Consider the following 57,671-nt stretch of genomic DNA (forward strand, 5'->3'; position numbering starts at 1 on the left):
CGATGATTTCATTGAAGAACGAATACGCGATTCGCGAAGCGGAACTTCCCTGCAGGTTACCGGGGAAGTGTCGGTTGAGGTCCCGACGATCCGCGAGATAGCGCGATGCACGCCGGAAGCCGACCAGGTTCACGATCGGCACACCAACCACGGTACCCTTCAATTGATGTGCATCGATGTCGTACAGCACGCGTCGGACCATCTCGATACCGTTGAGCTCATCGCCGTGCACCGCAGCAGTCAGGCAGAGAACGGGGCCGTCGAGCGTACCGTTCACCACCAGTACCGGTGTCGCAGCCGCAATGCCCTCGAAGGATTCTTCGGGCTGCCATGCCAGGCGTGCCGCAGTTCCCGGGGCTACTTCGGCATCGAGCAGCACGAACGGTGCCCGTGAATCCGCGGGAAGTCCCGCGACATCGAGGTCGTCGAGCGTACCGATGGCTGCATCTTGCGCCCGATCGGAGCGCATCTCGATGTCGCGGCGCAATTGCTCCTGGTAATTCCTGCCCGGCAAGCGGGTGACCGGCGCGTCCAGTTCGACGCTGCGTGCCCGCCGATGAAGAACCGGGTTCGTCTCGTGCTGCGTTTGCGTGTCTGCCGCCGCGCCGGTAGCGTGGTCCGGCGCGGGCGGAGCAGCGTAGCTGTTCGCGGCGGCGGATAAAGCCAACGCCGCAAACAGGTGCCCGATCAGCCGCACTTGGAGTCGCCGCAACTCAGGCAGGTCATGCAGCCATCCATCATGATCATTGCCTTGGTCATGCACTTGCTGCAAAGCTGGGCTCCAGCAGGGTAGGGGCTGTGCTCCTGCACGTTCGCCTTTACCTTGTTCGTCTCGAACTGAGCCCGCTTCTCATCCATGATTTTCTGTTGATGCTCGCTGATCTCCGGTGGTTGCAGCATCCCGATATCGATCAGATGCGTTTCGATGCACTCGCCTATCTCGGCGACCAGCGACGGCATGAAACGTCCGCCCTTCTTGAAGTAACCGCCCTTGGGGTCGAACACGGCCTTGAGCTCTTCGACCAGGAAGGTGCAGTCGCCGCCTTTGCGAAACACCGCCGACACCACTCGCGTGAGTGCCAGTACCCACTGGAAGTGATCCATGTTCTTCGAGTTGATGAAGATCTCATACGGGCGTCGCTGCTCGTGTGCAGTGCCCGGGTTCAGCACGATATCGTTGATCGTGATGTACAGGGCGTGCTCTGACAGCGGCGTCTTGATCTTGTACGTCGCACCCGGAAGGGTGTCCGGCCTCGAGATGTTCTCGCTCATTCTCTCGATGGCGCGCTCGAGTTCCTCGGCTGTCGAGGCCTTGTCCTGTGCGGTGTCGAGCACCTTGTAACCGACGATGCGCTTGGCAATCTTGACCGTCATGACCGCTGTGCTCCTCAGAATTTTCCGTAATAACCTTCTTTCATGGCTTCGAACAGATTGGCCGCGGTGTGAATCTCGCCGTCGTACTCGATCTCCTCGTTTCCTTTCACCTCGACGGTCGATCCGTCCTCGAGCTTGAACTGGTAGGTCGTCTTCTCGAGATCCTTGTCCTTGACCAGCACACCCTGGAAGGCCTCCGGGTTGAAGCGGAACGTGGTGCAGCCCTTGAGCCCGCTCTGGTAAGCGTAGAAATAGATGTCCTTGAAATCGTCGAACGGTATGTCCGTCGGCACGTTGATCGTCTTCGAGATCGACGAATCGACCCACTTCTGCGCTGCGGCCTGTATATCCACGTGTTGACGCGGGATGACGTCCTCGCTGGTCAGGAAATAATCGGGCAGTTGCTCACCCGGGTCGCTGGAGTAGGGGGTCGCATGCGGATTCACCAGCTCACGGTAGGCCAGCAGCTCGTAGGAGAACACATCGATCTTCTCCTTCGATTTCTTGCCTTCCCGAATTACATTACGCGAATACTGATGCGCAAAGCTCGGCTCGATGCCGTTTGACGCATTGTTCGCCAGCGACAGCGAGATGGTTCCGGTGGGTGCAATCGACGAATGATGCGTGAACCGGCAGCCTTCGGCGGCGATCGAGGCCACCAGATCGGGGGCCACGCTGGCGATACGCTGCATGTAGCGACTGTAGGTTGCATGCAGCACGCGTCCGGGAACCAGATCGCCCGGCTTGTGCCCATCCCGCACCATCTCCGGACGCTTCGCCAGCATTTCTGGCGTGACCGTGAACACCTCGTCCATGATCGGAGCCGGTCCCTTTTCACGAGCAAGTTCGAGTCCGGTCTGCCACCCGGTCAGTGCGAGCTCGCGCGAGACACGTTCGGTGAACTCGACCGCTTCGGCACTGCCGTACTTGAGGCGCAGCATCGCAAGTGCGGAACCGAGCCCGAGGAAGCCCATGCCATGACGGCGCTTGTGCTCGATTTCATGGCGTTGCTGCTCGAGCGGCAGGCCACTCATCTCGACCACGTTGTCGAGCATGCGCGTGAACACCGCAACCACCTCGCGGAACGACGGCCAGTCGAAACGCGCTTCATCGCGAAACGGTGACTGCACGAAGCGGGTCAGATTGATCGAGCCGAGCAGACAGCTCCCATACGGCGGCAACGGCTGTTCGCCGCAGGGATTGGTGGCACGGATGTTTTCGCAGAACCAGTTGTTGTTCAGTTCGTTGACCTTGTCGATCAGGATGAAACCCGGTTCGGCGAAGTCGTACGTCGAAATCATGATCACGTTCCACAGCTTGCGCGCCTTGACCTTGCGGTATACGCGGCAGGCGACCCGACCTTCGGCATCGCATACGTAGCCTTTGGTCTGCGGAAAATGACGCCAGATTATGTCTTCGTCATCGTCGATGCCACGTCCATCCGGGTTGCGTTCCTTCTCCGAGATCGGAAACGACAACGGCCACTCCTCGTCCTGCGCGACCGCGCGCATGAACTCCTCGGTAACCAGCAGCGAAAGGTTGAACTGGCGCAGCCGTCCGTTTTCACGCTTGGCGCGGATGAAATCGACCACGTCCGGATGGCTGATGTCGAAGGTTCCCATCTGCGCTCCGCGGCGCCCGCCGGCGGAAGAGACCGTGAAACACATCTTGTCGAAGATGTCCATGAACGACAGCGGACCACTGGTATAGGCGCCGGCACCCGAGACGTAAGCTCCACGCGGACGCAACGTGGAGAATTCGTATCCGATCCCGCAACCGGCCTTCAGGGTCAGGCCGGCTTCGAGGTTCTTCTCGAGGATTCCGAGCATCGAATCCTCGATGGTGCCGGACACCGTGCAGTTGATCGTCGAGGTCGCCGGCTTGTGCTCCTGTGCACCCGCATTCGAAATGATGCGCCCGGCAGGAATGGCTCCATTGCGCAGGGCCCATACGAAACGTTCGTACCAGTGTTCACGCACCTCTTCACGCTCGATCTCGGCCAACGCTCGCGCGACCCGGCGATACGTAGCGTCGATGGTCTCGTCGATCGGGCTGCCCGCCTTGTCTTTCAGACGGTATTTGCGGTCCCAGATATCCTCCGACGCCGACTGCAGTGCGGTGCCGGGTTCCGTGCGCCGCAGGGGGTGTGCAACTTTCAGTACTTCGATGGACATGTACGCCTCGCTCGTGATTCTTGCCGGGTTGATGTTGTGAAAGTTTTTCCGAAAGGTCTTCCGCCGTGCACGAGAACACCGCTGCCCGACATCGGGTCATTGCTATGCAGGGGAGAGCGCAAACTCAAGATGCAGTGTACTTGCGGAGCTTCAAAACACAATATCTTGTGTTCATCATTTTTTTCAGCCCCTCGCTTGGCAAGTTCTTTGCTAGCGCCAGGCTGCATCTTTGGCCGGTATGGCAGTGATCGCGGATCCCGCTTGCCGCACACGGCAGGCATTGGCTAGTATCCGGTGCCCCGCGCGTCGCGCACCCTGCCGCCGTCCGCGACCATCACCGCAGGACGACACACCGTGGCGCGTCAGATCCGGATACTGACCTACAACATCCACAAGGGCTATTGCTCCGGAAACCGCCGTTTCGTGCTCGACGCGATGCGTGCCCGTATCACCGAGACGCGTGCCGATCTCGTGTTCCTGCAGGAAATCCACGGCAGGCACAGCGGACGGCGAAGCCATGAAGGTCGCTACAGCTACCCGGAACAGCCTCATTTCGAATATCTGGCTGACAGTTCATGGCCGCATTACGCCTACGGCCGCAACGCGATCTACCGCAGGGGCGATCACGGCAACGCGATCCTGAGCAAATTTCCATTCGTGGGCTGGGAAAACATCAACGTCGCCGTGTTTCCACGCTCGAGCCGCAGCATTCTGCACGGAGTGATCGAGATCCCGCGCAGCAGGGTGCGCGTACATACGCTGTGTGTGCACCTCGGCCTGCTCGAGAAGGAGCGGCGAGGGCAGTTCGAGGTGCTCGCTGCGCGCATCGACTCGCACGTGCCGCGCGACGAGCCCTTGATCATCGCGGGGGACTTCAACGACTGGCGGCGCCGCGCCGGACAGCACCTCCACACCGGGCTTGGGGTCGAAGAACTGTTTCTCGAACTGGAGGGGTGCCACGCACGTACATTCCCGATCTGGCAGCCATTGCTGCCGATGGATCGCATCTACTACCGCGGCGTTGCACCCGTTGCCTGCCAGCGCCTGAGCAGCGGCGCGTGGCGCGATCTGTCCGACCACGCTGCGCTGATGGGGGTGTTCAACCTGCCTGGGAGACATCGCTGAGCCGCTTGCGTGAAGTCAGCTTCAAGGTCGGGATCTGCTGTGACGCGTAATCCAGGAACGCGTTGACATAATTCATGTTCACCTTGTTGCCGAAGACCACCTGCATGCGCAGCAGGCGGCCGAGCTTGATTGCAGCATGCAGGAACATCATCGACGGCAGCAGCCTTCGCTCAGCCTTGCTCAGCGGATGGATTTCCTCCGCAGCTGCGACGAATGCATCACACAGCGTCCTGTCGATGCGCGACTCCTGATCGACGAATGCGAACTCGAGAGCGGCTTCGGCAACGTCAGCAATGCGGGGGGCGAAATGGGCTGCCTGGAAGTCGTAGAGGATGGCTTGGCCGTCGACGAACATCACGTTGCGCGGGGTCACATCGCCGTGACAATGGACCCACGGGATATTCCGGTCTGATTCGATGCGTTCGCGTGCCGCAACGATGCCCGGTTGCAGCTCGGAAAAACGGGCGTGGAACTCCGGATCATCACTGAACCGAAGCGGCAGCTTCGCACAGTCGGCAAGCCAGAAATCCAGCGATTCAGTGAAGCGATACGCCTCGGTAGTGGCAACCTCAGGCAACAGCGCACGGTGTACTTGAGCCAGCATGTGTCCGGCGGCAGCGACGTGCCCCCGTTCCAGACGAGCAGGATTCACAGCATGCACGTAGTCGAGCAACATGCAGTGAAACTTGCCGAATGGCTGACACAGCGACCCGTCCAGCGCCCGGCGCGGAATGATCACGGGCGCACCGGCATGTGCCAGCGCCTCGAGCAGCGCGCATTCGTAACGCAGGTGCGTACCGCGGTGCCCTTCGCTGGGTGGAGTGAACTCCGCCCCCTTCATGACCTTCACGATGTATTCGCCGCCGGCAGTGCTTGCTCTGAATACCTCGTTGAAACTCACGCCCTTCAGCGGTGTCAGCGTTTCGATCGAAACCCCGTAGTGCTGCTCGACGAAGGCGGGCAGGTTGGTGGTGATATCGCTTTTCTCGTACAGCACTTCGCGTGCCGGAAAGCCGCCGAGGTAGCGATCCTTTACCGTCACGTCCATGCGGGAAGGAAAGAACAGGTAGGCCTCGACGAGGTGGTGGCGGAACGGAATGTTCGGGAATTGTTCCTGCCACGGATTGTCGATCGGAAAATCGACTTCACCGAGGTGATAGTAGTCACAGCCGCATACTTTCCAGAAAAACTTGCGGTCCCACGTTTCGGGAACCGGATAGCGCTCGTCGAGTTCGATCAGGATATCGAAGTCAGAACCCAGCTTCGCCCACGCAATATGCAGGAATGGTACGTCGTAACGTCCGGTGCGACTGCCGGTCTTCTTCCACTCGATCGGATTCAGCAGGTGCACCTTCGCTACGCAGGGATACCGACCCACGTGTTCGCGCACGTACTCGCGAAACGCAACATCAAGCCTTTTCAGCTTCTCTTCACCGTAGGGGATCTTCATCGGCTTCACGAAACCGATTCCATGTCCGTTCAGGAAGCGGTCGAAGTTCATCCACTCACGATCGAGGTCGATGGGTGCAGGCGCATTGCGTGCCGGGAATATCACCCTGTCGCTGGCTGTATCGAACAGCAGTTTCGTGTGCTCGAACTCGAAGCGCTCGCCAAGATTGTTGCATCGCGCGTACTCGTAGAAATCGAAGACCTGCAGCTTCAGCAGGTTGATCTCGCGGGGGCTGAAGTTGCGTGCGTTGGCACCGAGGTACTCGGCGAGCGGCACCACGGTCGAGGCAACGGTCGCCCTGGCTGTCGGGAGCGGTGTCGCAGCAATCACCCGCAGCTCGATTCGCGCTCCCGGAATCTCGTAAACATCCCGCTTCGAATCGGGTTTTGTGTAGCCGAGCCCGGTGAACAACTGCAGAAGCTTGCGGTAGTAGGGCTTTTCTACGCTCACGCGCGCAGAGGCCACATCCCCATCACGCCTGATCTGCTCGACACGATGCGTCAGCTCGTTGATTTCGATCAAACGAAGTGTCTCGTCGAGGTCGACCGCACGTTCACGCAGATCGAGTACATCACGTGCAGCGCGAGCGAAATTGAGGAAAGACTCCCTGTCCAGCAGCAGCTTGTAGTTGCGCAGGTGGATGTGAAAACCGTCTGTATTTTCCTCCAGCGAGATGCGTGTGGGGTTGTAGACGATGTTGCGCCCGAGCGGCTTCTTGTTGAAAAAGGTCTTGATCGTGTCGCTCTGGTTGGTGTTCGGATTCACTCCATCGCGGAACCCGGCGGCGATTTCCTTGCGGACCTGCGGAATATAGGTCTCGCAGAGGTCAGCGAACTCGAGGAACTCCTCGACGCTGAACTCGATGCGCAGATCCCGGTAATGGACATGGATGTTCTCGCCCATGTCCATGAAAAAGGTATTGAAACGGTTGTTGCTCAATCCTTCGGAGCGGTGATAGAGGCGAATGATGATTCCCACGGAATGTCTCTCGGATCGTATTTGCGGATATCGGATGCACGGGCTGCAGTGCCAACGACAAGCCTAGCAGCTGAGGTGAGGATGCGCTGGCCGTCGACCAGGCGCAGCCTAATGAAAATCCCGCGATACCGTGCGCAGCGTGCCGAGAGCCGCGCTGTGGTCGATCAGCTCGCCGGCAATCACGTGGGCCACGCCGTCCCGGCTTTCCAGCACCCCCTTGACCAGCAGCAGCCGCGCACGCAGCAAGGCCGTGCGAAAACGCTCCTGGCGGTCACGCCAGACTATGACATTGATATTGCCGGTCTCGTCCTCCAGGGTCAGAAACAGCACGCCGCTGGCCGTACCGGGGCGCTGACGCCCGGCGACCAGGCCGGCCACACGCACGAAACGGGCTCCGTCCAGCGCTGCCAGTCCTGCGGCCGTGCGACAGCGCACGAATGGTTCCCGATCACGCAGCATGGCCAACGGATGGCGGCCCAGCGTAAGGCCCTGGCTGCGATAATCCTGTGCGATTTCCTCTGCTTCGCAAGGCGCCGCCAACAGCACGCCGTCGTCTGCAACCATCTCTGCGGCACATTCGACGGCATCGAACAGCGGACGGGGTTCCTCGATTGCTGCGGATCGCCAGTGCGCCTGGCGACGATGTCCACCCAGACGTTGCAATGCACCGGCACCGGCGAGCAGCGTCAGCTCGTGGCTCTGCAGTTGCGTTCGGTGCGCGAGATCGTGCAGGTTGTCGAACGCGTGCTCGTGCCGTGCGGCGACGATGCGCACGGCAGTCGCCTGCGCCAGTCCGTCGATTTGCCGCAGACCCAGTCGAATCGCAACGGATGAGGAGTGGCTTTCGAGGGTACAGTCCCAGATGCTGCAATCGACATCGATCGGGAGCACGGTGACGCCATGACGGCGTACGTCCTGTACCAGCTGGGAAGGCGAGTAGAAGCCCATTGGCTGGCTGTTCAGCAGCGCGCAGCACCAGGCAGCAGGGTAATGACACCTGATCCACGCCGAGGCGTAGGCGAGGAGGGCGAAGCTCGCCGCGTGCGATTCCGGGAAACCGTATTCGCCAAAACCCTTCATCTGCCTGAACAGCCGCTCGGCAAATTCGCGCTGGTGCCCGCGCGCAAGCATGCCGTCGATCACCTTGCGCTCGAATGTGGCCAGCGCACCGTTGCGCTGCCAGGCCGCCATGGCGCGACGCAACTGATCGGCTTCACCACCCGAAAAACCCGCCGCGACCATCGCCAGCTTGATCACCTGCTCCTGGAAGATCGGCACGCCGAGCGTGCGCTCGAGCACTTCGCGAACGGCCTCGTCGGGGTAGCTGACGGGTTCCAGCCCCCGGCGTCGTCGCAGGTAGGGATGCACCATATCGCCCTGGATGGGCCCAGGACGCACGATCGCGACCTCGATCACCAGATCGTAGAAAGTGCGTGGTCTGAGGCGTGGCAGCATCGCCATCTGCGCACGCGACTCGATCTGGAACACGCCCACGGTATCGGCGCGTCTGATCATCGCGTAGGTTGCGGGGTCCTCGTGCGGGATCGACTGCATGTCGAGTTCGACGCCATGCGCGGCGCTGATCAGTGCGAAACTGCGACGCAGTGCGCTCAGTATCCCGAGCGCGAGGATATCCACCTTCAGCAGCCCCAGCGCTTCGATGTCATCCTTGTCCCACTGGATCACGGTGCGTCCTGGCATCGCGGCGTTTTCCACCGGCACCAGTGCGGCCAGCAGGCCACGCGCGATGATGAAGCCACCGACATGCTGCGACAGATGGCGCGGAAAGCCGAGGATCTGGTTCACCAGCGACAGCAACTTCTCTGCAATTGCAGTCGCAGCGTCCAGATTCTCTTCGGTGAAACGACGGGCGAGTTCCTCGCGACAGTCCCACCATGACAGCGATTTCGCCAGCCGATCGACGAACAGCGGGTCCAGCCCCAGCGCCCTGCCGACGTCACGCACCGCGCTGCGCGGGCGATAGCGGATCAGCGTTGCCGCCAGTGCCGCACGCTCGCGCGAGTATTTGCGGTAGATGTACTGAATGACTTCCTCGCGCCGTTCGTGTTCGAAATCGACATCGATATCGGGTGGTTCGTTGCGCTCACGTGAAATGAAGCGTTCGAACAGCACCGCAATGCGGTCGGGGTCCACTTCCGTGATGAACAGGCAATAACAGACCGCCGAATTGGCAGCTGAACCACGCCCCTGACAGAGGATGCCGTTGCTGCGCGCAAACTGCACGATGTCGTGTACGGTCAGGAAATAGTGCTCGTAGCCGAGTTCGGCGATCAGGACGAGCTCCTTGTCCAGCAGCGCGCGCACCCGTTGCGGTACTCCGGCGGGCCAGCGTCGTTGCGCGCCGGCATCCACCAGTTGCGCCAGCCAGCCCGTAGCCGTGATACCAGGCGGCACCACCTCGGCCGGGTATTCGTAACGCAGTTCGCTCAGCGAAAAACTGCAGCGACTGGCAATGAGCAATGTTTCAGCGAGCAGCGCAGGCGGATAGATGCGACGCAATCGTGCCAGCGGCCGCAGATGACGTTCCGCATTGGGCTCAAGTCGCGTGCCGAGCTGCTGCACCGGCTCTCCAAGCCGGATTGCACACAGCGTATCGGCCAGAGCCTTGCGTTCAGCCACATGCATCAACACGCCACCGCAGGCGACCATCCGCAGCGCCAGGCGCCGTGCAATGCCGCACAGTCGCTGGTAATGCGCCTGGTCATCGGCACCGAGCAGCAACTCGACTCCCAGCCAGAGCCGGTCTGTGAATACGTTGCGCAATGCCTCGCCACAGGCCGCGAGCCCGTCTTCGGCACCACTACCCGGAAGCCAGATCGCGAGACAGCAATGGATCACCTGTTCGATATCGTGCAAGCCCAGCGTGTACTCACCCTTCGGACTGCGACGGCGCGCCAGCGTGATCAGGCCGGACAGCTCGGCATACGCCGCGCGATCCGGCGCAAGCAACACCAGCAGACAATCGGAATCCAGCCGGAACTCGGCACCGACGATCAGGTGCAGGCCATGCATACGTGCTGCCACATGCGCCTTGACGACGCCTGCCAGCGAACATTCGTCGGTCAGTGCCAGCGCGCGATAACCTTCGTGTGCGGCCTGTGCCACCAGCTCGGCCGGGTGCGAAGCACCACGCAGAAAACTGAAATTGCTGAGACAGTGCAACTCGGCGTAGCCCATAAGCCTCAACCCATGTACTGTTTGTTTGTACAGTATACAGGCTCTGCAGGGTTTGCCCGGTTAACATGCACCACACTGCCCACAACCGGCACTGCCGCAATGAACCGATCCACTGCACCGTTCTGGAAGACCACTCCGCTGGAGCGCATGAGCCGTGCGCAATGGGAATCCGTGTGCGATGGCTGCGGCCTGTGCTGCCTGCAGAAACTCGAGGACGAGCACACCGAACGCATCTACTACACGAACGTGGCCTGCCGTTTGCTCGATCCCCAAACCTGTCGTTGCAGCGACTACGCTCACCGCCGCCTGCGTGTCTCGGACTGCATCGAGCTGACACCACAGACGATCAGCGATTACCGCTGGCTTCCAGAAACCTGCAGCTACCGTCTGCTGGCCGAAGGAAAGGAGCTGCCGGACTGGCACCATCTGGTGTGCAACGACCGCGATGCGGTACATCGCGCAGGGATATCGTACGCCGGACGCATGATCAGCGAAGACGAGGTGCACGAGGAAGACTGGGAGGATCACATCATCTTCCGCATCGGCTGATGCTGTCTTGCCTCCCAATTCCGCTGGACCCGCTTGACCCGGTTTTGTGAGAGACCGAACCGGGCCGTGTTTGGCCGGTTACAGTCGATCCGGGCAGCGATCGAAGTGTGCGGCTACCCGGCGCAGCGCTCGTGCGTAACCATCGATCGTCTTCGGTGCCTTGCCTTGGAGCTTCAATGCTCTAAGATGCTTCGCGTACAGTGCGTCAAACGTCAAAACGGATTTGCTTCGATGAATCCATGTCGCTTCTCCTTCGGTGATGCACACTTGGGTCTGGGCATGCTGGAGAAGTTTTCCGGTTTTGGCGTCTCGTTCTTCTTGTCTTGTTCCTGCCGCGAAGCGGCTTCGTTCAACTAAGGCGTTAGGCGGCAAAGAATCCGAACAGCAACTTCCAGGAGCCCTGCCATGACAGCGAAACGCAAGCGAGACATCGAGAAGAGTTACCCGAGGGCTGCGTTCGCAGCCAAGCTACGCCGTTTTGCGGATGCCATCGAAAATGGCGAGCGATTTTCCATTCAGATCGCGGGCGAGCGAATCGTCGTTCCTGCAAAAGCCCGCTTCAATATTGAGCATGAGCGGTCTGCGGAAGAGGAGGAAATCGAGTTCCAGATCAAGTGGGGCAAGGAGTGAGCATCACCCCACGGTCAAGGAAAAAATGAGACGGCTATTTCAATGCTTCAATTCCAGCGCCAAAGTTGATATGGAACACTGCTCCACCCATGACGAGGGCCGGCACGGACTTGACACCAGCAGACTCCGCTTCTTTCAGGCGCGATTTGTCGCTGCCCAGGTGGACAATCTCAACGTCGTACTTTGCAGGGTCAAGTGCGTTGGCTACGTTCTGCTCAGCAGCAACGCATACGGGGCATCCGGCATGGTAGAAAATGGCTTTGGCCTTCATGACATTTCTCCTGGGTTCGTTAGCACCACCGGCACACCTGCATGCTAGGAACAACGCCGGCCCGCGCATAGCAGGCACTTCCTGGTGCCCCGGTAACCTTTTGGTGTAACTTGTGGAAAACAGAGGAAATAAAAAATGTCACCCCCGGTGAAATCTGCCTATGCGCAACTTGAAGATGTGGTTGGCTGCAAGTGGTCTGTCTCGGTTCTGCGTGCCATCTCTGACGGAATTTCGCGCCCTGGAGCATTGGAGCGTCACGTACAAGGCATTTCAACAAAGGTTCTGTCTGAACGGCTACGCAAGCTGACTACTTATGGTTTGCTGGCCAAACATGTTTATGCGGAGGTACCACCCAGGACCGAGTATTCTCTGACCCAGAATGGCCAGAAGTTGGTTGGCATCATTGAACAGCTAAAGCTCTTGGATGACGAAATCAATTGCGCCGGATAAGGTGCTCCAGCGGACCCCAAAAAGCGGCGCCGCTGAACCCGCGGCAGGGAGTGCGAGCCAAGGTGGCAAAGAAATTCAAGGCGACGACGAAATCGAAGCACGGTTTGCCGGTGACGCCGACCGTGTTCGCCAAGACTTCGACGCTTCGGTGCCGAACGAGAAGTGAGTCGGCGATATAACCTATCAGTGGACCAATGAGGGCTGGCTGTACCTGGCGGTGGTGATCGACCTGTATGCGCGTCTGGTTATCGGCTGGGCGATGGCCGAACGCATGAGACTGTGGACCTGGCATGCGATGCGCTCCGGATAGCGCTGTGGCGTCGAAGGAAACCACGTCGTGGAAGAGTCGAGCATGAAATCGAGCCGCCCTTCAAAGGCTTCCAATTTTGCCATTGCTCAAGGTGCAGAAAATCCACTGGCAGCGTGCATTCCGCAAACGTATTTGTTCCTGTTCCACAGTTCCATTGGGTAAAAGGTGCGGAGCATGTCGGAAAACATGCTTTTCCTCAGACAAGGTATTTGACCACGGCGTTCTGCAAGAAATGCGGCTCATCATTGCCATGGGAAGTGAAGGACGATAAAAATATGGTAGTTCCAGCAGGTACACTGGACGAAGATCCAGGAATAAGGCATGAACAGAACATATTCTGGGGTTCAAGAGCTTCTTGGTGTGTGGAAACCAGTGAATTGCCAAAGCATGAAGAATTGCCAGTGAAGAAATGACTGCTAGTCGGCATGACAAGAACCTCTGCACTCATTCGATTCGGCGTCGTGGTGCTCACGGCAATGTTCTTGTTGGGCTGGTGGATGTATGGGAACGACTTCCGCGGCGACACCCAGGCGCATCGAATTCAACTGGACGTCGACCAGGTCAGAGGCGCAAGCAAAGACGACGTCACGGAAGTTCGGCTCCACCCGGTACTGCGCGGATACCAGCTGGTGCTGCTTCCTCGGCTATCGGTCGGCACACAGGTGACCATCTATGCATCGGTTGCGGAGTTCGGCTTCCGCCGCCTCGGTGGTGGCTGGATCTTCCGTGGGGAGCCGTTTCTTGGCCGGCATGCTGTTCCGGCGTCCGTCCTGGCGGTGAAATCGAGCAATCCGGGCAGTCTTGAAGCACAGCTCGAATTCACACCGGGTTTGCCCACTCGCAACCGGATCATGCTGCGTGCCGTTCGCCCCGGCATGAGCCGTATCTCGCTCAGTGTGCTCAAGCTCGATTCAGCATTCAAACCGACCGCAAGTGAGCCGGTATCAGACTCGCTGGAGATCACCGTCCAATGAGTGTCGTCGACAGGAAGGCCGGCGACAGACCACTGCGTCTGTGTCAACATTCCACTGCACCTGAACGCCATCCCACAACGCTGACTCATTCTTCCAGAGACCATGTGGTGCTGCGGTGCGCAGCACTGAAGATCCAGATTCCAGACAGCATATAAGGAAAACGCCATGCGACACTGCCACGCCGTCCTGATCAGCATCCTGCTGTCACTGTGCGGGAGTACCGTAATGGCGGACACACCCACTCAGGTCCGCAAGGATCCGCAGGCCATCATCGCCCACCGTCAGGAAGCGCTTGCCTATGCGACGGGGTTGCAAGCCTATCTGTACGGTTATCCGGTCATCGACTATCTGCGCGTGATGCGCGAACAGATCAACAAAGGTCTGGACCCCAACGGGGTGTATGCGCCGATCAACCAGGTTGCCTTTCAGGAGAACCTCGAGCGCCCCGGCGGCATGTTCGCCGGACGCGGGCCGAATACCAGCACGCTGTATTTCAATGGCTGGCTGGATGTGTCGGAGAAACCACTGCTGGTCGATGTGCCGGACACTGCCGGACGCTATTACGTGCTGACCTGGACGGATCTGTACTCCGAGGTACAACACACCGGACGGCGCACCACCGGCACGGGTGCCCAACGCCTGCTGGTGGCAGGGCCCGAGTGGCAGGGCGAGGTGCCTGCAGGTACCCACCTGGTGCGATTGAAGACGCGTTATGGCTATCTGCTGGGCCGGGTGCTGGTGAATGGCGCTGACGATCTGCCGGCTGCCCGTGCCGTGATGCACGGCATCCGTCTCGACGGCGTGCAGCGTGAATCCACCAGCTACGTGCTTCCGGACAAATCGGCACTGACCTCGCTGGCGTTCTTCGAGCACCTCAACCACTTTCTGCGCAGCAATCCGCGCCGGCCGGAGGAGGCGCTGCTGATGGCGCAGATGAATCAGGTTGGCATCGGGCCATCCGTGGAACTGCATATTGAGCGCTTGCCGGAAGCCTTGCGACGCGGCCTGCAGCGAGCGCTGGAAGACGGCCATCGGATCCTGGCCGATTCAGCGTTGGCGGCTCCGTCCATCGTGGGCTGGAGCAAACCATCCAACGAGGTTTACGGTGAGTACGGTTTCGATTACCTGCGCCGGGCCATCGTGGAATTTCACGGCTTTCTGGGCAATCGACCCGAAGAAACCATCTATCTGTCGACCCTGACCGACGCCGATGGGCGTCCGCTGCGCGGCAATCATCGCTATGAGATCGTGTTTCCGGCGGGGCAGTTGCCACCCGCCAATGCTTTCTGGGCACTCAATGTCTACGACGCCAGCACGGTGGACCTGATTCCCAACGCCATCGACCGCTACGCGATCACCGACCGTATGTCCGATCTCGTCTACCGCAAGGATGGAGCGCTGGTAATACGTTTGCAGCGGACTCCGCCGGAAGAGAAGAACGTCAACTGGTTGCCGGTCACCGATGCCCCGTTGTTCCTGACGCTGCGCTTCTTCGAGCCAGCACAGTCCGTGCTGGACGGAACGTACGAGCCGCCACCGTTGCGACGGCTCGAGTGAGGGTAATCATTGACCCACGAAGGTTCTGAACACACCGCGTAGACGCAGAGCATGCCCACAACGCCAGAGGTCATCGCACGTCGTCTGCGCGAACTGCTTGGCGCCGATGGTGTGATCGACGATCCACAGTCAACCGCACACTACGGCAACGATCGCACCGCACTGGTACCGCCCCGTCCTGCTTGCGTGGCGCTGCCGCGCAACCTCGAGGAGCTGCGAGGGGTGGTGGATCTCGCACGTCACGAGCGCATTCCTCTGGTTCCATCCGGCGGGCGTACCGGACTCAGCGGAGGAGCGATCGCCGCGCACGGAGAGATCGTGGTGGCGCTAGAGCGCATGAGCCGTCTGCTGGCAATCGACCCGGTCGAACGCACGATCACGGTCGAGGCGGGAATGGTGACCGCCACACTACAGCAGCACGCAGCCGACGCGGGGCTGTTCTACGGTGTCGATTTTGCTTCAGCCGGCTCCAGTCAGATCGGGGGCAACATCGCGACCAACGCGGGTGGTATCCGCGTGATCCGTTACGGCATGACGCGCGAGCAGGTCCGCGGGCTGACGGTTATCGACGGGCGCGGTGAAGTGATGCAACTGAACCGCGGACTGGTCAAGAACAACACCGGATTCGATCTGCGCCACCTGTTCGTCGGCTCGGAAGGCATTCTGGGCATCGTGGCATCGGCCACGCTGAGCCTGCACGCACCGCCCGGCCCAGCGGCCGTGATGCTGCTGGCGGTACGCGACTTCGCGTCGATTCTGGACGTGCTGCACGCATTCCAGCGCACGTTCACCTTGAACGCTTTCGAGTTCTTCGGACACAACGGCTTGTTGCGCGTACTGCGCGCGCTGGACATGCAAGCACCGCTTGCCGTGTCGGCTCCGTTCTATGTGCTGCTCGAATTCGAGGAGGAGGGCGACCGCGATGCTGCGCTCGACGTGCTGATGCGGCTGATGAACCAGGGCAGGGTGCACGACGGCGTGCTCTCGCAGTCGCTCGCTCAGGCACGTGCACTGTGGCGGCTGCGCGAAGCGATGTCCGAAACCCTGGCACGCTGGCGGCCGTACAAGAACGATATCGCGCTGCGGATTCCGCAGCTTCCCGTTTTCATCGACAGAGTGCAGGACTTGATCTCCCGCGAATACGCGGATTTCGAAGTGGTGTGGTATGGCCACATCGGCGACGGCAATCTGCACCTCAACGTATTGCAGCCCGAAAATGCAGACAGCCGTGTGTTTGCCAGGTTCTGTAGCGCAGCCTCACATCGTATTGCTGCACTGGTTGGCGAATACGGAGGCAGCATTTCGGCCGAGCATGGTGTAGGACTGCTGAAAAAGGAACTGCTTGGCTACACGCGCAGTGCGACCGAAATCGACGCGATGCGTGCGATCAAGCGCGTGTTCGATCCGTACGGGATCATGAACCCCGGCAAGGTGTTCGATTGAACGACGCCACTCCAGACATTACCCGCTCGTACTGGCCGGTCGTGGCCGGCGCGCTGCTCGCGCAGCTGTTCGCGATCGGCTTCTACAGCTATTCGTTCAGTTTCCTGGTATTGCCACTGCAGGAAGGACTTGATGCGACCAGGGCGGAGGTGATGTACGCGATGACGGGATCGACCCTGGCGGCCTTCGTGCTTGCGCCCGGCTTCGGTGCGCTCGTCGACCGCCATTCCCCACGCCTGCTGATGGCGATCGCCACGCTGGTATACGCGAGCGGCATGGCTTTGCTTTCGCAGAGCCCCAGCATCGAGGTGTTCATCGTCGTGTTCGCGCTCACGCTGGCGGTGGCGAACAACCTGCTCGGGATCCTGTTGATCAATCCGATGCTGGCGCGCTGTTTCACCGCGACGCGCGGACGGGCGCTCGGCATCGCCGCACTGGGTGGTTCCCTGGGTGGATTTCTGGTTCCACCGGCATTTCTGTACCTGATCGAACACCACGGGTGGCGCGGTGGACTGCAAGGCTACGCACTCGTTCTCGTGCTGCTACTGCTGCCCGTGCTGTTCCTGACCACGCGCAACGCCCCGCGCCCGGAAGCTGGAACACAGCTCGGGTCTGTCGCAGGGCAGGGCGCTGTGCTGCGATTCGGTGCGATCCTTGCGCGCCGCGAGTACTGGTTGATCGGGGCCCCGGTGGCTTTGATCTTCTGCACCATTACGGTGGTCCTGGCGAACTTCACTCCGTACCTGGTCGGCGCCGGATTGACGCAGAGCGATGCGGGGCGCTTGCTGATCGCGGCGCCGGTCGGCAGCATGGTCGGAAAGCTGTTGTTCGGACATGGTGCCGATCGGCTCGACAAGAAGTCGCTGCTGCAGATTGCGTTGGTACTGATGATCGGTGGCGTGCTGCTGATCATGCTCGCGCCATCGCGCGTTGCCGTGCTGGTCGCGATGCTCCTGCTCGGTACGGCGAGCGGCGGCACGGGACCGACGTGGGGTGCACTGTTGCCGGAGGTCTTCGGCCTGGCAAGTTATGGCCGCGTAATGGGTGCCATGTCGCCACTGATCACGCTGACGGTAACCGCCGGCCTGGCGTTTGCAGGAGTCAGCTTCGACGCCACCGGCGGCTACGAGGTGATGCTGTATGCGTTGACAGGAGCGCTGTGCATCGCAGTCATCACGCTCGGCACACTGGATGTGCGAGATCCGCGGTAAGGCGCAGTCGAGCGCATCCGAGAAAAATCATATTTAACATAATATACATTATGCGAACCTCGGCAGACCCAAGACTGGACGCATCGATCGAGGCCGATATCATCGATGCTCCGTATTGCTCATTTCCATTGCCGGTGGTTGTGCACTGCTGGAAGAATGGCGTGGCACCGATGGCGGCAGCGGCAAGAGCCTGATCCGACATCGGTCCAGTCGCAGAGAGGATGCGCATGATCCAGCAAGCACCAGATGAGCACGCAACGACCGGAGTCTTGAAGGACATCCGCGTACTGGACCTTTCCTGGGGCATCGCCGGGCCGATGGCCGGCATGATCCTTGCCGATCATGGTGCCGAAGTGATCAAGGTCGAACCTCCGGGTGGTGACCCGTTCCGCACGCAGTTGGGTTACAAGGCTTGGCAGCGAGGCAAGCGCAGTGGCGTTCTCGATCTCAAGCGTGAGGCCGACAAGGACGTACTGCTGTCTCTGGTGCGCGGCGCGGATGTACTGATCGAGAGCTTCAGTCCCGGAACCGCCACGCGGCTGGGGATCGATTACGACTCGCTGCAGCGAATCAATCCGCGCCTGGTCTACGGGTCAATTACCGGCTACGGACGCGGCAACCCGCATTCGGACCGGCCGGGCTACGACTCCCTTGTCGCTGCGCGTACGGGTTTGCAGTGGGAATTGCGTGGCTGGCCTGAAGGTCCCGTCCGCCACATGAATGCTTTGCCCGATCTCCATCCCGAGCTCGATGTGCCACCCGGATCGGTACAAGGTCCAGAACGAGCCGGTCCGCTTTTTTCGGCGTCGAGCTGGCCCAGTCTGGGTGCATTTTTCGCGTTGGCACTGGGCATCAGCGCCGCACTGCGCGCGCGCGAAGTCACCGGGCGTGGACAATGGGTAGAGACATCCCTGCTGCAGGGTGCATTGTGTGCCGGATCGTATGTGTGGCAGCGAGCCGAACACACCGACGTCACCGGTTTCGATTCGTGGGTATTCGGCAGCAAGGCGCCCAAGGGCCACTTCCGGTGCAAGGATGGTCGCTGGATCCACAACTGGGTACCCAACCCGCGCTTCATTCTTGCTGCCGGTGCAGGAGCCGCACTGGAAGCCACGCCGGAGCTTCGCATCCAGAACGATCCGGATCGAATCGGAACCGAGGTCCGGGAGCTGGTCGCGTTGAGCTACTACCAACCCGCCCTGGCTGCCACTGTCGCAAAGTTCGATTCTACGCAGTGGGTTAAGGCAGCGGTCATCAGCGATATCACGCTGCAGGCTGTCAGGCCGCCCGAAGAAGCACTGGTCGATACGGAGTTTCTTCGTGATGGCTGTGTCGTCGAACTCGACGATCCCGAGCTCGGCGCGACTCGCCAGGTGGGAATCTGCCATCGCCTGCACGCCTGCCCCACATCGATCCAACACGCTGCGCCTTCGGTTGGCGAGCATACGGACGAGTTGCGAAGAGCCGCGCTTCATGCACCCCTTCCCTTCACGCCGGATCGCAGGCAACACAAGGCCCTCGCAGCGCCGCTGCAAGGCATAAGGGTGCTCGATCTGGGTGCTGCTATCGCGGGTCCCTTCGGTACGCAACTGCTTGCCGATCTGGGTGCCGAAGTCATCAAGATCAACAACCTGTTCGACCAGGCCTGGCACCGCGTGCATATCGCATACATCGCCAATCGGGGTAAACGAAGCATTGCACTGAACATCAAGACTCGCGACGGGATGAAAGCCTTTCTCGATCTGGTGAAGAGCGCCGACGTGGTGCATCACAACATGCGTTACGACGCTGCCAGGAGGCTTGGCATCGATTACGACTCGTTGCGAGAGATCAACCCTCGGCTGATCTACTGCCACCTCCGCGGCTACGAAGACGGACCACGCCGCGCGCACCCGGGAAACGACCAGACGGGAGCCTGTCTGGCTGGAGTGCAGTATGAGGACGGCGGAATGCACGACGGGGGCAAGCCGTTCTGGAGCAACACGTCGATGGGTGACACCGGCGCCGGCTTCCTGTCGGCCATTGCGGTAGTACAGGCGATCTACCATCGTGATCGGACCGGCGAGGGACAGTTCGTCGATACGTCGATAGTGAACGCATGCCTGCTGAACACTTCCTACGCCCTCGCCCGCCCTGATGGCTCGTCCTTCGATCGACCCAGACTCGATCACATGCAGTACGGCTTTTCCGCTGGCCAGCGCCTGTACCAGACGCTGGACGGATGGCTGAGCGTGCTGTTGCTCAGCGATGCACACTGGAATGCCATGTATCGGATACTCGGCATCACCGTCGGCATGAATGCCGACCTACATGGGTCGGAGGCAAAGTACGCGGACGCTGCAGTGCAGCACCGCAACGACAGCGAACTGGCACGGCTGTTCGCGGAACGATTCAGGACGGACAGTGCGGCAGAATGGTTCCGGAAGCTGGATGCCGCCAGCGTGCCGGTCGAGATCTGCGACGCAACCTTCGCCACATCGATGCACCGCGATCCGGGATTCCACGACCGGAGATGGATCGTGTCCTTCGATCATCCGCAGGTCGGACGGCTGGAGCAGATGGGCAGCTTTGCGAACCTTTCGGATACACCCCTGGTGTTCCGCCGCAGGCCACCGATAGTCGGCGAACACAGCGAAGAGATACTGCGTGAGCTTGGATACCGCGATGATGAGATCGCTCGGATGAAACGTGAGTCGGCGATCGGTACGGCTGCAGACGGCAGCCTGTCGAGCTGAGGTTTGCGGCTTTCAGTCAGTGCGCTGAACCACGGAGCCGGAACACGAACAGCGAGTTGCCTGAACCGCTCGGCAACGGAATTTCCGGGAACAGCGCCGCACCACTTCCCGCCTGTGCACTGTAGCCGGTCGGCACGGCGAGGTACTGCACGCCGTCGATCTGATAGGCCATCGGATAGCCACCGATCGGTGCATTGAGCCGAACCTTCCACAGCACCTCGCCCGTATCCTGGTCCAGCGCCATGAAGTAACGCCCGGCATCACCACCGAACAGCAGACCGCCACCGGTAGCGAGCAGCGAACTGCTCAGGATCGCCCGTTGTGAGTGGCGCCAGTTGCGCTCGCCGGTTGCAACGTCGATCGCATCGATGACACCCGCCTCGGTAATTCCCGGTGGCAGCACGCGCGGACCTGCCGTGACCGAACCCACGACATTGCCGGCGGTGAACTCTGCGCGCACCGGCGTCAAGGTATTACACGATTGTGCGACCGGAACGTACAGCGTGCCGGTCAACGGGCTGTACGCCGCAGCCTGCCACGACTTGCCGCCCCACAGCGACGGGCAGACGAATTTTTCCTCGCCGAGTGCCGTAGCGATCAGGCCTTCGTTGGTCTTCACCCTGCCCTTCGCATCGATACCGGTCACGACATTCTGGAAGATCGTTTCCCGGGACCAGACGAATGCGCCCGTATCGCGATCGAGCGCGAAAACGATGCCGTTCTTGCCCGCTGCGGTGACCAGGAGGCGGCGCGGCTTTCCGTCGACCGTCGCATCGATCGGCATGCGCTCGAACGGGCTGTCCATGTCCCAGTTGTCGCGCGGCAGGTGCTGGTAATGCCAGCGGCGCTTGCCCGTATCCGCATCCAGCGCCAGGGTGCTGTTGGTGTACAGCAGACTTCCCTTGCCGGAGCCGCGCAGCAGTTCCGGGTATGGGCCCGGCTGGCCGGTACCCCAGAAGGTGGTGTTCGTGCGCGGATCGTAGGAACCGGTTGCCCACGCCGTGCCGCCCCAGCGGTTAGCCGCTGGCACGCCACCCCAGGAACGCTGCTGCTCGGGGTTCTGCGGATCATCGATGATGTTGAAGCGCCACAGTTCACGACCGCTTTCGAAGTCATGCGCCATGATGTAACACCCACCGGCGGTGGAAGAGATCGAACACCCTCCCACTCCGGAGAGGATCTTGCCGTTCACGACGAGCGGGCCAACCGTATACACGTAGCCACGCGTGTGATCCAGCACGCGCGTTTCCCGCACCACGCGTCCGCTGAGTGCATCGAGCACGACCAGCCGGGCGTCCGCGGTCGCGAGCACGAGCTTGTCCTGGTAGAGCGCAATCGATCCCTTCTGTCGTCGCGCCTGGTAACGCTGGTATCCCCAGGACGGTGGAAGCTCGGCCAGCGCCGGGCGGAACTCCCAGATCAGATCGCCCGACGCGGCGTCGAGCGCCTGCACCACGTCGTCGGTAGTCGCAATGAACATGATTCCGTCGTGGACCAGCGGTGCCGTCTGCTGCTGCCCTCCTTCGGCCATCGGCCATGCCCAGGCAAGCTCGAGGTCGGCAACATTGTTCCGGTCGATCTGCGCGAGCGGACTGTAGCCGTAGACGCTCAGGGTACCGCGGGACATCAGCCATTCGCCGGGCGGTGGATCGAGCAGCATGGCGTCGCTGACCGGTTCATAGTGACGATCGGGGTGCACCACGGCATGACCCGCCGCCGAGTCGATGCGGTCCGGAATCGCGATCGTGACTTTTGCGGCCTCTACCGCCGCCTTGTCGTGTACGGAATGGTGCAACGGCAATTCGCTGCCCCAGGTGAATGCCTGCGGGACGGCGGTGTCATCCTGACTTGCGATATCGGCGTTCTTGTTTTCCGCGTCCGGCTCCACTGGCAACAGACTTCCCAGATCGATGGATGCCAGATCGTTACGGCCAAGCTCATGGTCGCCGGTACGGGCTCCGTTCACGCTGAGTATGTAGGCCGTGATATCGAGGTAGTGCTGCTGTTCCAAGCGTCCCGGTGCGAATGGCGGCATGCTTCTGGACAGATAGTCGTGAAGACGATCGGCCGAGCCGAACTTTTGCGCAAACGCCCGACCCGCGAGTGCCGGGGCGTCGCGCCCCTGCAGCGTGGCACCGTGGCACATCGCACACTTCTCGCCGTAAAGCGCCAGTCCTCGCCGTGCCTGTGCCACACTGAGCACGCCCGCCGTTGCCGGTTCCACACAGATCCCGGGTGACGCGAACGCCGCGATCAGCGTGCCCACCGCGAGGCGAACGAGGGGCAGTACCCGCATCACGCGTGGTTTCACTGCGCCTTGCGTACCGTATGCAGGTAATTCACGAGATGCCAGGTATCGGTCTCGCTGATCGTGTCGCCCCAGGCAGGCATCGCAAGACTCGGCTCGATGCCGTTCTGTATCACGTCGAAAACGTCGCCGTCGGCGGTGCCATAGCGATACTGCGGCAACGTCAGATTTGCCGGACGCTTGCCGTAGTCGCCAACACCGCGACCGTGGCCGTCGGCCTTCTCGCCATGGCATGCCGCGCACATGGCCAGATAGATCCCGTGTCCAGCCGCCACTGACGCTTCAGTCGCTGGCACGGGATTCTTCATGGCGGCACCCTCGGGTGTTCCCCCGAGTGGCGTGCCCTGTGCACCGGCCGGTTCGATACCGGCGAATGCCAACAGCACGGCAAGAGCCGTCGCGGCAATCAGCGCATTGCGTTCAGTGGTCGGTGTGCCCATCACGTCTACCCTCCTCCCTACCGATACAAGGCTCTGATCCCTCACTTCGCAAGCGGATTCGGACGCAACTGGAACTTCACTATGCGCGAGTTTGTGTCCGGCCCTTCGATGTGTGTCGTGGCCAGTGTGCCGTAGTTCGCCCACAGCGCACGTCCCTTCCAGCCGGTGCGTGGATCGTCGATTCGGCCATCGAGTCCGCGCGCATAGAAGCCGAGCGGATACGGTACGCGCAGCGTCACGAAGCTCTTGCTTTCGGGCTGGAATACCAACAGCGAGTCCGAGGTGCTTCCCGGCATGATCGGCAGGTCCTTGCCGATGCCAAGCACCTCGTGCTGGTCGACCCAAGTCAGATAGTGCCAGTCGGCACTGCCCGTCGTGACGCCCTTGAAGCGCGGGCCAGGGGTATCGAAGAAGCTCCAGCCTTCCTGACAATGCTGCCCGGTGGCGTCGGGCCCGCTCGGGGCCTTGCACTGACGACGATCGAAACGCCCCAACCGACCGCTGCCGAGCGCAACCCACGCCACACCATCGCTGTCGAGATCGACGCCGCGCGGATTGAACGCCACCGCCTTGCCGTCTTTCACCGGGATCTCGTAGTACTCGATGCGACAGGTTTCGGGCGGATTGTCGCCACGCACGAAGCGCATCAGGCCTCCCGGCACGCCTGGCATCCAGTCGTTGATGAAGTACGTATAGCGCGCGTACCAGACGCTGTCATCGAGCGGGCTCACGCCCATGCCGTAAAGGAAACCGGCGAGGCGCTTGTCCTTCTTGGGATCGTCTGGCTCACCCGGGTTCGTCCACGCGCCGATGCGCCCGTCACCGTTCGTGTCCAGGACCATCGGGCACCAGCCCGTCGAGGCCTCTGCACTGCCGGTACGATCGAACGTACGCGTATCCACCCAGCCGATCGCCTGCGTATCGCCGCTCAGATAAAGCGTGCGTCCTGCGTCGTGGCCAAACTGCAGATGGTGCGTCCCGAAGCAGGTATCGATGAGGTCGAAGCGCCCGGTTTCCGGGTTGTAGACCGATACCTGGCGAAGACTTCCATTCGGCGCAGCGAGCGGGAAGAACTTCGCATAACGGTTCGACGGATCGGTACAGAACGAAGGACTTTTTTCCGGATCGCGAATCGCGGAGGTGATCCACACCCGTCCCGTCTCGTCGAACATGGGGTTGTGCGGAGTCGAACTGACGGCCGGATCCTGCGTCGGTACCGGCACTTCGGCTACGGTGTTCGTTTTTGGATCCACCCATACCAGCTTGTGACCGTTGTCCCCACGCGTCGATACGCCGTAGACCCGACCTCCTGCGTTGAGCGTCGGTTGCCGCTTGTCGGTGCTGATCTCATCATGGATCATCGCTCCGCCTGCCCAGTCCCACAGCGTGAGCACGAGGTTGCGCTCCAGTCCTGCCGGACGCGGCGGCGCTGCAGCGGGCACCTCACCCGCAGCGATGCGATCCGTCCAGTTGGCAAACTCCTTGATGCCCCGACGCCCGAACTGACCCATCAGGCTGCTCATGTACGGTCCATTGGGCCCCTTGGTGATGCGATGCGCCCAGGCAGCGGTCGAAGAGTCGAACTTGCCGAGGTCAGCCGGGATCTCGCGAGTCGCCTTGCTGCCGAGCTGATGGCAGAACGAGCACATTTCCTTGACCTGGTAGATCCAGTGACCTTGCGTCAGCATGGCGGCGGAGATGCCATTGCCACGGTTGCCCGTACCAGGAAATTCGCTTTCCGCCGGAATATGCAGCAACGACAGCCAGTAATTGGCCGGGTAGTACTGAGCGGCAGCTCGTGGATCGGGTGCTACAACTGCCTGTAGATCGAGGTTCTTGCCGGGTACTGCGTTCACCGGCTGGGAATCGACCAGGCCGTAGCCGCGCACCCACACGCGATAGCTGGCCTTGGGCAGATCCGGTATCAGATAACGGCCCTTGTCATCGGTCACCACGATCTTTGCGAACCGCGTCGGCAGATCGCGTGTCTCGGCGATCACCCACACGCCCGCTTCCAGACCCTGCGGACTGCGCACGACGCCGCCGATATCGTCCCTGTCGATCGCAACGCGTGCGTACGCCGTCGTCGCCGAAAACACCGTCGACGACAGCAGGAGCGTGAGTGCCAGACGCACACACCCCGACCATGCAGCCGCGGCTGTGGAGAACGGAAACTTATTTTTCATTGTCGTGCACCTCATCCTCAGAAACGGTAGCTTGCATCCAGGCCGTAGCTGCGTGGATCACCGAACAGACCGACTGGTACCGGACCAAAGCCCCAGTGGGTGGCCAGGTACTCCTTGTCCGCAAGATTCTTGCCCCAGATCGCAAGCTCGAGGCCCTCGATCCCGGCTGTGTCCAGCAAAGCGACGCGTGCATTCACCAGTCCGTACGAGTCGACGATCAGGTTCGGCTGCGAGGTCACGCCAAAGAACTTGTCCTGCCACAAGTAATTCACGTTGACCTGTACCGTACCGATCGGAGTCTCGGGTGAGGTGTAATCCGCGTTGATCGAATAGCTGGTCTTCGGTGCGTGAGGAAACCTGAACATCGAGGTGATGTCGTTTCCGCCCAGGTCGACCACTTCCTTGAACTCCGGATCGATATGGCCATAACTGGCGCTGACGACCAGTCCGGTGACCACGAGCACGCTCAGGTCCGCCTCGACCCCCTTGATCTTCGCCTTGCCCGCGTTGATGACGTCGAAGATCCGGGTATTGTTCGGGTTGAACACGTTGGTCTGGATATCGTCGTAGTCGCTGTAGAACACGGTTGCGTTGAAGCGCACACGCCGATCGAGAAACTCCGATCTGAGACCCGCTTCGTACGAGATCAGGCTTTCAGGGCCAAATCCTGCCGCAAAGGCAGCAGAGGTACTCGCGGTCGGGTTGAAGCCGCCGGTCTTGTACCCTTCTGCGATCCGGGCGAACACGTTGACGCTGTCGGTGATATCGAATTGCACCGATCCGGACAGGCTGGTGTCACTGAAGCTGCGCGAGCCATTTCCTTGCAGGACAAGGGCCGGTGGTTGGTTACCGATCACGGAAAAGCCCAGCACGCTGGCGTCGCGCTTGTCCCACGATCTGCGCGCACCGAGCGTGATATGCAGCCTGTCGTCGAGGATGGCCGGTGTCCAGGTGCCTTCCCCGAACACCGCGTAGGCCTTGTTCTTCCAGTCGAAATTTCGCGGTCCCTGGAAGCCAGTGATGAAGGTATTGTTGCCGCCATCACCGGATTCGTCGAAGTAGTAGATACCCCCGACGTATTTGAGCCGATCCTCCAGCGTGTTGCCGATGAACTGCAGCTCTTCGCTGAACTGCTTCTGGTCGGTCCAGGCTTCGTTATACAGTGGCAAGAGGAAAGGAATCACCGGTCCCGGGTTGTATGCCTGATTGGTCTTGTCGATGAGGTCGCGGTAGCCGGTGATCGAGCGGATCGTCAGGTTGTCCGAGACTTCGTAGCTCATCGTCAGGTTGTGTCCGCGAATACGCGAGTCGGCTGGCCGCAGCGCCTTCCACCCGGCATTGCCATGGCTGGGGCGTTTCGCCGACCCCGGGTAATATGGCACCTGTGCCACGTACAGCGAGGTATCACCCAGCCACGTTGCATCGAAGGTGTAGCGAAGCTGGAACTCCGCCAGGGGCTCCCACAGCAGTGCGCCCCTGAGCCCCTTGCGGTCAACATCGCCGAAGCGCTTGCTGCCCGGGCCGTGGTTGTCGATGAAACCGTCCTTCAGGACACGCGCATAGGTAAGATTGAGCGCAGCCGTTTCGCCAAGCGGAACATTGATCGACGAACGCGACCTGAACTCGTCGAAGCGTCCGAACGTGAAGCTCTGCTGTCCACCGAACTCACCCAGAATCGGTGCCTTGGTGATGAAGTTGATCGCACCGGCGGTGGCATTGCGGCCGTACAGGGTGCCTTGTGGGCCACGCAGCACCTCGATGCGCTCCAGCTCAGCCAAGTCGCTGCCCAGTCCCTGTCCGCGACCGACGTATACGCCATCCACGTAGACGGCAACGGGATTGTCACGTGTCTGTACCGCCGACGCTTCACCGATGCCCCGAATCATCGCACGTACCGTGGTTCCGGTATTCGGGTGGGGGGAAATCTGCAGGTTGGGAATCACCGCCATCATGTCCGGAAGGGAGGCGATCTTCCTTCGTTCGAGCATTCCGCTATCCAGGGCAGCGATCGAGATCGGCGTATCCTGGAGACTTTCCTCGCGCTTCTGAGCGGTAACCACGATTTCCTCGAGCCCGGCCGTTGCCGTCTCCTGCGCACCGACCGGCAGCGAGAACACCGGCATCACGCAGATCGCAGTAAGCAACCGTCCAACGGACACCGAAAGCAGAGTGCGACGAGCAAACATGGACAGGTTCCCCTTTGACGTTCTGGACTGTTGTCGTGAGAACCGAACGTAGCACGCCAAGCGTCCCGGGTGCATCATGCGAATGCATGATGCGACGCAGGTTGCCGATAGCCCAGAGAACGGGACAACAGAAAACGGTCGAGGGAACTCGAGTCCGACCGTTGCCACTCCCCCCTATTGCCCTGCCCGCCGCTGTCCGCTATCGTCCGGGCTTCACCAAGTGCTCAAATCATGACGCGGCCGAGAGTTCGTCCCTCGCCCCGCCGGAACAAAAGTCGATGCCGATGGACAGTTACTTTATCGCCACGACGTACCGCGGACTCGCACGCAGGTGCATGGCCGTATGTTTCGGCATCACCAGCGTTCTCGCCGCCCTGTCCGCAGCCGCCGACACGCCACCGTCCATCCCCCATATCCAGGCCCTCGCAGGGGCCCCGAACATAGTGCTGGTACTGCTCGACGATGTCGGTTTCGGCGCTACGTCTACCTTTGGCGGTCCGGTGGCCGCTCCGGCGCTCGATGCGCTGGCTCGCGAGGGCTTGCGCTACAACCGTTTCCACACCACCGCCATCTGCTCCCCGACGCGCGCATCGCTGCTCACCGGTCGCAACCCCCATGCCGCCAACGTGGGCGCGGTTCTGAACTCTTCCAATGCCTACCCGGGCTATCAGGGCGTGCTGCGCAAGGAAACCACCACCATCGCGGAACTGCTGCGCCGCAATGGCTACAGTACCGCGGCCATCGGCAAGTGGCACCTGACCCCCGTCTGGGAAACCTCGCCCTCGGGCCCGTTCGACCGCTGGCCGACCGGGCTCGGCTTCGAGAAGTTCTACGGGTTCCTGGGAGGTGAGACCGACCAGTTCGAACCCACGCTCTACGAGGGCACCACGCCGGTTCGTCGCCCCCCGGGTGAGGGCTATCACCTGAGCGAGGACATGGCCGATCAGGCGATCGCGTGGCTGCACGCCCAGCACTCCATCACTCCCGACAAGCCGTTCCTGCTGTATTTCGCGCCTGGCGGCACGCACGCTCCGTTGCAGGTGCCCAAGGACTGGATCGAGCGGTACCGGGGCCAATTCTCCGGAGGCTGGGATGCACTGCGACAGCAGATCTTCCGCCGCCAGCAGCAACTCGGCGTGATCCCCGCGAATGCCGAGCTTACGGCTCGCCCCGCGGAACTGCCCGCCTGGGACAGCCTGAACCGGGACCAGCAGATCGTGGCCGAACGTCTGATGGAAGCTTACGCCGGCTTCCTCGCGCACACCGACGCGCAGGTCGGCCGCCTGGTGCAGGCGTTGAAGGACTCCGGCCAGTTCGACAACACGCTGTTCGTCTACATCGCCGGCGACAACGGCAGCAGCGCCGAAGGCGGGCTCGAGGGCAGCATCAACTACAGCGGCGCACTGCAGGGACTGCGCGAACCGCTGGCCACGCAGCTCGCACGCCTGGAGGACATCGGCGGACCCGACACTTTCCCGCAATACAACGCGGGCTGGGCCTGGGCGCTGACCACGCCTTTCCAGTGGGTGAAGCAGGTGGCTTCACATCTGGGCGGCACCCGCAACCCAATGGTCGTGAGCTGGCCGGCGCGGATCGCTGACCGCGGAGGCCTGCGCAGCCAGTTTGCGCATGTGAACGACATCACGCCGACGATTCTCGACGCGGTCGGGCTCGCAATGCCGGAGCAAGTGGACGGCGTGGCGCAACGGCCGCTGGACGGTGCCAGCCTGTTGCCGAGCATCCTGCGCGCCGACGCCCCGGAGCACAAGTCCACCCAGCTGTTCGAGGTGCACGGCCACCGGGCGATCTACCACGACGGCTGGCTGGCGTCGGCGCGTCACGACCGCCTGCCCTGGACCGTCGGCCTGCGCATGGGGCCGACGCCGTTCGAGGATGATGTGTGGGAGCTGTATCACCTCGACGAGGATTTCAGTCAGGCCCGCAACCTGGCCGCGCAGATGCCGGACAAGTTGCGCGCGATGCAGGCACTGTTCGACCAGGAGGCGCAACGCCTTGGCATCTTGCCGTTGCGCAGCTCGCTCGACACGCGTACTCCGATGCCGAACCTGAGCGAGGGACGAACCGAATTCACGTACTACGCCGGCACGGTCGGGATCCCGGAGAGCCAGGCACCGCAGTTTGTCAGTCGCTCGTGGGAGCTGCGTGCCACCCTCGACATTCCGGAGGGCGCGGGTATCGTCCGCGGAGTGATCGCTACCGTCGGTGGAACGGTCGGCGGCTGGTCATTGCACCTCGACGGCGGCGGCAAACCGGTGTTCGAGTACCGCGCCTTCGAACTGGGCAGACTGCGCCTCGCTGGTCCACAGGCGCTCGCACCGGGACGGCACACGCTGCGGCTGGAGTTCGCCTACGACGGCGGTGGCTACGCGAAGGGTGGGACGTTCACCCTGAGCGATGGCGAGCGCGTACTCGGCCAGGAACGCATCGCAGTCACCCCACCCTCGCACTTCTCGATCGACGAGACCTTCGACATCGGCACCGACACCGGTTCGCCTGCCGGACGCTATCCTGCGGGAGTTCCGGTCGGCAATCCATTGACGGGGGCAGCGATCGCGCGCGTGGATATCGAACTGCGCTGAGGCCCTGGGCACGTCGATCGCGGCCATGCGGGCCTCGACGCCGCCCCGTCGACCGGCAGCAGCGCCTGCTCGTAGGGTTGGAGTGTGCAGATTGTTAAGCAACATCAAATACGATTGGCATCTCCTTGATTCCATGGATGAAGTTTGACCTCAGCCATTTGATGTCACCGTTCAGTTGCGGATTGCGAATGTGCTTCACGATCTCCTCGAACACGATATTCAGTTCGAGGCGTGCGAGGTGGCTCCCCAGGCAGAAATGCTCGCCGATACCGAAGGCACGGTGCTCATTACGAACGTCTTCGCGTCGCGGGCGCGTGATGTCGAAATTGTCCGGCTCCTCGAACAATGCTTCATCGCGGCTCGCTGCCTGGTAGAACATCTGGATCTTGTCACCGGGTTCGAGTGGCTGGCCGCCCACCTCGACCGGCTCGGTCACGGTACGCCGGAAGCTGATCACGGCCGGGTTGAAGCGCAGTATTTCCTCGACTGCGTCCGGGATCAGCGAAGGATCGTCGACCAGCATCTGGTATTGCTCCGGATGCTCCATCAACAGGCGCATGCCATGGCTAGTCATGGTGCGGGTCGTTTCGTTGCCTGCGACGATCAGCAGCATCATGAAATTGCGGAATTCGTCTTCGCTCAGATGTTCGCCGGCCACCGTTCCTCGCAGCAGTGCCCCGACGATATCGTCGCGCGGATCCGCACGGTGCTGCTCCATGACCTTGTCCGAGTACATGTACAGCTCGGCAGCTGCCATCTGCGCTGCCTCGGGCGTGGTCGACAGATCAGGGTCGTCGGCTCCGAGCATGATGTTGGTCCACTCGAAGAACTTGCTGCGATCCTCGATCGGCACCCCGAGAATCTCGCAGATCGCGATCAGCGGCAGCACGCACGCGATCTCGGTGACGAACTCGCATTCGCCGCGCGCCAGCACCGCTCCAACCGCATCACGCACGATCTGGCGAAAACGGGGTTCGTACGATTCGACCTTTGCCGGTGTGAAGGCGTTGCGGATGATGCGCCGGTACTTGATGTGCTCCGGCGGATCCATGTTGATGATCATCGTACGCAGCATTTCCACCTGATCGGGTGGCACGTCGTTCAGGAAGCAGGTCTTGGCCGCAGACGAGAACTGCAGCGGGTGTTTCGATATGTAGTCGACGTCTTCCTGTCTGAAGAAAGCCCAGAAACCTTCGCCTCCCGTCATCGGTTGATCGATGCGCACCGACCGCGCTGCACGCAGATCCCGATAGAGATCGGCTGGAACGCCGCCGCAGTGGAGATCAGGACTGCTGAGATCGGCATACGGACACGAAGCCATGCGCTGCTCCTGCTGAACGTGGTCATGATGAATTCGCCTGAAGTCTCGACCGCACCGGTATGACTGTCAACACTCCGGGACCACGTGGCACATTACGATTCTGTGTGGATTCATTTTCAGGTCGAACGGAGATTACGATGACGCCGTCGACCCGATCCAGACCAACGGCCAGACCAACGGAGAGTCTCATGCGCTACCTGCACACGATGGTTCGAGTCAGCGACCTGGAGACAGGACTCGCGTTCTGGCGCGACGCTCTGGGGCTGGTGGAAACCCGTCGCCACGAGAATGCTGCCGGGCGTTTCACGCTCGTCTATCTCGCTGCTCCGCTGGATCAGACCAACGCCGTCCGTGCGCACTCACCCGAACTGGAATTGACGTGGAACTGGGATCACGAGGTCTACACCGGCGGCAGGAACTTCGGTCACCTGGCCTACGCGGTCGACGACATCTACGCAACCTGCGAGCGCCTTCACGCCGCCGGCGTAACGATCAATCGCCCTCCTCGCGACGGACGCATGGCGTTCGTGCGCTCACCGGACGGTATCTCGGTGGAGTTCCTGCAGCGCGGTGCACCACTGGTGCCACGCGAACCGTGGCTGTCGATGCCGAACAGCGGAAGCTGGTGAGGCTGCTTCGCTGCGATAGCGATGCTGCCTAGAGCAGCGCGCGCAAAGCCAGGAAGATCACGAGCGACAGGATCGCCCCGGCCGGTAGCGTGACCAGCCAGCTCACCAGAATGCCGCCGATCACGCGCAGGTTCAGCGCACCGATACCGCGTGCCAGGCCAACGCCGAGCACCGCACCGACCAGTGTGTGCGTGGTCGACACCGGCAGCCCCATCCCGGAGGCAATCACGACCGTAGAGGCTGCACCGAGCTCCGCCGCAAAACCACGGCTCGGGGTCAGCTCGGTGATCTTCTCGCCGATCGTCGCAATCACACGGTAGCCGAAAGTCGACAGGCCTGCGACGATCCCGACCGCGCCAAACAGCAGGATCCATGACGGCGAGGACGTGTCGTCGCGGACCACGCCGCCCTCGTTTATCACCGACACGATTGCAGCCAACGGTCCCACCGCATTCGCGACGTCGTTAGAGCCGTGCGCAAAAGCCATCGAACACGCGGTGAATATCATCAGTACGCCGAACACGCGCTCGACGTTTGCGAAGCGGAACCGGCCACGCTTGTCGAGCTCGGCGTCGAACTTGATGCGAGCGAGCAGCACGATACCAAACACCATCACGAGCAGACCGATTGCGAACGACAGCAACAGTGACTGCCCCAGTGACAGATCGAGTCCAATGTGGCTCAGGCCCTTCGTCAGGGTGACCATCGAAAGCATCGCGCCGACGTAGAACATATAAAAAGGAACGAAACGCTTGGCCTGCCGGAACGGGTCGTCACGCCCGAGGATCAGTTTCTGCACGCTGGTGAACAGCAGATACGAAATGACACCGGCGAACACGGGTGACACCACCCAGCTCGACATGATCGACAGTACCTTGCCCCACTTCACGGCATCGACCGACACCCCGACCGACGCAAAGCCGGCGATCGCACCGACGATCGAATGCGTGGTCGATACCGGCCAACCCTGCGCAGTCGCGACCAGCAGCCAGATCCCTGCAGCCAGGAGCGCCGAAATCATGCCGAGCACCAACAGGTCGGGATGTTGTGCAAAGAGGTTGGCATCGACGATATCGCTGCGGATCGTGGCAGTGACCTCACCACCTGCCAGCCAGGCCCCGCAGAACTCGAACACTGCAGCGATCAGGATCGCCTGACGGATGGTGAGCGCACGGCTGCCGACCGAGGTACCCATCGCATTTGCGACATCGTTCGCCCCGACTCCCCATGCCATGAAAAAGCCGAACGCACAACCGAGGATGAGCAGCAATTGCGCGTGCTCTACCAGCATCTCCATGGTCAGTTCGCTCCCCGTCAACCGGCGATGAGTTGTTCCAGGCGACCGCCGACCCGCTGTGCGACGTCGGCGACTTCACCGATCCAGGCGATGATGTCGTAGAGGAAAATCACGTTGACCGGTGGCAGCTCCGACTCGAGCGCAAACAGTTCGGCCCGTGCGAATACCTCGAGCCGGTCGGTCTCCTCTTCCAACACCTCGATCTCGCCGACCATCGCATGCACGATGGCGGTCTCACGACCGGCAAAACCGGTTTCGAGCAGTTCGTCGAGTTCCTCGATCGCGTTCAATGCCTGCGCAGAAGTGGAAACCGCGGCGATCACGAACTCTCGCATGCGAACCGCCATCTGCGGCGGCACCATCATGCGCCGTCCCAGCATCAGTCCGGCGATATCGCGTACGCGGTTTGCGATCTTGTCCTGCATCCGCAGCAGTTCCAGCACGTCGGAACGATTCACTGGAATCAGCAGCCCGCTGCGCATGCTGCCGCGGATTTCCTTCTTGACCTGGTCAGCCTCTCGCTCGAGCCGCTGGATACGGGCCTGGATCGTTTGTGCGCGCTCCCAGTCTCCGGCCAGCGTGGCGTCGAAGAACGGTAGCAGTTCGCTGGCGCACTCCTGGGCCTTTTCCATGTGACGTTGCAGAGCCGACAGCGGGGATCGACTGAACAATCTGCCGAGGGGGTTGGAGATCATGCACGGCTCCGTGCTCGGAAAAGTGCGCGGAGGTTACACTGCGAGCTACACTGCGGCAACGGCTGATGCTCCCGGGAGGATGGTCAAAATGCTCTATTGGCACTGGCTGGTGCTGGGAATGGCGCTGTCGGCGATCGAGATATTCCTGCCGACCTTTACCGCGCTGTGGTTTGGTGCAGGGGCGATTCTCGTTGGCGTCCTTCTACTTCTGATCCCCTCGCTGAGTCTCGCCTGGCAGATCGGAATCTGGTCGGTGGCATCGGCAGTTGCAACCTGGGCCTGGTTCCGTTTCTATCGTCGGGTGACGCTGGATCACACGAAGGCCGGATTGGGCCGTGAGACACTGCTCGGTGAGACCGCACTCGTGGTTCGTGCCCCGGCGGGCGACAAGCGCGGCATGCTGCGCTTCGCCACGCCCAAGCTTGGCGCAGAGGAATGGCAGTTCTTCTGCGCCGAGCCGGTCGAGGCAGGAGATCGCGTCGTGGTCGAGGACGTATCGGGCAACACGCTGATCGTGACGCGGCACTAGAAGAACATTTCCCTCAGCCCAACGGAGGCAAAATGGAAGGCCTGTACCTGGTAATCGTATTTTTTGCGCTGGTTCTGATCACCATTTCCAAGGGGGCACGGATCGTTCCGCAAGGCAGCAAATGGGTGGTGCAACGCCTTGGCAAGTACCACTGCACCCTGAACCCGGGACTCAGCATCATCGTGCCTTTCGTCGACGTGGTCGCCTACCGCGTCACCACCAAGGATATCGTGCTCGACGTGCCGTCGCAGGACGTGATCACGCGCGACAACGTCGTGATCGTCGTGAACGCGGTCGCCTATATCAACATCGTGCAACCCGAGCGGGCCGTCTACGGCGTCGAGGACTTCCGCATCGCAATCCAGAATCTGGTACAGACCTCGCTGCGGTCCATCATCGGCGAGATGGACCTCGACGATGCACTGTCTTCGCGTGACCAGATCAAGGCGCGACTCAAGGAAGCGATCTCCGACGATATCGCCGACTGGGGCATCACGTTGAAAACGGTGGAGATCCAGGACATCAACCCGTCGCAGCGGATGCAGACCGCGATGGAGGAACAGGCCGCAGCCGAACGCCAGCGCCGCGCCACGGTCTCGCGTGCGGAAGGCAGCAAGACGGCAGCAATTCTGGAGGCTGAAGGCCGGCTGGAAGCATCGCGACGCGATGCGGACGCGCAGGTGTTGCTTGCCCAGGCCAGCCAGCGTGCGATCGAACTGGTCACCGAGGCGGTCAAGGACAACGAGCTGCCTGCGATGTTCCTGCTCGGCGAGCGCTACATCAATTCGATACGCGAGATGGCAGGTTCGCAGAACGGCAAACTGGTGCTGCTTCCGGCCGACCTGCCAGCCGCAATCCGCGGCATGCTGGGCAAGTAGGCATTCGCGTCGATCGAGCGCGGACGCGACTCTCAGTACACCGCCCCGGCGCCGCGCAGCGCCTCGATCTGCCGTGCGTCGTAGCCGATTGCCGCCAGGATCGCGTCGGTGTCGGCACCGATGCGCACTGCCGTCGCCGGTGTGGCCGGCACCGTGCGACTGAAGCGTGGTGCCGGCGCAGGCTGCCATATCCCGTCGTTCTCGAAGAAACCGGCACGCGCCACGGCGTGAGAATGCGTTGCCACTTCGCCCAACGCCAGCACCGGTGCAAAGCAGACGTCGCTACCCTCCATGATCGCGCACCATTCGTCCCGCGTGCGGGAACGGAAGACCGCGGCGAAGCGCTCCTTCAGCGCATCCCAGCGCCGTGCGTCGTGCTGGTGTGGCAACTGCTCATCCGCAAGACCGAGCTTCTCCAGCAACTGTGCATAGAACTGTGGTTCGATCGAACCGATCGAAACGTACTTGCCATCCTTGGTCTCGTAGACGCCGTAGAAATGCGAACCCCCGTCGAGCATGTTGCTGCCGCGCTCGTCGCGCCAGAATCCGGACTGGAATGCACCGTACATCATCGTCATCAGCGCCGATGCGCCATCGACCATCGCCGCATCGACTACCTGCCCCTTGCCGGAAGACTGCGCCTCGAGGATCGCGCAAACGATGCCATAGGCGAGCAGCAGCCCTCCGCCACCAAAATCACCGATCAGGTTCAGCGGCACCACTGGCTTGCCACCCTTCTCGCCGATTGCATGCAACGCACCGGTGAGGGCGATGTAGTTCAGATCGTGACCCGCCGCATGTGCCAGCGGTCCATCCTGGCCCCAACCGGTCATGCGTCCGTACACGAGCCGCGGATTGCGCTGCAGGCACACATCGGGCCCCAGCCCGAGCTTTTCCATTACGCCCGGCCGGTTGCCCTCGAGCATTGCATCGGCCTCGTCGATCAGGCGCAGCACCACATCGACGGCTTGCGGATCCTTGAGGTTCAGCGCGATGCAGCGCTTGCCACGATTGCCGAAATCGAGCTTTTCGTTCTCGGCCATGCTGAGCATGCCGCTTGATGGTCTGGAAACGCGGATCACGTCTGCACCCATATCGGCCAACATCATCGCGGCGAAAGGTCCCGGACCGATGCCTGCGATCTCGACGATTTTTCTGCCGTGCAATGGACCCACGAAGACACCTCTCTGCACACGTTGACGGGGAGCGCGCGAGTCTACCTTCCGCGGCGTTCATCTGCCAGACGCCGCTCGGCCAGTGCGAGCTCCTCCGGGGTGTTGATGTTGAAGAACGGATCTTCATCGCTCGCCGACCAGTCGACACACACGTGGGGCAGTCCCCGCAGGAACGCACCCACGCCTCGCTGCGCACCTTCGAGCAGTGCCGTGCGCAAGCGCGTCGCAACGACAACCGACCACAACGCAAATACGGGCTGCATTCGACCGTCGGCTGCAGCCACTGCCACCGGCGCTCCGCACCGCTCCGCTTCCATCAGCAACCGCGACACCAGGTTCCGCGGGAACCAGGGTGAATCACAAGGGAAGCTTGCCATCCAGCACAGATCCGGACGGTGTTCGCGCAGGAATTCGAGCCCTGCCAGAACGCCTGCGAGTGGACCCGGGTAGCCGGGAACCGGATCAGGGAGAACCGTCGCGGCGGGCACCGGCAGCCCGCCGGGATCATCGTTGTAATTCAGCAGCAGCACACCAACCTGCCCTGCGGCACGCTCCCACACGCATTCGAGCAGCGTGCGATCCCCGAGGCGACGCAGGCTCTTGCCGCCCTCACCCATGCGACTGCCACGCCCGCCGGCAAGCACGATACCCGCCACTCGTCTGCCTTCGTCCATCATCGACACTCCCGAAGCCGCGTGTGCCATCTTCCTGCACCCGTAGCGCCGCACGCACGACACGAGCAATTTCTCAGACGCGTTGACTTCCACTGGACGTGCGCGTTCAACTGGGCACGATTTCCAGGGAGGGAGATCCCATGCGCCAGACCCTGTTGATATTCGCCACGATCCTGGCATTGGCGCCAGCTTCCGGCATGTGTGCAGGCACTACCCGTGACGACTGTGCCCGCCTGGAGCGCCAGCGCGAGCAGATCGTGCAGCAACTGCGCCGACCACACTCGGTCAGCCAGGCGAACCGTCTGCACGCACGTCTGCGCGAAGTGCGCTCACGCATTGCACACGGTTGCCGTTAGTCGCTTCAGCGCGTGAGTCGACCCGGCTCCGACAACCCGTCCAGAGCCTGCTCGACACCGCGTCGGACCGTGCCCTCGATCGCGAGACCGAGCCGCTCGCCAATGGCGCGGCGCTCCACATAGCGCAGCTCCAGCACGTCGGATTCGCGTGCGGCGTCCTGCAACAGGGCATCACTGGTTCCCAGCGTATCGACCAGACCAAGGCCCTGCGCGCGTTCGCCGAACCAGACCTCGCCGGTGGCCACTGCGGCAACGTCGAGCCCCGGACGATAGCGCTGCACGAATTCGCGGAACAACGCGTGAGTGTCTTCGAGCTCCTCGGCGAACTTCTGCCGGGCGGTGTCGGTATTGCGGCCAAATACGGTCAACGTGCGCTTGTACTGTCCGGCGGTGAGCAATTCGTAATCGATGTCGTGTTTCTTCAGCAGACGGTGGAAATTCGGTATCTGTGCAAGCACACCAATGCTCCCCACCATGGCAAACGGGGCGGCCACGATGCGATCGGCAACACAGGCCATCAGGTAGCCACCACTTGCAGCCACCTTGTCCACGCATACGGTGAGCGGGATGCCGCGCTCGCGGATGCGCGTCAGCTGGGCAGCCGCAAGGCCATACGCATGGACCATGCCGCCGCTGCTCTCCAGGCGCACCACGACACTGTCCTCGGGCTCCGCGAGTGTCAGCAACGCACTGATCTCCTCGCGCAGGTTGCGCACCGCGTGAGCTCGGATGTCACCGTGAAAACCGAGCACGAACACACGCCGTGGCGTCTTGTCGGCCGCAGCACCCGTCGCCGCGGCATCAGCAGTCGTGATGTCCGTGGCAGCGCGCCCACGGCGCGCCTTTCCCGCCTTGCGTTCGGCCTTGCGCCAGCGCTTGTATTCGCGCTCATCGAGCGCTGCGGCATGCAGCGCATCGCGCATCGCATCGAAGCGATGATTGAGCTTGCGAACCTCGATATGACCGTCCTCGCCGCGACCGCGGGCGCGCACGACGGCTCCGGCCACACCGAGTGCTGCGATCAGAACCGCGACCAGGACGGTCAGCGTCTTGGCCAGAAACAGACCGTATTCCGTCATGAACTCCCACACATGCATCGCCTCGTGATCATGGCGCGCGGCAGCCTAGCACATACCGCCACCTGCTACCGCGATCGGCGCTGCATGGTCACGGTGCAGCGAGGGCACACGCGCCAGCTCGAGGATCCTGCGATCGGGTACATCCCCCGCCTGCAGCGATGCGATGCAATATTCGAGTGCGATCAGAACGTCCGCGAGGTGCTCGCCGGTTGCCGCGTCGTGCGCGCCCAGCCCGGCAGCAGGCTCACCGAGCAAATCGCACGCCCGCTCCGCGATCGACGCCACGTCCGGCTCGGCAAGCATTCGCAACGCGCCCCGCACCTGCTCGAACCCCTGGCGCACGCTTGCCGGTGGACGGTCTGCACCGCCGGCATCGACGACGGCAGCGAGTTCGCGCTTGGCGGATTCGAGGTGTTCGCGAATCTGCGCCAGCGTCATGCTGCGTGCCTGTGCCAGCGTATCACCGGTGAATGCGGCCGCGACCGACGCATTCCCGATCCCCCGTGCGCGCGCGAAGTCGTCCAATGCAACCTCTGCCTCGACCACCGCATCGGCCATGCGCTGCAGCTCCTCGACGGACGCTTCGACACCCGTCCCGATGCAGTGCTCGATCTGCACGGACTGCAGTTCCAGACGCGTGGCCACCTCTGCGAGACCGCCTGCCGTCAGTGCCTGCACCGCACGCTGCAGAGCTGCGTTCACCTCTGCCAGAACTTCCGTGCCGGCCCCGGATCCGGGCGTCGTGGCATCGAGTGCACGGCGTACCCTGCGGAACTCCTCATGTACTGCAGCGATCGTTGCAGCAGCGTCGTCGTCCGGCACTCCGAGCAGTCGCCGGCGCTCGCGCGCGAGCGTTGCATCATCCGGCAGTATCGACACGAGATGCGCCAGACTGCGAATTTCGTCGACACGCTGACCACCGTCGATGCGTGTCACCAGCGACAGCAGCACACTGCGCTGCTCCGGATGAAGCGCCGCTCCACGCTGCGTCGGGTCACGCGTCCACGCACGCAGCCAGCCATCTCCGGTGCGCAGTACGCGGATGCGCTCCGGCGTTGCTCGCAAGGCACCGTTCGCAAAGCCTTCGAGCACACCACCGAGCAGCCACCAGCGCTCACCTGCCTCACTGCCGCCCGCAAGCTCCAGCATGCGGTCGCTCGCACGCCGCATCATGTGTACATGTACCGGATCGAAACGCCCGCGCACGACTGCCAGCAGTCCGAGTTGATACAGATGGCGCAAGCGTCGTGGCAGCTCCGCATCCGGCTGTGCCGACGGCTCGCGCGCCGGGCAGTGGCAGCCAGGCAGGCCCAGGGCCGGCAAGAAGCTTGCATCCGACAGCGGCTCGAGTCGGCCTGCCATGCGCAGCGCGTCATGCTCCGGACGCAGCAACTCGGGGCGTGGTTCACGCCGTGTACAGACGTATGCGGGATAGCGCATCAGAACCTGAAATGCTGCCTCGAGCAGGTTCTCGTGCCCAGGGGCAATCCGTTCCTCACCGAGGGTCAGCCCCATATCACGGGCAAGCTGCGCCGCATCGTGCAGTTCCAGCATGCGCAGCACGCCGTCGGCCTGACGCAGCAGCGTTGCGCACTGCTCACGCGCATCCGCATCATCCTGCCAGGAGCGCCGGCAACACTCGTACGCCGTATCGATCAGACGTTCGAGTTCCGGGCGCGCAATCTCCAGCGACGCGATGCTGACTCGGGACACCGGGGGACCTCCGTGGACGATGCGCGAGGCGCGCTGCAGACCCTGTTCCGCGATGCGCCGTTGCCCGATCCAGTATAGACGCCCACAGCAACCATCACTCCTGCCAGAGGCACTTGCCTCCACTCGCCTTGGCGATCTCCTGCAGGCGCTGGTGGTGTGCCGCGACTTCCTCGGCATTGGCCGCCAGCACACGCATGCGCGGCCGCCCCGCCGACAGACGACGTATCTGTGCCACTTGCGTGCTCCCGTCCACCAGGGTCTGTGCATCACCACCAAGCTCGAGTGCGGTCTGTCCTCCCGTCATGCCGAGGTAGACGTCGGCAAGGATCTCCGCATCGAGCAATGCACCGTGCAGTTCACGCTGCGAGTTGTCGACGAAGTAACGCTTGCACAGCGCATCGAGACTGTTGCGTTGGCCCGGATGGCGCGCACGCGCCAGCACCAGCGTGTCGGTATGCGTGCAGTAATCCGCCATGCGCCCACGGTCTTCACCGAGCGACGCGAGTTCGGCGTCGAGAAATGCGAGATCGAACGGGGCGTTATGGATGATCAGCTCTGCACCACGCACGAAGGCCAGAAACTCGTCTGCCACCTGGGCGAATGCCGGCTTGTCCGCGAGGAACACATCGGTCAGTCCGTGCACCTCGACAGCGCCCTCGTCCACCGGACGGCCCGGGTTGAGATAGCAGTGAAATCGCCTTCCGGTGAGACGCCGGTCCAGCATCTCGACGCAACCGATCTCCACCACACGATGCCCCTGCGCTGGTTCGAGCCCCGTCGTTTCGGTATCGAGGACGATCTGACGCATCGCTATGCTCTCCCCTTGTCGAACGCGAGTTCATCGATACCCCGATTGGCGAGACGGTCTGCGCGCTCGTTGCCGTCGTGACCGCTATGGCCCCGCACCCAGTGCCAACGCACCTGGTGGCGCGCCGCCTCTCGCTCCAGTGCCTGCCAGAGTTCGACGTTCTTCACCGGCTTGCGGTCGGCGGTGCGCCAACCGCGACGCTTCCAGTTCGCCATCCACCGGGTCACACCGTCGCGCAGGTATTGGGAATCGGTGTACAGGTCGACATCGCACGGCTCGCGCAGCGCGCCCAGTGCGCGAATCGCTGCAGTCAGTTCCATCCGGTTGTTCGTGGTGAGCACTTCCCCGCCGTACAATTCCCGCTCGCTCTCACCGTAGCGCAGCAGCGCCCCCCAGCCACCCGGACCCGGATTGCCGCGACACGCACCGTCGGTGAACACTTCGACCTGCTTCATCCGGTACGGGTTCAGTGCAAGGTCGTGTCACGCACGCTCGGTGAGGCGAGCGGCAGCGCAGCGAGTCGCGGGCGGATCACCCGGCGCACAGGACGCACCGGCGTCAGCGAGCCGAGTTGTTTGCGAGCATGAATCATGTAGATCGCGCCCGCCGGGAGCTCCAGACGAGCGGCCAGACGATCGGCGCCAGCGAGTCGGGCCAGTGTAGGTGCGTGGTCGAACGGAGGTATGTGCATCCGATACTGCACATCCTCGACTGCGAAGCCGAGCAGTGCGAGCCAGTCCTTCACGCGCCGCACCGCGAGCGTCGCTCCGTGCCAGACCGGCCGTGCCGCAACCCGACGTGCGAGCCCCGCACGCAAGCCGAACAGACTCCACGGATTGAAGCCGAGCACGAGCAGGTGCCCGTGCGGCACCACTACCCGTGCCGTCTCGCGCAATAACTGGTGCGGCTGCGCGCTGTATTCGAGTACATGGTGCAGCAGCGCCACATCGACACTATCAGCGTCGATGGGGAGTCGCTCCAGTTCGGCACAGGCGCTGACTGCACGCGCTGCAGGCGAGCGTGCGAGCACAAAGCGATGACGGATCATGCTGCTGTCACAGAGTCGCAATCGATCACTGATGCCGAGTTGCATCAAGTGGAAACCGTACAGTTGCGGCAGGCGCACATCCAGAAGCTCGCGTTCCGTGGCGAGCACACGCGCGCCGAGCGCACTGTCGAACCAGTCGGCGAGGAGGGCATTCTCGTCGTCACGCTGTTCTTCTGGCATTGGCGATCCGGCCTGCGTGATCCATGTGGAACCGTGAATCCGGGTTGGTAATACGGGACAGGCACTATATCATGCCCGGCCCGGACCCCGGATTCATGCCGCCATGCTCGCAGCACATCCGTTGCCGGCGTTTGCCGACAACTACATCTGGCTGATCGAAGACGGACACGGTCGCGCCGTCATCGTCGATCCCGGCGACGCCGCTCCGGCGATTGCCGCACTGCAGGAACGCCATCTCGCACTTGCGGCGATTCTCGTGACACACCACCACGCCGATCATGTTGGTGGGGTCGACGATTTGCGCTCCTGCTATGCGAACGTCCCGGTCTACGGTCCTCGCGAATCTCCCGCGACGTGCGTGACCGGACCACTCGGAGATGGTGCCACGATCGACGTGCTCGGCTCGCCAGCGACGGTGATCACCGTGCCAGGACATACGCTCGATCACATCGCGTACTTCATTCCCGGCAATGCGACGATGGCACCGCTGCTGTTCTGCGGCGACGCCCTGTTCGCCTGCGGCTGCGGGCGGATCTTCGAAGGCGACGCCCGCATGATGTACGCATCCCTGCAACGTCTGGCGGCGCTTCCGGCAGATTCTCGCGTGTTCTGTGCGCACGAGTACACGCTGGGCAACATCGACTTCGCGCTTGCCGTGGAGCCCGACAACGCACGACTGCAAAATCGCAGCGAAACAGACCGCGCCGCACGCGCTCGCGGTGAACCCACCGTACCCTCCACACTCGCGCTCGAGCTTGCGACCAACCCGTTCCTGCGCGCCCACACGGCAGGGGTGCGTGGTGCCGCAGCCACACACGCCGGTCGGGAACTCACGGGCGATCCGGATGTCTTTGCAGTGATCCGTTCCTGGAAGGACGTATTTCGCGGATGATCCAGACCCGTCTGGTCGTAGCCCGCCACTTGCGGCGGCTGCTTCCCATCGCAGTCGCATCGGTGCTGAGCACCGGATGTGCTCAGCGCGTTGCGCTGCACCTGCCGGGAACCCCGGAAGGCATGCGCGAACGCACCAGCGTCTACGACCAGCTTGGCTATTGGCCGGTACAGGAAGACGCAGCCGACGACGGCATGCGCTGTGTGCCCGAGTCACTGCTGGGTACCTACGCCGCAGAGGCACAGGGAGACCGGGATCTCTGGGCACGCGTGCGAGCGGGTTACGGACTCGGCGGTGATGTCGACAACGGACGCATCGATCTTTACATCGATTCCTTCGCGTACCGGCAGCGATTGTTCGACCATCTGGAAGCGCGCGCTTCCCCGTATCTGCACTATGTGGTCGGCGAACTCGAAAAACGCAACATGCCGCTCGAAATCGCGCTGCTGCCGGTGATCGAGAGCGGCTATAACCCGAATGCCGTCAGCCCCGGCCGAGCGGCAGGACTGTGGCAGATCACACCAGGCACCGGTGCGCGCCTCGGCCTGCAGCAAAGTGGTCACTACGACGGGCGCAAGGATGTGGTCGCGTCGACGGACGCCGCTCTCGACTATCTCGAAGAACTGCACAAGCGCTTCGACGGTGACTGGTATCTCGCGCTGGCCGCCTACAACACCGGCGAGGGCAACGTGCAACGTGCGATCGAGCGCAACCGTCGTCTCGGCAAACCCACCGACTACTGGTCCCTGCCGCTATCGGCGCAAGCGTGCAATTACGTGCCACAACTGATCGCGTTGTCGCGTGTGCTCGAATCACCCGAACAACACGGCGTCGCACTGTCCGCACTGCCGGACTCCGCTTCCTGGGTTCCGGTCGAGGTCGGAGCACGGATCGATCTCAATCGTGTGGCATCGCGTGCCGGCATCGACGCGCAGGAACTGCGCGGTGTCAATCCGGCGTACGGACGCGGCATCACGCCGGCGCAGTCCAGCAACTCCGTACTGGTTCCGGCTGAGGACCGCGACCGGTTCGTCGCAGCTCTCGCGCACGCACCCGCGAACGCGCCGGCGCAGAGGCAGGGCGAACGCTATCGCGTTCGCAAGGGCGACACGCTGCTCGCGATCGCCCGTTTGCACAGGACGAGCGTCGATGCGCTGCGTGCAATCAATGGGTCGAACGGCGACGAGCTCAGGGAAGGCCAGTGGTTGCTGTTGCCGGATGATGCGGTTCTGCCGCGTCGCCAGTTCGCGACCAGCGAGACTCTGGCCCTGAAGGAACAGGGTATCTACACGGTGCGCGCCGGTGACACGCTGTCGGGCATTGCCAGTCGCTTCGGCGTGCCCACCGCCGAACTGGTGGCGCTGAACCGTATCGACACACGCATGACCTTGCGTGTCGGACAGAAATTGCGGGTGCGCGGCGGCAACGATCCTGCCGTGGCAGTGGCAGCGGGCGCCTCCTCGACCGCGTCAGCGCAGCGCTACACCGTCCGTGCGGGCGACTCGATCGCACGTATCGCGACGCGCTTCGGTGTCCGCGTGGCCGACCTGCTCGCGTGGAACCGTATCGATCGGTCGCGCCCGCTGATCCACCCTGGCCAGATCCTTGTGCTGCATCCGCCAAAACCCGTCGCACGCGTTGCACGCACACGCTGAGCAGTTACACGCGCTCACGCCTCGGCATTGATCTACACTCACGCAAGCACCGGTGCACAATCGGCAACGAACCCGGATCGAGCGCGGAGACACCAGCATGAAGGGCAGCAGCCGGGGCCGGAAAAGGATCCGGCCCCGCAGTGTGCGCAAACCGCAACCCGCCCGCACGCAGCCCGCTCCTCCCGAGGAGCCGGCTCGTGGCGAGTCGGCACTCGGCAGCCTGCTCGGCAGCCTGGGTGGATTGACGACCGACCTGACCAGTTCGGCCTGGCGTCTCGCGTCACGCACCCGCGACAGCGCTGCCCGTGTCATCGCACGTACGCCGGAGCAGTTGCGCATGATGGCAAGGGCTGGTGAATCGCTGCGCGACATACGCAAAGTTGCCGGCATGACGGCAACCGAAATCAGTGCGGCGCTGAACCTGCGCGACAAGAACGCCTGGGAGGCGATCGAGAGCGGACGCGAAGTCATTTCCTTCGAACTGATCCTGCGACTCGCTTCGCTGGTTGCACGCAATGATCCGCTGCCGTTCGTGTTGAAGTACACGCGTACCTATCACCCACGGCTGTGGGAAATCCTGCACGAATTGAAGATCGACAGGTTGCCGTTGCAGTTCGAGCGCGAACGCAACTTCATCAATATCTATCGCCGTCACGACGCAGCGCGCACGCTTTCCGACGCAAACTTCGACCACGTGCTGCAGTTCACCCGGCAGGCCTTCGATCTCGCGATGCAATTCATCTTGCGAGCCGATCAGCCTGCGTCGGCAGAGTCACCGGACAGTGACGACGAGGCCCGCGACGACAGCGAGTCCATCGAGGACGACGAACACCCGCGTCCCGCTGCACGGCGCGCACCAATGCGCAAGCGCCGCAGCACCGCACGTCGCCCCTCACGTGGCTGAGTCGCTTCCCCTTGCTGGCTAATGCAGCGTCGCGAGCCGTTGCCAGCTGTCGACGACCACATCCGGGTTCAGCGACATGCTCTGGATCCCCTGTTCGACCAGCCACGCAGCCAGATCCGGGTGGTCTGACGGTCCTTGCCCGCAGATGCCGATGTAGCGCCGGTGGCGATTGCAGGCATCGATGGCGAATTTCAGCAGCATTTTCACCGCCTCGTCGCGTTCGTCGAAGATTCCTGCCACCAACCCGGAATCCCGGTCCAGCCCGAGCGTCAGCTGCGTGAGGTCGTTGGAGCCGATCGAGAAGCCGTCGAAATGTTCCAGGAAACGCTCGGCAAGCAGGGCGTTGCTCGGGATCTCGCACATCATGATCACGCGCAACCCGTTCTCGCCGCGCCGCAACCCGTTCGCTGCCAGCAGCTCCACTACCGCACTTGCCTCGGCCACGGTACGCACGAAAGGCACCATGACTTCCACGTTGTCGAGCCCCATCTCGTCACGGATGTAGCGCAACGCGCGACATTCGAGTTCGAAACAGTCGCGGAACCCTGCGTCGATATAGCGTGAGGCACCGCGGAAACCGAGCATCGGATTTTCCTCGACCGGCTCGTAACGCTGCCCTCCGACCAGATGCGCGTATTCGTTCGACTTGAAGTCGGACAGACGCACGATCACCGGCTTCGGATGGAAGGCAGCAGCGATGGTCGCGACACCTTCGCTCAGCTTCGCCACGAAGTACTCGGTCGGTGACGTGTAACCGCGGATGCGTCGCGCCACCGCATCACGCAGTTCGCCGTCCAGACGGTCGAATTCGAGCAGTGCCTTCGGGTGCACGCCGATCATGCGGTTGATGATGAATTCGAGTCGGGCAAGCCCGACTCCGTCGTTCGGCAACTGGCAGAAATCGAACGCACGGTCGGGATTCCCGACGTTCATCATCAGTTTGAACGGCAACGGCGGCATCACGCTCACATCGTCACTGGCGACCTCGTAGTCGAGCCGGCCCGCATAGACGTGTCCCTGTTCGCCTTCGGCGCACGAAACCGTGACCACCTGCCCGTCCGGAATCGTCTCGGTTGCATTGCCACAGCCGACCACCGCCGGAATGCCGAGTTCGCGTGCGATGATCGCCGCGTGACAGGTACGCCCGCCGCGATTGGTGACCACGGCAGCTGCGCGCTTCATGATCGGTTCCCAGTCCGGGTCGGTCATGTCGGTGACCAGCACGTCACCCTCGCGCACCTGCTCCATCGCGGCAACGTCACGAATCACGCGCACCACTCCCGAGCCGATACGATGCCCGATCGCCCGTCCTTCGCACAGCAGCTTGCCTTTCTCACGCAGCAGATAGCGCTCGACGCGGCCCGGGCGTTGCTGGCTGCGCACCGTTTCCGGGCGTGCCTGCAGCACGTAGAGACGACCGTCGTCACCATCACGGGCCCACTCGATGTCCATTGCACGCCCGTAATGCGCCTCGATGCGCATCGCGATGCGACCGAGTTCCAGCACCTCGTCGTCGGAAATGCAGAACCGGTGCTGCAACTCCTCCGGAACCGTCTCGGTGACCGTGGTTGCACCGACTGCAGCATCCTGCGTGTACACCATGCGCAGCTTCTTGTCGCCCAGGTTGCGCCGTACGATCGCGTCCTTGCCGCGTTGCAGCGTCTCCTTGAACACATAGAACTCGTCGGGGTTGACCGCTCCCTGCACCACGGTTTCCCCGAGTCCATAGGCCGCGGTGATGAATACGACACCGTTGAAGCCAGACTCCGTATCGAGCGTGAACATCACGCCACTGGCACCGGTTTCGCTGCGCACCATGCGCTGGATTCCGGCTGACAGCGCCACCTGCGCGTGATCGAAACCCTTGTGCACGCGATAGGCGATCGCGCGGTCGTTGAACAGCGAGGCGAACACTTCGTGGATGGCTTCGACCACGCGGTCGAGTCCGCGGATATTCAGATACGTTTCCTGCTGACCGGCGAACGACGCATCGGGCAGATCCTCCGCAGTCGCCGAGGATCGCACCGCAACCGCCACTTCACGGCCCTCCCCGAGTCGGGCGTAGGCGGTTTCGACCTCCGCCCGCAGTGCCTGCGACAAGGGAGCAGCACGAATCCAGCCACGGATCTCGGCACCGGCACGTGCGAGTTCCGCGACATCATCGACGTCCAGTACGGCCAGGCGCTCGGCGATCCGCCGATCGAGTCCGTCCTGTGCCAGGAATTCCCGGTACGCATCGGCAGTGGTCGCAAAGCCGTCGGGAACGCGCACATCGGCGTGCGCGAGCGAGCTGATCATCTCCCCGAGCGAGGCATTCTTGCCCCCCACCCGTGCCACATCGCCCATTCCCAGTTCGTCGAACCAGACCAGATGCCGTGTCATGCTGTACTTGCCTCCCTGAACAAGATCCCGATCACCGCGGGCCGCTAACATGGCAGAATCTGCCTTGCGAGTCACCCGGACAACACCATGAAAAGAACCGCTTTCTTCATCTCCGATGGCACCGGCATCACGGCCGAGACGCTCGGCGAGGCGCTGCTGGCGCAGTTCGAGGGCGTCGCCTTCGACTTCGTGCGCCTGCCCTATGTGGACACCGAAGAGCGCGCCCATAACGCGGTTGCGCGCATCGACGCCATCGCAGCTCGCGACGGCGAGCGCCCGATCGTATTCGACACCGTGATCGACCAGCGCCTGCGCCAGATCATCGCTTCTTCGCGGGGTGCGATGTTCGACATCTTTTCGACCTTTCTGGCCCCGCTCGAACAGGCGCTCGGTGCGCCGTCCACGTTCACGGTCGGGCGCGTGCATGACCCGCAGAGCAACATCTATCACGCACGCATCGAGGCCGTGCACTACGCGATGGCGAACGACGACGGCGCCAGCGGCAGCGACTATGCGAAGGCCGATGTGATCATGGTCGGCGTGTCACGCAGCGGCAAGACCCCGTCGTGCATCTACCTGGCAATGCAGTTCGGCGTGCACGCAGCCAACTATCCGATCACCGACGATGACCTGCAATCCATGCGCCTGCCCCCGGTGTTGACGCGCTATCAGGAACGGCTGTTCGGACTCACGATCGACCCGCCTCGCCTCGCCGAAATCCGCGAACAGCGCCGCCCCCGGAGTCGTTACGCTTCACTGCGCCAGTGCGAGGACGAGGTGCGCCAGTGCGAGGCCATGCTGCGCCGCCACCGCATCCCCTACCTGAATTCGACCCGCATGTCGGTCGAGGAAATCGCAACCCGGATCATGATGGAAAAGGAGTTGCGCGGTCGCAAGTGAGGCGATGGGCAGGCACCGTCGGCGCCCGCGTCAGGCACTGCCCAGCAGCCGCACGGCAGCCGCGTACGGTGTCATTTCGCCCCGCACCACGCGCTCCTCGAGGCGCGGCAGTTCATCGCGTACACGCGGGTCGGTGCGAAAGCGCTGCTCGAGCAGCTCGCTGATCAGCCGGCGCAGCCACTGCGCGTTCTGCAGTGCGCGATTGCGTTGCAGTTCCCCGCTCGCCTCGGCACCGCCGCGGTACTCTTCGATCATTTTCCAGACTTCCGTGATGCCCCGGTTCTCGGTCGCGGAACAGGTCAGCACGCGCGGCACCCAGAATCCGCTGTGCGAGAGCAGGTTCATCGCGTTCTGGTAGTGGCGACGCGTGCGCTGGGCAAGCCCGACGCTCTCGCCATCGGCCTTGTTCACGACCAGCGCATCGGCGAGCTCCATGATCCCGCGCTTGATTCCCTGCAACTCGTCACCGGCGTTCGGCAGCATCAGCACCAGGAAGAAGTCGACCATCGCAGCGACCTCGTACTCGGACTGGCCCACACCCACGGTCTCCACGAGGATGACGTCGTATCCCGCTGCCTCGCAAAGCAGCATCGTCTCGCGCGTCTTGTGGGCCACACCACCCAGAGCTCCCTGCGACGGGGATGGACGGATGAACGCTGCCTCTTCGCGCGCCAGGGTCTCCATGCGCGTCTTGTCGCCGAGGATGCTGCCACCGGCCACCGGTGAGCTCGGGTCCACCGCCAGTACCGCGACGCGATGGCCACCGCGAACGAGTTCCATGCCGAATGCTTCGATGAAGGTCGACTTGCCCACGCCAGGAATGCCGCTGATGCCGATACGGATGCTTTGCCCGGTGTATGGCAGCAGACGTTCGAGCAGGTCCTGGGCTGCGGCCCGGTCGTCCTGCCGCGAACTCTCGATCAGCGTAATCGCCTTGGCAAGCGCCCGCCGCTGGCCGCTGCGCAGTGCATCTACGTCGATACCCGCCACGTCGGTACTCAGCCCACTGCTTCGATTGCGTTGAGTACCTGACGCGCGGCCTGCGGGATGCGCGTACCGGGACCAAACACGCAGGTGACGCCCGCCGCGTACAGATACTCGTAGTCCTGACGCGGTATCACGCCACCGGCAATCACCACGATATCTCCTGCCCCCTGGCGCCGCAGTTCCTCGATCAACTCCGGTACCAACGTCTTGTGCCCTGCTGCCAGCGACGATGCACCGATCACGTGCACGTCGTTCTCTATCGCCTGGCGCGCCACTTCGGCTGGCGTGGAAAACATCGGGGACAGGTCGATATCGAAACCCACATCGGCGAAGGCGGTGGCCACCACCTTGGCACCACGGTCGTGCCCGTCCTGGCCCATCTTGCATACCAGCATGCGCGGGCGCCGTCCGTGGCGTGTAACGAACGCCTCGACATCGCCGCGCAGCGCCACCCAGTCCTCGTCCTTGCCGAAGGCAGCACCGTAGACACCCGAAATGGTGTTTGCGCTGGCGCTGTAACGGCCCCACTCGCGCTCCAGCGCGTCGGATATCTCGCCGACGGTGGCACGCAGCCGCGTGGCCCGAATCGCCAGGTCAAGCAGGTTGCCTTCACCGGATTTCGCGGCGTGTGCCAGTGCATCGAGTGCTTCCTGTACCGCCTTCGCATCGCGTCCCGCCCGAATCCGTGCCAGGCGATCGAGTTGCGCCTCGCGTACCACGCGGTTGTCGATTTCGAGGATTTCCACCGGCTCCTCGCTGGCCAGACGGTACTTGTTCACGCCGACGATCACGTCTTCGCCACGGTCGATACGCGCCTGCTTGCGCGCTGCCGATTCCTCGATGCGCATCTTCGGCATGCCGGTTTCGATTGCGCGCGCCATTCCGCCCTGTTCCTCGATTTCGCTGATCAGCTCCCAGGCCCGATCCGCCAGCTGCTGCGTCAGCGACTCCATCAGGTAAGAGCCGCCCCACGGATCGATGGTGTTCGTGATCCCGGTTTCCTCCTGGATGATGAGCTGCGTGTTGCGTGCAATGCGCGACGAGAACTCGGTCGGCAACGCAATCGCCTCATCGAGTGAGTTGGTGTGCAGCGATTGCGTACCACCGAACACGGCTGCCATCGCCTCGATCGTCGTACGCACCACGTTGTTGTACGGGTCCTGCTCGGTAAGCGACCAACCGGAGGTCTGGCAGTGCGTACGCAGCATCTTCGACTTCGAGTTCTTCGGGCCGAAACCGTCGATGATGCGCGCCCACAGCAGGCGTGCCGCACGCAGCTTCGCCACTTCCATATAGAAGTTCATGCCGATGCCGAAGAAAAACGACAGCCGCGGCGCAAAATCGTCGATGGCGAGTCCGGCAGCAGCGGCAGTGCGTACGTACTCCTTGCCGTCGGCGAGCGTGTACGCGAGTTCCAGTGCTGCATCCGCGCCGGCTTCCTGAATGTGGTACCCGGAGATCGAGATCGAATTGAAGCGCGGCATGTGCCGCGAGGTGTAGGTGATGATGTCGCCGATGATGCGCATCGACGGAACCGGCGGGTAGATGTAGGTATTGCGGACCATGAACTCTTTCAGGATATCGTTCTGGATCGTTCCCGAAAGCTGCTCCTGCGCAACGCCCTGCTCCTCGGCTGCGACGATGTAGCCGGCAAGCACCGGCAACACCGCCCCGTTCATCGTCATCGATACCGAGACGCGGTCAAGGGGAATACCGTCGAACAGGATCTTCATGTCCTCGACGCTGTCGACGGCAACACCCGCCTTGCCGACGTCACCGACCACGCGTGGATGATCCGAGTCATAGCCACGATGCGTTGCGAGGTCGAAGGCTACCGAAACTCCCTGACCGCCTGCGGCAAGCGCCTTGCGGTAGAACGCATTCGATTCCTCTGCGGTCGAGAAGCCCGCGTATTGACGGATCGTCCATGGCCGTCCCACGTACATGGTCGCTTGCGGGCCGCGCACGAAGGGTTCGATTCCGGGCCAGGTATCCGTGAACGACAGGTGCGCCGTGTCCTCGGCGGTATACAGGGCCTTCAACGTGATGCCTTCCGGCGTCATGGTGTCCAGCGTCGCGGGCGAAGCACCACCGAGTTGCTTGCCGACGATCTTCTCCCATTCCGCACGCGATCCGCCCGCGGGGCGATAAGGCCACTCCGCCATTGTCATGCACTCCTTACGGTCAGCGCCGGACGCGGCGCCGCAACGGGGCGAGTTTATAGCCGCGGTGAAGTCGTCTCAACGGTTGGCGCACCGCAGCATGCACGCCACGCCGGCTCAGCCAGCGCTGGCGCGGCGGCGCAAATCTCCGGTGATCCGTTCGAGGGTGCGCTCGAGCAGGGGTTCGTCTTCGATGATGCGCCATTCGCCGGTCTGCAGGGCGTAGGCAAAGGACTTGCGCGAAGCCTCGCGTACCAGACGACCGTTGCGGTCACAGAACAGCAGCATCCGTGTCTCGTCGATGCGCGTTGAAAGCTTGCAGCGTCGGGCACTGCCCGCACTGTCGCTGATTTCGAACCAGGTCCCGACGGCAACCGCATCGGCTCGCTGCAGCGACTCGAGACTGAGTGCCACACGTGGCGCCTCGGTGTCGGCCGCAGGACGCGTCACAGTCCTATCGTTCGCCCGTGGCGGAATCACCGGGGGCGGCTGGATGCGTGCCCGCTCGATCGGCACCACCCGTGCCGACACGGCTGCCGGTGGTTCGAGCAGGTGGCGGTGCAACTCGCGGATACCCTCGATGCGAGCCTGCGCTTCGACCGTGTTGCCCTGCGTGTGCTCAAGCGCCTGCTCGAGCCGCGCGTAGATCCCCGGCAGCACTCGCGCAAGCGCGCCGCGTGCAAGCAGGTCCTGGGGTGCCACCAGTGAACGCGGCAAATCCTCCACCATCGCCACCGCGTCCAGCCACTCGGCGCTGTCGGGGCCTTTGCGCAGGAAGAACAGTTGCAGCGTTCGTTGCCAGTCCGCGTTGAAGAATTCGAGCAACGCAACCGGAAGATCCCGTCCATCGAGCTTCTGCTGCATCACCGCATGCACTGCCTCACGTGCTGCCGCGAGACGGGCATCGGCGACGGCCTTCTCGCTGGTGCGGCGTTCGAGTTTGACCGCCCGTTGCTCCGCGCGCTCGATTGCGCACTGCAATTGCTGCAACGCCTGCGCGAATGCCTCGCGTCCGGCCTGTGCATCGGCGGCAAGCCCTTCGACCAGGGCTCGTATCTGCTCGAGCAGCGTATCCTGTGCATCCTGCTCGTGCCCGTCCCAGCCGCGTCCGGCACGGGCGATCGCGTTGATCAGTTGGCGCGCGGGATGCAGTCGATCGCCAAAGAATCCGCGATCGTTCAACGCGAGCTTGAGTACCGGCAGCTGCAGCCGCGACAGCAGGACCTGGATCGCCAGTGGCAGATCCTTGTCGTCCGCCAGGGTATCGAAGATCAGCGTGACGATGTCCACCACATCGCCTTCCGCTGCTCCAAGGCGCAATGCACCGCGCCGTGCGGCGATCGACCCCAGCGCCGAGCGGATATCTGCGGAAGTCCCGGCAACACCACCCGGCCACCCGCGCCCGGTCTGCAGGTCGCCGAGCAAAGCAACGAGTTCGCCTGCCCCCAGGCTCACGGCACCCGCCGTCGCGATGCCACCGCCCGGCGACAACCCGGTGAATGTCAACGGTGAACCGGAGCCGCGCACCCGCTGCAGCAACGCAGACAGCTCCCCGAAGCCACCGCGCATATCCACTGCGCCTGGCGCTGTGGTGCCCGCACCCGCCATGGGTGTCACTGCGTCTGCAGGATCCGGGTCCGCACGCACGACCGGCTCCGGCGCCTGATCACGGCGCGGCGTTGCATTTCCGCGAGCCGCAGCAGCCCCGAGCAGCGGAAGCACGCGCGCGTCGACCAGCACCTGGTTCCCACGCTGGTAGACCGCACCAAGGCGACCGAGCACGTGCGCATCAAACTGCTGGCAGAGCACGCGCAGGCACTTGATGTCGCTCTCGAGTTCCTGGCAGGCATCGAGGAATGCCTGTGCGATACGCCCCGGATCGAAGGGATTATCCGCCTCGTTCATCTCGGCTGCCGATGGCACCAGACTGAGCATCCGCTCATGCAGATCCGCGAGCATGAGCTGCAGTTCGCTGCGGACACGCGAAACGCCGCCGGAAACCATCAGCTGACGCTCGATCTGCTCCGGCGGGATCAGCGTCAGCTCGTCGATATTCAACCGTTCGCTGGATGCAGCCGGCCGCTGGAAGCGGGCGAACTCCGCCATCAGCTGTTCGACGAAACGCGTGGCGATCGTCGTGCGCTTGCGCTGCAATTCACGGCGAAAATCGAGCAGACGTTGCTCGTCGTAGGTACCGGCGGCACCGCTGGCGAGGTCGAACAGCGCGCCATCACAGGCGCCGAACATCCCGTCGAGCAACGGTGCCACGGTCTTGCTCGCCAGCACGGCAAGAGCCTGCAGCAACTCTGCCGACGAGGATTTCACTTCCGTTGCCGAACCGTCCGTGCGCCCATTCATCGCCCGTGACTCCCTGCCCACCTTTTCCTGCCTGGCCTTTTATATAGCAGAAGATGTTGCAGTGCGGTTGTGCGCAAGCTCACAGATCGTCGATGCCGCGTCCGGCAGCAGGGTCAATGGTCCGCCGGAGGCTGACTCAGCTCGATCAGCACCCCGTCGCAGCTCTTCGGGTGGATGAAGATCACGCGGCAGCCGTGAGCGCCAGGTGCCGGCTCCTCGCTGAGGAACTGGTATCCCTTCGCCTTGAGGCGTGCGACATCCGCATCGATGTCGTCGCTGCGGAAACACAGATGATGAATGCCACCGGGCTTCTTTTCGAGATACTTCGCGATCGGCCCCTCGCCTCGCAACGGGTGCACCAGCTCGATGCTGGTCGGCGGCAGCGGAAAGAACGCGGTGGTGGTGCGCGCCGATTCCACCGCTTCGGTGCCTTCGAACGGCAGTCCGAAATCATCCATGAAGCGCCGGATCGCACGCTCCAGGTCGGGTACCGCGATCGCGATATGATCCAGTCCGGTAATCATGCCTTTGCCTCCAGTGCGGCCAGGAAGCGTGCAGTCGCGGCGATTCTGCGCTGCTGCCTTTCTTCGGGAGATTCCTCGACGATGCGCTCGTCAGGAATCACCTTGAACACCGGCTGCCCCTTCTTGATGATGACGCCCTCACCGTTCACCAGCACCTTCTCGATCGTGCCGCTGAACGGGGCGTACACCTTGTTGAACATTTTCATCACCTCGACGATGTAAAGCGGATCGCCCTGGTCGAAGTGCTGCCCCTCGCCAACGAACTCCGGCGCACCGGGCGCTTCGCGCGGATAGAACATGCCGCCGCTGACCGCAAGGATTTCATCCGATTTGGCCACCGGGGGTGGTACCAGCACCTTCGCCATTTCCGTCTGGTGCCCGGGAACCAGCAATTCATCCGGAATATGGATCGACAGATCGGGATTTACCCGCAGCGAAAAGAAATCCCCGACCCGCGCCACGTACGGCAGCACCAGCAACAGATCGAACGCTGCCTGGTAGCCCGCGTGTGCAGCGCGCACTGCCTCCCAGGTCGGTGCGTCGACCCCGACCACTGCCTGCACAGATGCGAGTGCGGTACAGGTTGTGCTCCACTCGCGCGTTCCGAGCCGCTCGGCGAGCGCGTCGTAGAAAGCCAGTGCATCCTGCAGCAGTGCGTTGTCATGGTCCCAGATCATGTACGCGGGCGGGCACGACTCGCGCCACTCCATGTTCAGAAAATGGTAGGTATCGGCCAGCAGCTCGATCGGGTTGCGCCGGAACTCCAACGCGTCGTTGGCGATCGCGAAGCTGTCGCGGTAGCGGCTCAGCCAGCCGGACAGCAGATGCGGTTCGGCGAACAGCTTCTGGATCGGGCGCAGCAACAGCGTCTGCTTGCGATCGAAACAGCCCTCCAGTGCCTTGCGTGCTCCCGCGTCCTTTACCGTCGCCAGCGCCGCACGGCGCAGTTGCGCGAGTGTGTGCTCGAGATCGATATGCACCGCGCATTCACGCAGCCGCCCCACGGCCGTCAGATACGGCAGTATGAACCGCGTGGTCGGGCGTGCGTTGATCCCTGCGCCGATGAACCAGCTCACCAGGCCGTAGTGGAACTCGAGGTTGGTCGCCAGATCCTTGCCCGAAATCTGCGTGATGCGCAGGATTTCGGCCAGACGCTGGTAGCCATCGAGGCGATCGTTGCCGACCGTCAGCAGCAGTGCGATATTCGAATCGTAGGCACCGGCGAGCGTGTAGGACATGAACACACCGGTGTCCGGATTGTGCAGACTGATGCCCTGGTCGTCGCGGATCTCGCCCTCGAGCGCGTTGGACCAGTTGCGGATCACGCCACCGGCGTGCGGCTGCAAGGCCTGGTTGGTCGCGTTGAGACGCGCCTCGACCGAGGCATTGTGGCGGTGCACCCGGCCAGGCTTTGGCAGGCGCTGCTTGTGCCGTGCCAGCAGCACCATCGCCTCGACCAGCGATTCCACGACGAATTCATCCCGGTGGTCGTCGGGATTCACGAAACGCAATCCGTAACAAAGCTCGGTCACGCGGTGTTCGACCTGGATCCGCGTGTTCATTTCCATGAAGAAGTGATGATCGCGCTCGACGATGCACTCGAAGGTAGACACCGAATCGAGCCCGACCGCAGCCCCGAAACGCGCCGCTTCGTCCTCCATGCGGCGCAGGATCACGAGGTCGCTTTCCAGCACCCTTGCTTCTTCGGTGCGCCCGCCCGCCCTGGCTGCCGCGATCGCCAGCGACAGTTCCTCTTCGGTCACCGAGACTTCGAGCAGCTTCTGCTCGTGCATCTGCAGCGAGCAGTCACGGCCACCGAGCGTGGTCGCCCACGTGCCGTTGCCGATGACCTGGATCTCCTGGTGGCGCGTGGTCTCGATATTCAGTTCGATCAGGATGTTCTTGTTGTCACCGACGCCGAGCGCCTTCACTTCGCCGAGAATCTCGCGCGCCCGTTCGGGCGCACGTGCCGCGGCCTTCGCGATGCGCTCTTCCAGCGTCCTGCCGTCGAAAGACTCGGGCGAGGACAGGATGCGCTGCCCCTTGCCACCGCCACCACCGATCGCCTTCAGCCGGATGCGGTTTTGCGGGTAGCGGTGATACATCTCCGCTACGCGCTTCTGCAATTCCGTGCACAGCTCCTCGATGCTGAACAGGTCGACGCCACGACGATACGAAGCATCCAGCACGGCGTCGGCCTGCGTCTCGAGTGCGACGTCGGCAGCAAATGCGGCCGGATCGACGTCGAGATTCTTGGCTTCGGCCAGCGCCCGCAACGCTCGCGTGTCGGGCGACTTCGCGAGCAGGGTCAGCGCGGTGACGTTGTCGATGCCCGGCGTCACGCTGACACCGACTGCGAGTGCCGTGCGCTTTGCC

At 62.6% G+C, this 57,671-nt stretch carries 46 protein-coding genes and 1 pseudogene (2 of these 47 only partly in view); 20 read left to right on the forward strand and 27 right to left on the reverse strand.

All coding sequences use genetic code 11. The annotated features are described in order from the left end of the window. The 3 genes from H7A12_00940 to H7A12_00950 form a co-directional block, all read right to left on the reverse strand. Positions 1-469: the 5' end (the start) of a succinylglutamate desuccinylase/aspartoacylase family protein gene (locus tag H7A12_00940; GenBank protein ID MCP5319394.1), read on the reverse strand. Its footprint begins 656 nt before the window's first position; 469 of the gene's 1,125 nt are visible here — the first part of the coding sequence; its start codon is at positions 467-469; its stop codon lies beyond the left edge, outside the window. 218 nt (positions 470-687) lie between these two features. Next, a complete protein-coding gene (locus H7A12_00945) occupies positions 688-1,374 on the reverse strand; it encodes an NrdJb (protein ID MCP5319395.1) in 687 nt (228 codons plus the stop codon). A 14-nt stretch (positions 1,375-1,388) separates the two neighbouring features. Next, the gene (locus tag H7A12_00950; protein MCP5319396.1) at positions 1,389-3,548 is read right to left on the reverse strand and encodes an adenosylcobalamin-dependent ribonucleoside-diphosphate reductase; all 2,160 of its coding nucleotides are present in this window, start codon (positions 3,546-3,548) and stop codon (positions 1,389-1,391) included. A 354-nt stretch (positions 3,549-3,902) separates the two neighbouring features. Between H7A12_00950 and H7A12_00955 the strand changes: the two genes are divergently transcribed. After that, the gene (locus H7A12_00955; GenBank protein MCP5319397.1) at positions 3,903-4,673 is read left to right on the forward strand and encodes an endonuclease/exonuclease/phosphatase family protein; all 771 of its coding nucleotides are present in this window, start codon (positions 3,903-3,905) and stop codon (positions 4,671-4,673) included. On the opposite strand, the gene H7A12_00960 is transcribed toward H7A12_00955, so the two are convergent. Both H7A12_00960 and H7A12_00965 read right to left on the reverse strand, forming a co-directional pair. Continuing rightward, positions 4,648-7,101, reverse strand: a complete 2,454-nt coding sequence (locus H7A12_00960) for a phosphotransferase (protein MCP5319398.1) — start codon at positions 7,099-7,101, stop codon at positions 4,648-4,650. The genes H7A12_00955 and H7A12_00960 overlap by 26 nt on opposite strands. 108 nt (positions 7,102-7,209) lie before the next feature. Further along, positions 7,210-10,299, reverse strand: coding sequence for an error-prone DNA polymerase (locus H7A12_00965; GenBank protein MCP5319399.1), 3,090 nt, complete (start codon positions 10,297-10,299; stop codon positions 7,210-7,212). A 99-nt stretch (positions 10,300-10,398) separates the two neighbouring features. Between H7A12_00965 and H7A12_00970 the strand changes: the two genes are divergently transcribed. Beyond that, positions 10,399-10,848, forward strand: coding sequence for a YcgN family cysteine cluster protein (locus H7A12_00970; protein ID MCP5319400.1), 450 nt, complete (start codon positions 10,399-10,401; stop codon positions 10,846-10,848). Between the two features lie 78 nt (positions 10,849-10,926). Here the strand turns inward: H7A12_00970 and H7A12_00975 are convergent, their stop codons facing one another. Further along, the gene (locus H7A12_00975; GenBank protein ID MCP5319401.1) at positions 10,927-11,064 is read right to left on the reverse strand and encodes a hypothetical protein; all 138 of its coding nucleotides are present in this window, start codon (positions 11,062-11,064) and stop codon (positions 10,927-10,929) included. A gap of 189 nt (positions 11,065-11,253) precedes the next feature. On the opposite strand from H7A12_00975, the gene H7A12_00980 reads away from it, so the two are divergent. Further along, positions 11,254-11,478, forward strand: a complete 225-nt coding sequence (locus tag H7A12_00980) for an amphi-Trp domain-containing protein (protein MCP5319402.1) — start codon at positions 11,254-11,256, stop codon at positions 11,476-11,478. Between the two features lie 34 nt (positions 11,479-11,512). Here H7A12_00980 and H7A12_00985 read toward each other — a convergent pair whose 3' ends face one another. Continuing rightward, a complete protein-coding gene (locus tag H7A12_00985; GenBank protein MCP5319403.1) occupies positions 11,513-11,749 on the reverse strand; it encodes a thioredoxin family protein in 237 nt (78 codons plus the stop codon). 135 nt (positions 11,750-11,884) lie between these two features. On the opposite strand from H7A12_00985, the gene H7A12_00990 reads away from it, so the two are divergent. The 8 genes and pseudogenes from H7A12_00990 to H7A12_01025 all read left to right on the forward strand — a co-directional run bounded on the left by H7A12_00990 (position 11,885) and on the right by H7A12_01025 (position 20,429). Next, on the forward strand, positions 11,885-12,199 hold the full coding sequence (locus H7A12_00990; protein ID MCP5319404.1) for a helix-turn-helix transcriptional regulator: 315 nt from the start codon (positions 11,885-11,887) through the stop codon (positions 12,197-12,199). Between the two features lie 41 nt (positions 12,200-12,240). Next, positions 12,241-12,532 (forward strand): annotated as a pseudogene (locus H7A12_00995) (DDE-type integrase/transposase/recombinase). Then, positions 12,512-12,922, forward strand: coding sequence for a GFA family protein (locus tag H7A12_01000; protein MCP5319405.1), 411 nt, complete (start codon positions 12,512-12,514; stop codon positions 12,920-12,922). The pseudogene H7A12_00995 and the gene H7A12_01000 overlap by 21 nt, the downstream one beginning before the upstream one ends. 63 nt (positions 12,923-12,985) lie before the next feature. Further along, the gene (locus H7A12_01005) at positions 12,986-13,483 is read left to right on the forward strand and encodes a hypothetical protein (GenBank protein ID MCP5319406.1); all 498 of its coding nucleotides are present in this window, start codon (positions 12,986-12,988) and stop codon (positions 13,481-13,483) included. Between the two features lie 165 nt (positions 13,484-13,648). Beyond that, the gene (locus H7A12_01010; GenBank protein ID MCP5319407.1) at positions 13,649-15,040 is read left to right on the forward strand and encodes a DUF1254 domain-containing protein; all 1,392 of its coding nucleotides are present in this window, start codon (positions 13,649-13,651) and stop codon (positions 15,038-15,040) included. A 51-nt stretch (positions 15,041-15,091) separates the two neighbouring features. Continuing rightward, the gene (locus H7A12_01015) at positions 15,092-16,483 is read left to right on the forward strand and encodes an FAD-binding oxidoreductase (protein ID MCP5319408.1); all 1,392 of its coding nucleotides are present in this window, start codon (positions 15,092-15,094) and stop codon (positions 16,481-16,483) included. Beyond that, a complete protein-coding gene (locus H7A12_01020) occupies positions 16,480-17,694 on the forward strand; it encodes an MFS transporter (protein ID MCP5319409.1) in 1,215 nt (404 codons plus the stop codon). The genes H7A12_01015 and H7A12_01020 overlap by 4 nt, the downstream gene beginning before the upstream one ends. Before the next feature lie 227 nt (positions 17,695-17,921). Next, positions 17,922-20,429: a CoA transferase gene (locus tag H7A12_01025; protein ID MCP5319410.1), complete on the forward strand. Its 2,508-nt coding sequence runs from the start codon at positions 17,922-17,924 to the stop codon at positions 20,427-20,429. Positions 20,430-20,445: 16 nt separating this feature from the next. Here H7A12_01025 and H7A12_01030 read toward each other — a convergent pair whose 3' ends face one another. From H7A12_01030 to H7A12_01045, 4 genes are read right to left on the reverse strand one after another with little or no spacing between them, the layout of a single operon-like run. Then, positions 20,446-22,740 carry a PQQ-binding-like beta-propeller repeat protein gene (locus H7A12_01030; GenBank protein MCP5319411.1) on the reverse strand — a complete coding sequence of 765 codons (2,295 nt, stop codon included), beginning with the start codon at positions 22,738-22,740 and terminating at the stop codon, positions 20,446-20,448. Continuing rightward, positions 22,737-23,177 carry a c-type cytochrome gene (locus H7A12_01035; protein ID MCP5319412.1) on the reverse strand — a complete coding sequence of 147 codons (441 nt, stop codon included), beginning with the start codon at positions 23,175-23,177 and terminating at the stop codon, positions 22,737-22,739. Before H7A12_01035 ends, H7A12_01030 begins: the two co-directional genes overlap by 4 nt. Positions 23,178-23,218: 41 nt before the next feature. Then, positions 23,219-25,363 (reverse strand): carboxypeptidase regulatory-like domain-containing protein, encoded by a 2,145-nt coding sequence (locus H7A12_01040; protein ID MCP5319413.1) that lies wholly within the window; start codon positions 25,361-25,363, stop codon positions 23,219-23,221. A 17-nt stretch (positions 25,364-25,380) separates the two neighbouring features. Then, positions 25,381-27,549 (reverse strand): TonB-dependent receptor, encoded by a 2,169-nt coding sequence (locus tag H7A12_01045; protein ID MCP5319414.1) that lies wholly within the window; start codon positions 27,547-27,549, stop codon positions 25,381-25,383. A gap of 335 nt (positions 27,550-27,884) precedes the next feature. Between H7A12_01045 and H7A12_01050 the strand changes: the two genes are divergently transcribed. Then, positions 27,885-30,149 carry an arylsulfatase gene (locus tag H7A12_01050; protein MCP5319415.1) on the forward strand — a complete coding sequence of 755 codons (2,265 nt, stop codon included), beginning with the start codon at positions 27,885-27,887 and terminating at the stop codon, positions 30,147-30,149. Between the two features lie 94 nt (positions 30,150-30,243). Here H7A12_01050 and H7A12_01055 read toward each other — a convergent pair whose 3' ends face one another. Next, on the reverse strand, positions 30,244-31,470 hold the full coding sequence (locus H7A12_01055; GenBank protein MCP5319416.1) for a cytochrome P450: 1,227 nt from the start codon (positions 31,468-31,470) through the stop codon (positions 30,244-30,246). Between the two features lie 188 nt (positions 31,471-31,658). On the opposite strand from H7A12_01055, the gene H7A12_01060 reads away from it, so the two are divergent. Further along, entirely contained in the window at positions 31,659-32,099 is a 441-nt protein-coding gene (locus tag H7A12_01060; GenBank protein MCP5319417.1) for a VOC family protein, read from the forward strand. A gap of 28 nt (positions 32,100-32,127) precedes the next feature. Here the strand turns inward: H7A12_01060 and H7A12_01065 are convergent, their stop codons facing one another. Then, entirely contained in the window at positions 32,128-33,396 is a 1,269-nt protein-coding gene (locus H7A12_01065; protein ID MCP5319418.1) for an inorganic phosphate transporter, read from the reverse strand. Between the two features lie 17 nt (positions 33,397-33,413). After that, positions 33,414-34,091 carry a TIGR00153 family protein gene (locus tag H7A12_01070; protein ID MCP5319419.1) on the reverse strand — a complete coding sequence of 226 codons (678 nt, stop codon included), beginning with the start codon at positions 34,089-34,091 and terminating at the stop codon, positions 33,414-33,416. A gap of 79 nt (positions 34,092-34,170) precedes the next feature. Here H7A12_01070 and H7A12_01075 point away from each other — a divergent pair, with 79 nt between their 5' ends. Together H7A12_01075 and H7A12_01080 are read left to right on the forward strand one after the other, a co-directional pair. Further along, a complete protein-coding gene (locus H7A12_01075) occupies positions 34,171-34,620 on the forward strand; it encodes an NfeD family protein (protein ID MCP5319420.1) in 450 nt (149 codons plus the stop codon). 32 nt (positions 34,621-34,652) lie between these two features. Further along, entirely contained in the window at positions 34,653-35,498 is an 846-nt protein-coding gene (locus H7A12_01080) for an SPFH/Band 7/PHB domain protein (GenBank protein ID MCP5319421.1), read from the forward strand. A gap of 32 nt (positions 35,499-35,530) precedes the next feature. Here H7A12_01080 and H7A12_01085 read toward each other — a convergent pair whose 3' ends face one another. Both H7A12_01085 and mobA read right to left on the reverse strand, forming a co-directional pair. After that, complete coding sequence (locus H7A12_01085) at positions 35,531-36,673, reverse strand: CoA transferase (protein MCP5319422.1); 1,143 nt, start codon at positions 36,671-36,673, stop codon at positions 35,531-35,533. Positions 36,674-36,714: 41 nt separating this feature from the next. Continuing rightward, complete coding sequence (mobA, locus tag H7A12_01090; GenBank protein ID MCP5319423.1) at positions 36,715-37,350, reverse strand: molybdenum cofactor guanylyltransferase; 636 nt, start codon at positions 37,348-37,350, stop codon at positions 36,715-36,717. 137 nt (positions 37,351-37,487) lie between these two features. On the opposite strand from mobA, the gene H7A12_01095 reads away from it, so the two are divergent. Further along, positions 37,488-37,703 (forward strand): hypothetical protein, encoded by a 216-nt coding sequence (locus tag H7A12_01095; GenBank protein MCP5319424.1) that lies wholly within the window; start codon positions 37,488-37,490, stop codon positions 37,701-37,703. A 5-nt stretch (positions 37,704-37,708) separates the two neighbouring features. On the opposite strand, the gene sohB is transcribed toward H7A12_01095, so the two are convergent. The 5 genes from sohB to H7A12_01120 form a co-directional block, all read right to left on the reverse strand. Beyond that, entirely contained in the window at positions 37,709-38,800 is a 1,092-nt protein-coding gene (sohB, locus tag H7A12_01100) for a protease SohB (GenBank protein ID MCP5319425.1), read from the reverse strand. A 27-nt stretch (positions 38,801-38,827) separates the two neighbouring features. Beyond that, positions 38,828-40,495 (reverse strand): hypothetical protein, encoded by a 1,668-nt coding sequence (locus H7A12_01105; GenBank protein ID MCP5319426.1) that lies wholly within the window; start codon positions 40,493-40,495, stop codon positions 38,828-38,830. Positions 40,496-40,589: 94 nt separating this feature from the next. Further along, the gene (gene dnaQ / locus H7A12_01110) at positions 40,590-41,303 is read right to left on the reverse strand and encodes a DNA polymerase III subunit epsilon (GenBank protein ID MCP5319427.1); all 714 of its coding nucleotides are present in this window, start codon (positions 41,301-41,303) and stop codon (positions 40,590-40,592) included. Between the two features lie 2 nt (positions 41,304-41,305). Then, positions 41,306-41,758, reverse strand: a complete 453-nt coding sequence (gene rnhA, locus H7A12_01115) for a ribonuclease HI (protein MCP5319428.1) — start codon at positions 41,756-41,758, stop codon at positions 41,306-41,308. An 11-nt stretch (positions 41,759-41,769) separates the two neighbouring features. Next, positions 41,770-42,531 carry a methyltransferase domain-containing protein gene (locus H7A12_01120; protein MCP5319429.1) on the reverse strand — a complete coding sequence of 254 codons (762 nt, stop codon included), beginning with the start codon at positions 42,529-42,531 and terminating at the stop codon, positions 41,770-41,772. A 103-nt stretch (positions 42,532-42,634) separates the two neighbouring features. Between H7A12_01120 and gloB the strand changes: the two genes are divergently transcribed. The 3 genes from gloB to H7A12_01135 all read left to right on the forward strand — a co-directional run bounded on the left by gloB (position 42,635) and on the right by H7A12_01135 (position 45,982). After that, positions 42,635-43,423: a hydroxyacylglutathione hydrolase gene (gene gloB / locus H7A12_01125; protein MCP5319430.1), complete on the forward strand. Its 789-nt coding sequence runs from the start codon at positions 42,635-42,637 to the stop codon at positions 43,421-43,423. After that, positions 43,420-45,078 carry a LysM peptidoglycan-binding domain-containing protein gene (locus H7A12_01130; GenBank protein MCP5319431.1) on the forward strand — a complete coding sequence of 553 codons (1,659 nt, stop codon included), beginning with the start codon at positions 43,420-43,422 and terminating at the stop codon, positions 45,076-45,078. The genes gloB and H7A12_01130 overlap by 4 nt, the downstream gene beginning before the upstream one ends. 97 nt (positions 45,079-45,175) lie before the next feature. Then, a complete protein-coding gene (locus tag H7A12_01135) occupies positions 45,176-45,982 on the forward strand; it encodes a helix-turn-helix transcriptional regulator (protein ID MCP5319432.1) in 807 nt (268 codons plus the stop codon). Positions 45,983-46,000: 18 nt separating this feature from the next. Here H7A12_01135 and ppsA read toward each other — a convergent pair whose 3' ends face one another. Then, a complete protein-coding gene (ppsA, locus tag H7A12_01140; GenBank protein ID MCP5319433.1) occupies positions 46,001-48,364 on the reverse strand; it encodes a phosphoenolpyruvate synthase in 2,364 nt (787 codons plus the stop codon). Positions 48,365-48,451: 87 nt separating this feature from the next. Here ppsA and H7A12_01145 point away from each other — a divergent pair, with 87 nt between their 5' ends. Beyond that, a complete protein-coding gene (locus H7A12_01145; protein ID MCP5319434.1) occupies positions 48,452-49,264 on the forward strand; it encodes a kinase/pyrophosphorylase in 813 nt (270 codons plus the stop codon). A 30-nt stretch (positions 49,265-49,294) separates the two neighbouring features. Here H7A12_01145 and meaB read toward each other — a convergent pair whose 3' ends face one another. The 5 genes from meaB to H7A12_01170 form a co-directional block, all read right to left on the reverse strand. After that, complete coding sequence (gene meaB / locus H7A12_01150) at positions 49,295-50,245, reverse strand: methylmalonyl Co-A mutase-associated GTPase MeaB (protein ID MCP5319435.1); 951 nt, start codon at positions 50,243-50,245, stop codon at positions 49,295-49,297. A gap of 17 nt (positions 50,246-50,262) precedes the next feature. Next, positions 50,263-52,416, reverse strand: coding sequence for a methylmalonyl-CoA mutase (gene scpA, locus H7A12_01155; GenBank protein MCP5319436.1), 2,154 nt, complete (start codon positions 52,414-52,416; stop codon positions 50,263-50,265). 114 nt (positions 52,417-52,530) lie between these two features. Continuing rightward, positions 52,531-54,771, reverse strand: coding sequence for a DUF1631 domain-containing protein (locus H7A12_01160; protein MCP5319437.1), 2,241 nt, complete (start codon positions 54,769-54,771; stop codon positions 52,531-52,533). Positions 54,772-54,884: 113 nt separating this feature from the next. Beyond that, positions 54,885-55,295 (reverse strand): methylmalonyl-CoA epimerase, encoded by a 411-nt coding sequence (gene mce, locus H7A12_01165; GenBank protein ID MCP5319438.1) that lies wholly within the window; start codon positions 55,293-55,295, stop codon positions 54,885-54,887. Then, positions 55,292-57,671: the 3' portion of a biotin carboxylase gene (locus tag H7A12_01170; GenBank protein ID MCP5319439.1), read on the reverse strand. It continues 491 nt past the right edge of the window; the window shows 2,380 of its 2,871 coding nt (coding positions 492-2,871); the start codon falls outside the window, past its right edge — the gene reads right to left on this strand; its stop codon occupies positions 55,292-55,294. The genes mce and H7A12_01170 overlap by 4 nt, the downstream gene beginning before the upstream one ends.

Source organism: Pseudomonadales bacterium, from assembly GCA_024234165.1.
Lineage (GTDB): Bacteria > Pseudomonadota > Gammaproteobacteria > Pseudomonadales > UBA5518 > UBA5518.

Excerpts from the sequence above, each read along its gene's own strand:
- H7A12_00945 (MCP5319395.1), bottom strand. The coding sequence starts at position 1,374 with ATGACGGTCAAGATTGCCAAGCGCATCGTCGGTTACAAGGTGCTCGAC.
- H7A12_00950 (MCP5319396.1), bottom strand. The coding sequence starts at position 3,548 with ATGTCCATCGAAGTACTGAAAGTTGCACACCCCCTGCGGCGCACGGAA.
- H7A12_00965 (MCP5319399.1), bottom strand. The coding sequence starts at position 10,299 with ATGGGCTACGCCGAGTTGCACTGTCTCAGCAATTTCAGTTTTCTGCGT.
- H7A12_00970 (MCP5319400.1), top strand. The coding sequence starts at position 10,399 with ATGAACCGATCCACTGCACCGTTCTGGAAGACCACTCCGCTGGAGCGC.
- H7A12_00980 (MCP5319402.1), top strand. The coding sequence starts at position 11,254 with ATGACAGCGAAACGCAAGCGAGACATCGAGAAGAGTTACCCGAGGGCT.
- H7A12_00985 (MCP5319403.1), bottom strand. The coding sequence starts at position 11,749 with ATGAAGGCCAAAGCCATTTTCTACCATGCCGGATGCCCCGTATGCGTT.
- H7A12_00990 (MCP5319404.1), top strand. The coding sequence starts at position 11,885 with ATGTCACCCCCGGTGAAATCTGCCTATGCGCAACTTGAAGATGTGGTT.
- H7A12_01005 (MCP5319406.1), top strand. The coding sequence starts at position 12,986 with ATGTTCTTGTTGGGCTGGTGGATGTATGGGAACGACTTCCGCGGCGAC.
- H7A12_01010 (MCP5319407.1), top strand. The coding sequence starts at position 13,649 with ATGCGACACTGCCACGCCGTCCTGATCAGCATCCTGCTGTCACTGTGC.
- H7A12_01015 (MCP5319408.1), top strand. The coding sequence starts at position 15,092 with ATGCCCACAACGCCAGAGGTCATCGCACGTCGTCTGCGCGAACTGCTT.
- H7A12_01025 (MCP5319410.1), top strand. The coding sequence starts at position 17,922 with ATGATCCAGCAAGCACCAGATGAGCACGCAACGACCGGAGTCTTGAAG.
- H7A12_01035 (MCP5319412.1), bottom strand. The coding sequence starts at position 23,177 with ATGGGCACACCGACCACTGAACGCAATGCGCTGATTGCCGCGACGGCT.
- H7A12_01040 (MCP5319413.1), bottom strand. The coding sequence starts at position 25,363 with ATGAAAAATAAGTTTCCGTTCTCCACAGCCGCGGCTGCATGGTCGGGG.
- H7A12_01045 (MCP5319414.1), bottom strand. The coding sequence starts at position 27,549 with ATGTTTGCTCGTCGCACTCTGCTTTCGGTGTCCGTTGGACGGTTGCTT.
- H7A12_01050 (MCP5319415.1), top strand. The coding sequence starts at position 27,885 with ATGGCCGTATGTTTCGGCATCACCAGCGTTCTCGCCGCCCTGTCCGCA.
- H7A12_01055 (MCP5319416.1), bottom strand. The coding sequence starts at position 31,470 with ATGGCTTCGTGTCCGTATGCCGATCTCAGCAGTCCTGATCTCCACTGC.
- H7A12_01060 (MCP5319417.1), top strand. The coding sequence starts at position 31,659 with ATGCGCTACCTGCACACGATGGTTCGAGTCAGCGACCTGGAGACAGGA.
- H7A12_01065 (MCP5319418.1), bottom strand. The coding sequence starts at position 33,396 with ATGGAGATGCTGGTAGAGCACGCGCAATTGCTGCTCATCCTCGGTTGT.
- H7A12_01070 (MCP5319419.1), bottom strand. The coding sequence starts at position 34,091 with ATGATCTCCAACCCCCTCGGCAGATTGTTCAGTCGATCCCCGCTGTCG.
- H7A12_01075 (MCP5319420.1), top strand. The coding sequence starts at position 34,171 with ATGGTCAAAATGCTCTATTGGCACTGGCTGGTGCTGGGAATGGCGCTG.
- H7A12_01080 (MCP5319421.1), top strand. The coding sequence starts at position 34,653 with ATGGAAGGCCTGTACCTGGTAATCGTATTTTTTGCGCTGGTTCTGATC.
- mobA (MCP5319423.1), bottom strand. The coding sequence starts at position 37,350 with ATGATGGACGAAGGCAGACGAGTGGCGGGTATCGTGCTTGCCGGCGGG.
- H7A12_01095 (MCP5319424.1), top strand. The coding sequence starts at position 37,488 with ATGCGCCAGACCCTGTTGATATTCGCCACGATCCTGGCATTGGCGCCA.
- sohB (MCP5319425.1), bottom strand. The coding sequence starts at position 38,800 with ATGCATGTGTGGGAGTTCATGACGGAATACGGTCTGTTTCTGGCCAAG.
- dnaQ (MCP5319427.1), bottom strand. The coding sequence starts at position 41,303 with ATGCGTCAGATCGTCCTCGATACCGAAACGACGGGGCTCGAACCAGCG.
- rnhA (MCP5319428.1), bottom strand. The coding sequence starts at position 41,758 with ATGAAGCAGGTCGAAGTGTTCACCGACGGTGCGTGTCGCGGCAATCCG.
- H7A12_01120 (MCP5319429.1), bottom strand. The coding sequence starts at position 42,531 with ATGCCAGAAGAACAGCGTGACGACGAGAATGCCCTCCTCGCCGACTGG.
- gloB (MCP5319430.1), top strand. The coding sequence starts at position 42,635 with ATGCTCGCAGCACATCCGTTGCCGGCGTTTGCCGACAACTACATCTGG.
- H7A12_01130 (MCP5319431.1), top strand. The coding sequence starts at position 43,420 with ATGATCCAGACCCGTCTGGTCGTAGCCCGCCACTTGCGGCGGCTGCTT.
- H7A12_01135 (MCP5319432.1), top strand. The coding sequence starts at position 45,176 with ATGAAGGGCAGCAGCCGGGGCCGGAAAAGGATCCGGCCCCGCAGTGTG.
- ppsA (MCP5319433.1), bottom strand. The coding sequence starts at position 48,364 with ATGACACGGCATCTGGTCTGGTTCGACGAACTGGGAATGGGCGATGTG.
- H7A12_01145 (MCP5319434.1), top strand. The coding sequence starts at position 48,452 with ATGAAAAGAACCGCTTTCTTCATCTCCGATGGCACCGGCATCACGGCC.
- scpA (MCP5319436.1), bottom strand. The coding sequence starts at position 52,416 with ATGGCGGAGTGGCCTTATCGCCCCGCGGGCGGATCGCGTGCGGAATGG.
- H7A12_01160 (MCP5319437.1), bottom strand. The coding sequence starts at position 54,771 with ATGAATGGGCGCACGGACGGTTCGGCAACGGAAGTGAAATCCTCGTCG.
- mce (MCP5319438.1), bottom strand. The coding sequence starts at position 55,295 with ATGATTACCGGACTGGATCATATCGCGATCGCGGTACCCGACCTGGAG.